The 53,394-nt window shown below is 69.2% G+C and carries 45 protein-coding genes, 1 tRNA gene and 7 pseudogenes (1 of these 53 only partly in view); 34 read left to right on the top strand and 19 right to left on the bottom strand.

The annotated features are described in order from the left end of the window. The 4 genes and pseudogenes from A4R44_RS22420 to A4R44_RS22435 all read right to left on the bottom strand — a co-directional run. Nucleotides 1-103 carry the 5' end (the start) of a DUF742 domain-containing protein gene (locus A4R44_RS22420; RefSeq protein WP_067583960.1) on the bottom strand. Its footprint begins 263 nt before the window's first position, so 103 of the gene's 366 nt are visible here — the first part of the coding sequence; it begins with the start codon at nucleotides 101-103; its stop codon lies beyond the left edge, outside the window. After that, on the bottom strand, nucleotides 100-525 hold the full coding sequence (locus tag A4R44_RS22425; protein ID WP_009071597.1) for a roadblock/LC7 domain-containing protein: 426 nt from the start codon (nucleotides 523-525) through the stop codon (nucleotides 100-102). The genes A4R44_RS22420 and A4R44_RS22425 overlap by 4 nt, the downstream gene beginning before the upstream one ends. Nucleotides 526-567: 42 nt before the next feature. Next, nucleotides 568-2,995: pseudogene (locus A4R44_RS22430) on the bottom strand (nitrate- and nitrite sensing domain-containing protein). A gap of 388 nt (nucleotides 2,996-3,383) precedes the next feature. After that, entirely contained in the window at nucleotides 3,384-5,768 is a 2,385-nt protein-coding gene (locus A4R44_RS22435; protein ID WP_067583962.1) for a lanthionine synthetase C family protein, read from the bottom strand. Nucleotides 5,769-6,086: 318 nt separating this feature from the next. On the opposite strand from A4R44_RS22435, the gene A4R44_RS22440 reads away from it, so the two are divergent. The 4 genes from A4R44_RS22440 to A4R44_RS22455 all read left to right on the top strand — a co-directional run bounded on the left by A4R44_RS22440 (nucleotide 6,087) and on the right by A4R44_RS22455 (nucleotide 8,157). Next, nucleotides 6,087-6,452 (top strand): hypothetical protein, encoded by a 366-nt coding sequence (locus A4R44_RS22440; protein ID WP_067583964.1) that lies wholly within the window; start codon nucleotides 6,087-6,089, stop codon nucleotides 6,450-6,452. 22 nt (nucleotides 6,453-6,474) lie between these two features. Next, nucleotides 6,475-6,837 carry a hypothetical protein gene (locus A4R44_RS22445; protein ID WP_067584095.1) on the top strand — a complete coding sequence of 121 codons (363 nt, stop codon included), beginning with the start codon at nucleotides 6,475-6,477 and terminating at the stop codon, nucleotides 6,835-6,837. Nucleotides 6,838-6,995: 158 nt separating this feature from the next. Further along, nucleotides 6,996-7,709 carry a trypsin-like serine protease gene (locus A4R44_RS22450; RefSeq protein ID WP_067583967.1) on the top strand — a complete coding sequence of 238 codons (714 nt, stop codon included), beginning with the start codon at nucleotides 6,996-6,998 and terminating at the stop codon, nucleotides 7,707-7,709. Nucleotides 7,710-7,791: 82 nt separating this feature from the next. Continuing rightward, complete coding sequence (locus tag A4R44_RS22455; protein ID WP_067583970.1) at nucleotides 7,792-8,157, top strand: DUF427 domain-containing protein; 366 nt, start codon at nucleotides 7,792-7,794, stop codon at nucleotides 8,155-8,157. 118 nt (nucleotides 8,158-8,275) lie between these two features. Here the strand turns inward: A4R44_RS22455 and A4R44_RS22460 are convergent, their stop codons facing one another. Then, complete coding sequence (locus A4R44_RS22460) at nucleotides 8,276-9,322, bottom strand: LysR family transcriptional regulator (protein ID WP_067583974.1); 1,047 nt, start codon at nucleotides 9,320-9,322, stop codon at nucleotides 8,276-8,278. 267 nt (nucleotides 9,323-9,589) lie between these two features. Between A4R44_RS22460 and A4R44_RS49180 the strand changes: the two genes are divergently transcribed. Continuing rightward, complete coding sequence (locus tag A4R44_RS49180; protein ID WP_198545393.1) at nucleotides 9,590-9,892, top strand: hypothetical protein; 303 nt, start codon at nucleotides 9,590-9,592, stop codon at nucleotides 9,890-9,892. A gap of 784 nt (nucleotides 9,893-10,676) precedes the next feature. Then, complete coding sequence (locus A4R44_RS52490) at nucleotides 10,677-10,934, top strand: SDR family oxidoreductase (protein WP_095213526.1); 258 nt, start codon at nucleotides 10,677-10,679, stop codon at nucleotides 10,932-10,934. Here the strand turns inward: A4R44_RS52490 and A4R44_RS22475 are convergent. Next, the gene (locus tag A4R44_RS22475) at nucleotides 10,931-11,527 is read right to left on the bottom strand and encodes a TetR/AcrR family transcriptional regulator (protein ID WP_095213519.1); all 597 of its coding nucleotides are present in this window, start codon (nucleotides 11,525-11,527) and stop codon (nucleotides 10,931-10,933) included. The genes A4R44_RS52490 and A4R44_RS22475 overlap by 4 nt on opposite strands. Nucleotides 11,528-11,606: 79 nt before the next feature. Between A4R44_RS22475 and A4R44_RS22480 the strand changes: the two genes are divergently transcribed. Further along, the gene (locus A4R44_RS22480) at nucleotides 11,607-12,353 is read left to right on the top strand and encodes an alpha/beta fold hydrolase (protein ID WP_067583984.1); all 747 of its coding nucleotides are present in this window, start codon (nucleotides 11,607-11,609) and stop codon (nucleotides 12,351-12,353) included. A 6-nt stretch (nucleotides 12,354-12,359) separates the two neighbouring features. Here the strand turns inward: A4R44_RS22480 and A4R44_RS22485 are convergent, their stop codons facing one another. Continuing rightward, nucleotides 12,360-13,127: a methyltransferase gene (locus tag A4R44_RS22485; RefSeq protein WP_067584098.1), complete on the bottom strand. Its 768-nt coding sequence runs from the start codon at nucleotides 13,125-13,127 to the stop codon at nucleotides 12,360-12,362. Between the two features lie 117 nt (nucleotides 13,128-13,244). On the opposite strand from A4R44_RS22485, the gene A4R44_RS22490 reads away from it, so the two are divergent. Beyond that, nucleotides 13,245-13,616 carry a YciI family protein gene (locus A4R44_RS22490; RefSeq protein ID WP_067583987.1) on the top strand — a complete coding sequence of 124 codons (372 nt, stop codon included), beginning with the start codon at nucleotides 13,245-13,247 and terminating at the stop codon, nucleotides 13,614-13,616. Then, nucleotides 13,613-14,818 (top strand): RNA polymerase sigma factor, encoded by a 1,206-nt coding sequence (locus tag A4R44_RS22495; RefSeq protein WP_067583989.1) that lies wholly within the window; start codon nucleotides 13,613-13,615, stop codon nucleotides 14,816-14,818. The genes A4R44_RS22490 and A4R44_RS22495 overlap by 4 nt, the downstream gene beginning before the upstream one ends. A 43-nt stretch (nucleotides 14,819-14,861) precedes the next feature. Here the strand turns inward: A4R44_RS22495 and A4R44_RS50590 are convergent, their stop codons facing one another. Beyond that, nucleotides 14,862-15,038, bottom strand: a complete 177-nt coding sequence (locus tag A4R44_RS50590; RefSeq protein ID WP_232791722.1) for a hypothetical protein — start codon at nucleotides 15,036-15,038, stop codon at nucleotides 14,862-14,864. Nucleotides 15,039-15,078: 40 nt separating this feature from the next. Continuing rightward, nucleotides 15,079-15,132, bottom strand: a pseudogene (locus A4R44_RS52495) (hypothetical protein); the annotation flags it as partial. Between the two features lie 19 nt (nucleotides 15,133-15,151). On the opposite strand from A4R44_RS52495, the gene A4R44_RS22505 reads away from it, so the two are divergent. The 8 genes from A4R44_RS22505 (at nucleotide 15,152) to A4R44_RS22535 (ending at nucleotide 22,395) form a co-directional block, all read left to right on the top strand. Next, entirely contained in the window at nucleotides 15,152-15,574 is a 423-nt protein-coding gene (locus A4R44_RS22505; RefSeq protein ID WP_107648872.1) for an SgcJ/EcaC family oxidoreductase, read from the top strand. A gap of 27 nt (nucleotides 15,575-15,601) precedes the next feature. Continuing rightward, entirely contained in the window at nucleotides 15,602-16,105 is a 504-nt protein-coding gene (locus A4R44_RS22510) for an NAD(P)-dependent oxidoreductase (RefSeq protein ID WP_095213520.1), read from the top strand. A 119-nt stretch (nucleotides 16,106-16,224) separates the two neighbouring features. Continuing rightward, a complete protein-coding gene (locus A4R44_RS22515) occupies nucleotides 16,225-17,859 on the top strand; it encodes a fatty acyl-AMP ligase (protein WP_067583995.1) in 1,635 nt (544 codons plus the stop codon). Beyond that, nucleotides 17,852-18,109, top strand: a complete 258-nt coding sequence (locus A4R44_RS22520; RefSeq protein WP_067584101.1) for an acyl carrier protein — start codon at nucleotides 17,852-17,854, stop codon at nucleotides 18,107-18,109. Before A4R44_RS22515 ends, A4R44_RS22520 begins: the two co-directional genes overlap by 8 nt. Before the next feature lies 1 nt (nucleotide 18,110). Next, nucleotides 18,111-18,443: a hypothetical protein gene (locus A4R44_RS22525; RefSeq protein WP_067583998.1), complete on the top strand. Its 333-nt coding sequence runs from the start codon at nucleotides 18,111-18,113 to the stop codon at nucleotides 18,441-18,443. Continuing rightward, a complete protein-coding gene (locus tag A4R44_RS52500; RefSeq protein WP_255366170.1) occupies nucleotides 18,443-20,887 on the top strand; it encodes a hypothetical protein in 2,445 nt (814 codons plus the stop codon). Before A4R44_RS22525 ends, A4R44_RS52500 begins: the two co-directional genes overlap by 1 nt. 29 nt (nucleotides 20,888-20,916) lie before the next feature. Further along, nucleotides 20,917-21,981: a hypothetical protein gene (locus tag A4R44_RS50600; protein WP_095213521.1), complete on the top strand. Its 1,065-nt coding sequence runs from the start codon at nucleotides 20,917-20,919 to the stop codon at nucleotides 21,979-21,981. A 9-nt stretch (nucleotides 21,982-21,990) separates the two neighbouring features. Further along, nucleotides 21,991-22,395 (top strand): hypothetical protein, encoded by a 405-nt coding sequence (locus A4R44_RS22535; protein WP_067584002.1) that lies wholly within the window; start codon nucleotides 21,991-21,993, stop codon nucleotides 22,393-22,395. Between the two features lie 42 nt (nucleotides 22,396-22,437). Here the strand turns inward: A4R44_RS22535 and A4R44_RS22540 are convergent, their stop codons facing one another. Beyond that, nucleotides 22,438-23,442, bottom strand: coding sequence for an NADP-dependent oxidoreductase (locus A4R44_RS22540; RefSeq protein WP_338080427.1), 1,005 nt, complete (start codon nucleotides 23,440-23,442; stop codon nucleotides 22,438-22,440). A 109-nt stretch (nucleotides 23,443-23,551) separates the two neighbouring features. Between A4R44_RS22540 and A4R44_RS22545 the strand changes: the two genes are divergently transcribed. The 4 genes from A4R44_RS22545 (at nucleotide 23,552) to A4R44_RS22560 (ending at nucleotide 27,451) form a co-directional block, all read left to right on the top strand. Beyond that, entirely contained in the window at nucleotides 23,552-24,445 is an 894-nt protein-coding gene (locus A4R44_RS22545) for a LysR family transcriptional regulator (RefSeq protein WP_067584008.1), read from the top strand. 918 nt (nucleotides 24,446-25,363) lie between these two features. Then, a complete protein-coding gene (locus A4R44_RS51785) occupies nucleotides 25,364-25,612 on the top strand; it encodes a diguanylate cyclase domain-containing protein (RefSeq protein ID WP_067584011.1) in 249 nt (82 codons plus the stop codon). Between the two features lie 70 nt (nucleotides 25,613-25,682). Then, nucleotides 25,683-26,615: a patatin-like phospholipase family protein gene (locus A4R44_RS22555; protein ID WP_067584014.1), complete on the top strand. Its 933-nt coding sequence runs from the start codon at nucleotides 25,683-25,685 to the stop codon at nucleotides 26,613-26,615. Then, nucleotides 26,612-27,451: an SDR family NAD(P)-dependent oxidoreductase gene (locus A4R44_RS22560; protein WP_067584017.1), complete on the top strand. Its 840-nt coding sequence runs from the start codon at nucleotides 26,612-26,614 to the stop codon at nucleotides 27,449-27,451. Before A4R44_RS22555 ends, A4R44_RS22560 begins: the two co-directional genes overlap by 4 nt. Nucleotides 27,452-28,020: 569 nt before the next feature. Here A4R44_RS22560 and A4R44_RS50615 read toward each other — a convergent pair. Then, nucleotides 28,021-29,049, bottom strand: a pseudogene (locus A4R44_RS50615) (FAD-dependent monooxygenase); the annotation flags it as partial. 111 nt (nucleotides 29,050-29,160) lie between these two features. Between A4R44_RS50615 and A4R44_RS22570 the strand changes: the two are divergent. Further along, nucleotides 29,161-32,253: a BTAD domain-containing putative transcriptional regulator gene (locus A4R44_RS22570; RefSeq protein WP_067584023.1), complete on the top strand. Its 3,093-nt coding sequence runs from the start codon at nucleotides 29,161-29,163 to the stop codon at nucleotides 32,251-32,253. Nucleotides 32,254-32,315: 62 nt separating this feature from the next. On the opposite strand, the gene A4R44_RS22575 is transcribed toward A4R44_RS22570, so the two are convergent. From A4R44_RS22575 to A4R44_RS22585, 3 genes are all read right to left on the bottom strand, one after another. Further along, entirely contained in the window at nucleotides 32,316-32,849 is a 534-nt protein-coding gene (locus A4R44_RS22575) for a DUF4232 domain-containing protein (RefSeq protein ID WP_067584026.1), read from the bottom strand. Between the two features lie 243 nt (nucleotides 32,850-33,092). Continuing rightward, complete coding sequence (locus A4R44_RS22580; protein WP_067584029.1) at nucleotides 33,093-34,535, bottom strand: hypothetical protein; 1,443 nt, start codon at nucleotides 34,533-34,535, stop codon at nucleotides 33,093-33,095. Nucleotides 34,536-35,061: 526 nt separating this feature from the next. Next, on the bottom strand, nucleotides 35,062-36,099 hold the full coding sequence (locus A4R44_RS22585) for an IS110 family transposase (protein WP_369805924.1): 1,038 nt from the start codon (nucleotides 36,097-36,099) through the stop codon (nucleotides 35,062-35,064). A gap of 371 nt (nucleotides 36,100-36,470) precedes the next feature. Here A4R44_RS22585 and A4R44_RS22590 point away from each other — a divergent pair. From A4R44_RS22590 to A4R44_RS48175, 3 genes and pseudogenes are all read left to right on the top strand, one after another. Beyond that, nucleotides 36,471-37,773: pseudogene (locus tag A4R44_RS22590) on the top strand (IS110 family transposase); the annotation flags it as partial. 5 nt (nucleotides 37,774-37,778) lie between these two features. Continuing rightward, a pseudogene (locus A4R44_RS47415) lies at nucleotides 37,779-37,937 on the top strand (IS110 family transposase); the annotation flags it as partial. Between the two features lie 24 nt (nucleotides 37,938-37,961). Further along, nucleotides 37,962-38,474: a hypothetical protein gene (locus A4R44_RS48175; RefSeq protein WP_161269627.1), complete on the top strand. Its 513-nt coding sequence runs from the start codon at nucleotides 37,962-37,964 to the stop codon at nucleotides 38,472-38,474. 561 nt (nucleotides 38,475-39,035) lie between these two features. On the opposite strand, the gene A4R44_RS22595 is transcribed toward A4R44_RS48175, so the two are convergent. Both A4R44_RS22595 and A4R44_RS52505 read right to left on the bottom strand, forming a co-directional pair. Then, a tRNA-Lys gene (locus tag A4R44_RS22595) sits at nucleotides 39,036-39,111 on the bottom strand. Between the two features lie 719 nt (nucleotides 39,112-39,830). Then, nucleotides 39,831-40,071: pseudogene (locus A4R44_RS52505) on the bottom strand (epoxide hydrolase N-terminal domain-containing protein). Between the two features lie 11 nt (nucleotides 40,072-40,082). Here A4R44_RS52505 and A4R44_RS22600 point away from each other — a divergent pair. Continuing rightward, nucleotides 40,083-40,970, top strand: a pseudogene (locus A4R44_RS22600) (helix-turn-helix transcriptional regulator). On the opposite strand, the gene A4R44_RS22605 reads toward A4R44_RS22600, so the two are convergent. The 3 genes from A4R44_RS22605 to A4R44_RS22615 all read right to left on the bottom strand — a co-directional run bounded on the left by A4R44_RS22605 (nucleotide 40,957) and on the right by A4R44_RS22615 (nucleotide 43,270). After that, nucleotides 40,957-41,466, bottom strand: coding sequence for a hypothetical protein (locus A4R44_RS22605; RefSeq protein ID WP_067584035.1), 510 nt, complete (start codon nucleotides 41,464-41,466; stop codon nucleotides 40,957-40,959). The pseudogene A4R44_RS22600 and the gene A4R44_RS22605 overlap by 14 nt on opposite strands. Nucleotides 41,467-41,588: 122 nt before the next feature. Then, complete coding sequence (locus A4R44_RS22610; RefSeq protein WP_067584038.1) at nucleotides 41,589-41,996, bottom strand: thioesterase family protein; 408 nt, start codon at nucleotides 41,994-41,996, stop codon at nucleotides 41,589-41,591. Next, nucleotides 41,990-43,270 (bottom strand): hydroxyacid-oxoacid transhydrogenase, encoded by a 1,281-nt coding sequence (locus A4R44_RS22615; protein ID WP_067584104.1) that lies wholly within the window; start codon nucleotides 43,268-43,270, stop codon nucleotides 41,990-41,992. Before A4R44_RS22615 ends, A4R44_RS22610 begins: the two co-directional genes overlap by 7 nt. 124 nt (nucleotides 43,271-43,394) lie before the next feature. Between A4R44_RS22615 and A4R44_RS22620 the strand changes: the two genes are divergently transcribed. The 8 genes from A4R44_RS22620 (at nucleotide 43,395) to A4R44_RS22655 (ending at nucleotide 53,276) form a co-directional block, all read left to right on the top strand. Beyond that, nucleotides 43,395-45,038 (top strand): thiamine pyrophosphate-binding protein, encoded by a 1,644-nt coding sequence (locus A4R44_RS22620; RefSeq protein WP_067584041.1) that lies wholly within the window; start codon nucleotides 43,395-43,397, stop codon nucleotides 45,036-45,038. Between the two features lie 232 nt (nucleotides 45,039-45,270). Beyond that, nucleotides 45,271-45,612: a hypothetical protein gene (locus tag A4R44_RS22625; RefSeq protein ID WP_067584043.1), complete on the top strand. Its 342-nt coding sequence runs from the start codon at nucleotides 45,271-45,273 to the stop codon at nucleotides 45,610-45,612. A gap of 211 nt (nucleotides 45,613-45,823) precedes the next feature. After that, the gene (locus A4R44_RS22630; RefSeq protein ID WP_009071749.1) at nucleotides 45,824-46,027 is read left to right on the top strand and encodes a cold-shock protein; all 204 of its coding nucleotides are present in this window, start codon (nucleotides 45,824-45,826) and stop codon (nucleotides 46,025-46,027) included. A gap of 171 nt (nucleotides 46,028-46,198) precedes the next feature. Next, nucleotides 46,199-46,420, top strand: a complete 222-nt coding sequence (locus A4R44_RS22635) for a heavy-metal-associated domain-containing protein (RefSeq protein ID WP_067584046.1) — start codon at nucleotides 46,199-46,201, stop codon at nucleotides 46,418-46,420. A gap of 146 nt (nucleotides 46,421-46,566) precedes the next feature. Beyond that, entirely contained in the window at nucleotides 46,567-47,622 is a 1,056-nt protein-coding gene (locus A4R44_RS22640; protein WP_067584048.1) for an ATP-NAD kinase family protein, read from the top strand. A gap of 91 nt (nucleotides 47,623-47,713) precedes the next feature. Continuing rightward, nucleotides 47,714-49,102: a hypothetical protein gene (locus A4R44_RS22645; RefSeq protein WP_067584050.1), complete on the top strand. Its 1,389-nt coding sequence runs from the start codon at nucleotides 47,714-47,716 to the stop codon at nucleotides 49,100-49,102. After that, nucleotides 49,099-50,067, top strand: a complete 969-nt coding sequence (locus A4R44_RS22650) for a glutamate ABC transporter substrate-binding protein (RefSeq protein WP_232791721.1) — start codon at nucleotides 49,099-49,101, stop codon at nucleotides 50,065-50,067. The genes A4R44_RS22645 and A4R44_RS22650 overlap by 4 nt, the downstream gene beginning before the upstream one ends. A gap of 875 nt (nucleotides 50,068-50,942) precedes the next feature. Further along, complete coding sequence (locus tag A4R44_RS22655) at nucleotides 50,943-53,276, top strand: serine/threonine-protein kinase (protein WP_202507097.1); 2,334 nt, start codon at nucleotides 50,943-50,945, stop codon at nucleotides 53,274-53,276. Nucleotides 53,277-53,394 lie beyond the last annotated feature (118 nt).

Consider the following 53,394-nt stretch of genomic DNA (forward strand, 5'->3'; position numbering starts at 1 on the left):
TGGAGAGGTCGAGCTGGTCTTCGGACGGTGTCCGTCCGCTGGTGATCGTGTAGGGCCGGACCAGCGGTCCGGCGGCCTCGTCGTACCAGCCGTCGTCAGTCACGTCGCCTCCCGCAGCAGGTTCGCGGCCTCGCGCGGTGCCGACGCCAGATAGTCGCCGACGCGCTTGACCAGCCGGTTCATTTCGTACGCGATCATTTCGACGTCGATGTCCGCGCCGGCGAGCACGGCGAGGCACGCGCCCTGCCCGGCGGCCGAGACAAAGAGGTACCCGCGTTCCATCTCGATCATGTTTTGCAGCACCGGACCGCGGTTGAACTGCCTGCTCACCCCTTTGGCGAGGCTCTGCAGGCTCGACGCGATGGCCGAGAGCTGGTCCGAGTCGTCCTTGCTCATCCCGGACGACTTGCCGAGCAGCAGGCCGTCGGCGGACAGCACGATGGCGTTCTGCGCGCCGACGACACGGTTGACGACGTCGTCGAGCAGCCAGTTGAGATCAGGGGTGGAATTCCCGTACTCGTTCATGCGGACAGACCCTGACTTTCGGTGTGGTGAGGTGTTCGGTCGTTATGAGTCATTTTGCCCGCCTCGCGCCCGGCGGGTGCCCTTGTGGAACGCCATCAGCGTCCGCGCGGTGGTCTCGCCCGCGTTGGTGACGTCCGCCTCGGCGGCGTCCGGGTCGTCGTGCAGCTGGGCGACGAGATTCTGCTGCGGCTGCCTGCGCGGGAGCCGGGGCCGGTCGTCGCCCTCCAGCTCGCTGAGGTCGGGCTCCGCGGCGCGCGGTGCCGCCGGGACGTCCGGGATCTGGCCCGCGGACGGGGGATACGGCTCCGCGGTGCGCGGGTCCGGCGTCGGAAGCGGGCGGGCGGGATACGGTCGCGGCGCCGGCTGCGGTGCCTCGGGGGCCGGTCGCTGTGCGGCGCTTTCCGGTGCGGGCGCGCCGACCTGGGCGAGCGCCGGGGCCTCGGCCAAGGGTTCGGGCGCGTTCGCGTTGGCGAGGTGGTTCGACGGGATCAGCACGGTCGCCCGGGTGCCGCCGTAGCGCGACGGGTCGAAGGTGACCGTGATGCCGAGCCGCGAAGCCAGCCGCGCGACCACGAACAGGCCGAGGCTGGAGTCCNAGGGTGCCGGTGATGCGGAGCCGCGAAGCCAGCCGCGCGACCACGAACAGGCCGAGGCTGGAGTCCGCGCGCAGTGCCATCGCGTCGAATTCGGGCGCGTCGGCCATCATCGCGTTAGCCCACTCGCGCACGCCTTCCTTCATGCCAAGCCCCTGGTCGGACACGTCGACCACGACGCCGCGCGCGACCATCCGGCTGGTCACCTCGACCTGCGAACCGGGCGGGGAGAACGACGTCGCGTTGTCGACCAGCTCGGCGACGAGGTGGATGGTGTCGGCGACCGCGGTGCCGACGATCGCGACGTCTGGCACCTGCTCGACCTGCACCCGCGAGTACTGCTCGGTTTCCGAGACGGCCGCGCGCAGCACCTCCATCAGCGAAACCGGTTTGCGCCAGCGCCGTCCGGGCTGCTTGCCGCCGAGGATGATCAGGTTCTCGGTGGTCCGGCGGGCGCGCGCGGCGAGGTGGTCGAGCTGGAACAGCGAGGCCAGCTGGGTCGAGTTCTCTTCGCGGCTTTCCATTTCGTCCAAGATCTGCAGCTGCCGGTGCACCAGCACCTGGTTGCGGTGGGCGATGCCGAGGAACACGTTGTGCACGCCGCTGCGCGCCTTCGCCTCGCTCGCCGCCGCGTTGACCGCGGTCAGCTGCGCGGTGTTGAACGCCTCGGCCACCTGGCCGATCTCGTCCCGGCCGTGGTCCAGCTTCGGCAGCTCGGCCTCGATGTCCACCGGATCGCCGCTCTTGAGCCTGCCGACGATGTTCGGCAGCCGGTTGCGCGCGAGGTCGAGCGAGTCGTTGCGCAGCCGCTCCAGGCGCGTCATCAGGGTCCGGTCGACGAGCGACCGCGACACCCGCACCGCGACGATGATCGCGGCCAGCGAGGCGAGCAGGGCCACGATGCTGCCGATGATCGCGTTGCGCAGCTGCGCGTTCCCGGAGTCGATCGCGGCGGTGGAAACCTGGTCGGCCTGTTCGATGGTGAGCTGGTTCAGACCTTGGGCGACCTGCGCGGTCAGCGCGTGCCAGTCGCCCGCCGAGACCGGGACGTTGTTCTGGTCGCCGCTGGTCCACGGGCCGTGCTTGATCAGTGAGTCCTCGGCCGCGTTGAGCCGTTTCCACGCGTCGCTCGTCGAGAGCTGCTGGTAGTGCTGGCGCACAGCCGGTTCGAGGAACGGCGAGATCTGCGCCAGCTGCGTGCGGTAGTAGCCGACCAGCTGGGAGAACTGGACGAAGTCGTCCGGCGCGAAGGTGCTGCCGGAGAACGCCGCCGACACCAGCGACGTCTCGCGCGACATCAGGTCGCCCGCCCGGAAGAGCGAGGTCGCCGAGATCGCGCCCTGCACCGCGGTCGCGTCGGGGACGATGCGCGCCTGCGTGTCGAACAGCGTCGCCGCGGAGTCGAGGACGCCGTTGTAGTAGGTGTTGACCTGTGCGCGGTTGATGCTGCGGAAGTTGACCTGCGAGCGCAGCACCGGCAGCTGGTCGAGCTGCGCCTTCAGTGCGGTGACCTTGCTGGCGATCTCGTCCGGCGCGCTGGAAATGGTGGCCGCGAAGGCTTCTTGCAGACCCTTCAGCTTGCCGTCGCTGTCCTGCTCCTGCTGCTGCAACTGCTGCGGGCCGGAGCTGGGGCTGTCGAGATACTGCAGGGCGAGCTGCCGTTCTTGCTGCAGCGACGACAACGCGGTGAGCGCGGGGATCGAAACGTCACGCACCGAGCCCGCGACGAGCCGCACGTACAAGCCGTTGATGAAGAAGGCCGTCGCCAGCACCGCCCACAGCACGAGCAGGGTGATGCTCGGGATCAGGACCGTCCGGGTCAGCCTCTTCCGGATCGACTTGTCGTACGCCTTGCCGGGATCGTCCTTGTTCTCCACGATGATTCACGAACTCCTGGGTCACCCTCGGCGAGAGTGCGGACACGGCCGGGGAAGCGGACACGCCAGTGGGTGCGAGTGGTCCTCGTCACGGAAATCTCGGATACACCCTTCGTAGGCCCACCGAACGGAACAGCCCCGGTTTCTATCACGAACGGGGGCCTCGTGGTGCCGCTGAACGAGCAGCCGAACGTCGTCGTGACGGCGGTTACCGACCGTAGCGGCGGGTTCCCCCGGCGTTTTCCGAGGCCCCGGCCCTGGCTGCGGATTTCGGACCAACGGGCTGGGCTGAATGAGTGATTCAAAAAGTGTCCGGACACTCAGTCAAGGTTCCGCGTGGTGGAACTGTCGGCGAATTGACTTGTCGACAGTTCCTGTCCACAGTGGACTAATGACCGACCCGCGGCGTCGGGCCGAGGAACGGGAGCAGTTCGATGCCGTCCTGAAGTGCGGCGAGGGTGCGCAGGACTCCGGCGCCGCCGGTGGCGACGTCAGCGGACAGTCGTAGCAGGCGAGTGCCGGGGAAGGCAAGGCCGCCGCGGAACGGGACCGCGTACCAGGAAAGCCGCGTCAGGTGCCGGTCGATCGCGTCCTGGGTGCGCCGGTCCGGCGTGCTGCTGAAGGCCAGGCCCGCGGCGAGCCCGCAGCGTCCGTTCAGCAGACCGGGATGGAGCGCGAATTCCCCGCGGCACGCGACGCGCAGTGCGGGCAGGCTGCGCGCGGCCTTCGCGTCGAAGCGGTACCGCGCCAGTTGTTCGGTCACGATCAGTATCCCGGCGCTGCCGATTCCCGCCCCGCGCCGCGAACCGCGGTTGCCGTCGCGGACCGGCAGCGAGCCGTCCAGCGCCGGGACGCATTCCTCCAGATCGCGTTCGAGCGCCTGGTCGGCGAACGACAGCCAGGCCGGTTCACCGGTGCGTTCGTAGAGCCGCAGGAACAGCAGGGCCGGGCCGGACCAGCCGTACAACAGCCCGGCCCGCGCGGTCGCTCCCGGCGGTTCCGCGGTGTCCAGTGCCTCGGCGAGCCGGATGCCGATGTTCAGCGCCTGCCTGCCGAATTCGTTGTCGCCGCGGGTCGCGGCGAAATGCAGCCGGGTCAGGCCGATGCCGGCCAGCCCGCTCGCGAGATCGTGGCCGACGGTGTGGTCCACCAGCGCGCGCGAGACGGCGAGGAGATCGGCCGCGGCCTTCCGGTGGCCGAATTCCTCCAGCACGTACGCGATTCCGTGGCTGCCGTCGTAGAAACCCGCGCGGCTGGGCTGTTCCCCGTCGATCGCGTCGAGCAGCCACTGCTCGTGCTCGGGGAACCGGCCGGCGCCCGCGACGTGCAGCGAGTGCAGCACGCCCGCCGCGCCGGTGCCGAAGGTCGCGCCGCCGACGTGGAACTGCTCGATGTCGCCGGGGAACAGCCGATCCTGGCGATCCGGGGTCGCGCACGCGAGCAGGGCTTCGGCGATCTGCTTGCGCACCAGGGTCCAATCGGGGCGGGGTTCGTCGAGTTCGGTGTGCGCGGGCTCGGTGTGCGGCGCGATGCGGTCGGCGTACCCGGCGGGCAGGGAGAACCGGCGTTCGGTGAGCTCAGCGGCCCAGCGGAGGCGTTCCGGCACCAGGCGGTAGAGCGGGGCCAGCGGCAGGAAGAGGCGCAGCCGCAGGGCGGTTTCGTCGCGGTCGAAGCCGGTCAACGACACCGTGCCGGAACTGTCGACCAGGATGTTGCGCGGGTTTTCGAGCACGACGCCGCGTTCGGCGGCTTCGGCGACGATCCGGTCGACCTGCGCCAGCACGGACAACGCCTGTTTGCGGTAGGCGGCGAGGTCGGTTTCGGGGCAGTCGCGGCGGGTGAGCGGGTAATGCCGGGTGAGCCAGGCGTCCAGCGGCAGGCCCTGCCGGTACTCCCGCACCAGGTAATGCCGCTGCCCGGCGAGGTAGGCGTGGGTTTTCGGGATGCCGGGGATTCCGGCGAGCCGCTCGAAGAGGTCGTGTTTGCGCTCCAGTCGCGCGGCCGCGTCGACGCCGTCGCCGTCCAGTCCGGTGTAGGGCCAGGCCTCCTCGACGAGCACCTGCTCGACGCCGCGTTCGGCCAGGTAGACGGCGGTGCCGTGGGCCTGGCGGAGTACTTCGGCGACCGGGTGCGGCGGCATCGGCGCGTCGGTGTACTCCGCGACGCAGTCGGGAATCCGAACCCAGTCCGGCACGGAGAACTCCGGGCCCCGCGGCGCGGGTTCGAGAGCGCTGCTCGGCCTGCGCAGCGCGGGCACCCGGGTGCCGCCGTGCTCGGTCCACAGTGGCATGAACCCGCCATAGTGCACGTGAATCGGGCATTCTCCGCAGCGAAGCGCACCGTCGATATCTGGTCCGGGCTCGCCGGCGAGGAGTTCGGAAAGATCGTCGAGGATCTGCTCTAGCGCGTTATTGTCGGGAGGATAAATAGTGGCCAGTGCACCGGTTCCGCCGGTCGTCGGATATTCGGCATTGCGATCGAGGAAAATCGACCGGGAACGCAGATGCCGGTGGTGCAGCCGGGCGATCCGGCAGTACTCGCGGATCCGGTCCAGTACTCGGTCGGCATTGCCGGGGGCGGCGGAAATCTCTACCGCCCAGCCTTGTTCGGGCAATACGGCACCGGCGGGGCGCAGGCGACGCCAGTGTCCGTGCTCCTCCACAGTCCACTGTGGACCGTAGGATGGGGCGGCCAGGTCGTCGGCGGATATTTCCCGTCGGCGGTCGAAGAACCACGGATCGGCGAGGCAGAATGCCTCGTGCCGGACGTTCATAAAAGTGGATCCTTCCGCGTGTGCGCTGCTCCGGTTCTCCGGCGACGGAAACTATTTCCGCACAGCTTAGCCGTCGCGCCAATCCGCCATTTCAGCGTTCGGCCGACCCGGGCGGGGCGCGGATAAATCCGGCACTGGCGAACCGAGAGTGAGTTACCGTCGCCCGGTCGAGCGGGATTTCCGCGGCATTCGAGAATTGACGGAATGCCAGCGACCCGTTCCGGTGAACGTGGTCCCGGCCACGCTGTCGGCCCCTCGCCCGTCCGGGCCGGCAAGCGAGGCGGGTACGTTGAGGCCGGCGGGCAGAAGGAGGAACGGGTGATCGTCGGGTTCGCGATAGCGGTCGCTGGATGCGCCGCGCTCGTCGCGCTGTGGAGTTTCGTCCAGGCGGCGCGCAAGAAGCTCCCGGACACCCCGCTGCTCGTCGCGCTCGCGGTGATCGAGGTGCTGCTGCTCGCCCAGCTCGTGATCGGGATCGTGCTGCTCGCCGGCGGGCACCACCCGGGCAGCCTCGCGACCTACCTCGCCTACCTGATCGGCTGCCTCGTCGTGCTGCCGGTCGGCGCGGCGTGGGCGCTTGCCGAGCAGAGCCGGTCGAGCACAGTCGTGCTCGGCATCGCCTGCCTGGCTGTTCCGGTGATGGTGCTGCGACTGAACGAGGTGTGGAGTGGAGCAAGCGCGTAGGACGGCCACCGGCCCCGGCCGGATCCTGGTCGCGGTGTACGCCATCTTCGCGCTCGCCGCGACATCGCGGGCGGGCGTCCAGATCAGCACGAAATTCCACGAGGCGCCGCTGGCGTACGTGCTGTCGGCCTTCGCCGCGCTCGTCTACATCCTGGCCACGATCGCGCTCGCCCGCGGCGGCCGGACGTGGTGGCGCATCGCGCTCGCCGCGTGCACGGTCGAACTGCTGGGCGTGCTGACCGTCGGCACGCTGAGCGTTTTCGACCGGCAGGCGTTCCCGGACGCCACGGTCTGGTCGGTGTACGGACAGGGGTACCTGTTCATCCCGCTGGTGCTTCCGGTAATCGGCCTGTACTGGCTGCGCCGGACCAGGGCCGTCGGCTGAGGAACAGTACGCGGAACTGTCCGTAGCGGCGGCAGCAGCAGAAGAACAGGTGGTCCCCGGCTACTTTCGCCGGTTCTGGTTCCTGGGCGACGCCCTGATGATCGGGGTTCCCCGTCCCCACCGGAACCGCGGCGACGAAGCCGCAGAAACGAGAGACCATGCGTTTGCGCACCTGTTTGCTCGTGCTCGCTACCGCGCTTGGCCTAGCCGGATTCGCCGGACAGGCCGCTGCCTCCAGCGGACCGGCCTCGACCCCGGCGATCATCGGCGGCGGTTACGCCTCCAACGCCCCGTGGGCTGCGCGGCTGTTCGTGAACGGGCAGCAGAACTGCACGGCCACGATCATCGCGCCGCAGTACATCCTCACCGCGAAGCACTGCGTCGCCTCCAGCGGGAGCTACACCTTCCGCATCGGCAGCCTCGACCAGAGCAGCGGCGGCACGATGGCCACCGGTGCCGCGATCACGCGCTACCCGGGTGCCGCTGACCTGGCCATCGTCCGGCTGTCCAGCTCGGTGAACGCGACGTACTCGCCGCTCGGCACGACGAACGACGTCCGCGCCGGGCAGACTGTGCAGGTGTATGGCTGGGGCGCGACGAGCCGGTGCGGTTCGGAGATCAACTGCCAGTCGCGGTACCTGAAGGTGGCCAACGTGCGCGTGACGACGCCGTCGTGCAGCGACTACGAAGGCGGCGTCGCGGTGTGCGCGACCTACGGCGACGGCATCACCGCGGGCGGCGACTCCGGCGGCCCGATGTTCGCGTCCGGACGCCAGGTGGGCGTCGCGTCGACCAGCGACCGGCAGAGCAGCACGGCGTACACCAACATCACGCGGTACCGCAGCTGGATCTCGCAGGTCGCGGGCGTCTGAGTCTTCCGGCGTCTGATTTTGTCGGTGGTCCGGCCTAGTGTTGGGAGTGCGCACCGCTTCCGTTGCGCGGAGGAGGAGAACCATGCCCGACAAGCTGATCCCGGGGCCGGACCACCCGATCACCGTTGCACCCAACCCGGCGCGGGTGGTGGTCAAGGCAGGCGAGAAGACCATCGCCGACACCACCCGCGCGCAGGTGCTGCGCGAGGCCAGCTACCCGCCGGTGCAGTACATCCCGCTGGAGGATGTCGACCTGGCGATGCTGTCGCCCACCGAGCACCGCACGCACTGCCCGTACAAGGGCGACGCTTCCTACTACAGCCTCGCCGCGGTGCCGGACGGCGAGAACGCGGTGTGGGTGTACGAGGCCCCCTACGACGCGGTGGCTCCGATCAAGGGGCACGTCGCGTTCTATCCGGACCGGGTGGAGATCGAGGAGGTCGGCTGAGGGGTGCTTGGCTGTTGCGGTTTCGGTGCCGATCCAGTGCGCCGCTGATCCGGGTCCGGCGTCTCGCGGTGTGGTGCTGACCAGCGCTTCGACACGGCTCCGCGGGCGAGAGCACGGCTCAGCGGCCGACTTCGAGCCAGGACGCCTCTCCCGCTTGTCGCAGTGCGTTCCACAGCAGGTTGAGGGGATGGCTGTCCGGGTACGAGGACCGTTCGCCGCGCCGGGCGAACACGCCGACGAGCAGTTCGAGTTTCGGCTCGATGTCGTCGACGAGGCCGATGGTGCGCAATCCGGAGGCGGCGTGCAGGCGGTTTTCGCCCGCGGCCTCGCCGAGCCCTTGGGTGACGAGCATGCAGCCGCGGACCAGACCTGAACGGAGCAGTTCGAATCCGTATTGCGCGGAGTCGATCTCGGCGACGATGTCGAGCCGGTTGCGGTAGTCGGAGCCGAACCAGCCGCGCATAAAGTCGTTGATCACGCCGCCGCTGGGCACGACGAGCGGAAGCGTCGGCAATTGGCTGGTGGCGACGGACTCCCCGGGCTTCGGAGTGTCCATATTGGTCACGATGCCGAGTCCGCTGCGCCGCCATTCGAGCACGTCGACGGAGTCGAGCGCGCTGGTCGTGACGACGCTGCCGCACACCAGGTCCACGTCCTTGGCCAGCAGCCGGTCGATCAGGTCTTTGGTGCGCACGTGCACCACGTTCAGCTCGATGTCGCGGCCGCGGAACTGCTCGGCCACGAGATCGCCCGCGTGGGCTAGGCTGCCGAGGGTGTAGCGAGTCGCGCCGACGGTGAGCGTTCCGCCGAGTTCGCGCCGGCATTCGTGAATGGTGTCCAGCAATTCGGTGAGAGTGCGGCGCGCTTGCTGTGCGACGGCGCGTCCGGTGTCAGTAAAAAGAACGTCACGACCGCGGCCCTGGCGGTGCAGCAATGGTTCTCCGCACAATTCCGAGAAATTGCGGTTGAGGGTGTCGAGTTGTTTTTGCACGCTGGACTGGTCGCGGCCGAGCGTGCGGGCCGCGGCGAGGGCGGTTCCGGTTTCCGCGACCGTGATCAGCGTGCGCAACTGGTCGAACGTCGTGTCGAGCAGGGCAGGTGACGAGCGCAGGAGCCTGCTGAGCACGTTGAACGACGGCGACCGGAACGGGCTGGGTGCGGACATCTGGCAGGACTCGCCTTCTCATTCTCTTCGCGGACGTCGGAGAGCCTAACCCGGCGTTCCTGATCTCGTGGCCAGTTAAAAAAATCTGAAGATTTTATCGGCGAACCAGTAGACGGCGCAAGCAGTCGGCGGAAAACTTGGTGACGCTTGATTCGATTGCTGAGCCAAGGAGTCCGACAGAAGTGAGTTCGTACGGTTCCGCCGGCGCGCGACGCTCGCGCACCCTGGCCATCGGCGGGCTGGGGTTGCTCAGCGGGCTGCCGTGGGGTGCTGGTGCGGGGCGAGGGCCCGATTCGCCCCGCCAGGCAGAAGTACCTGCGGGCCGAAGGCTGGGACTTGGCCTTGAGCGGCCTGCTCCCGGCCGGCGACCTGACCGGAATCGCCCTGTCGTCGTTCACCAACCGCGCGGCGATCTGGCTGGTCCTCGGCCTGGTGACCTTGGTGTCAGCCGCGACGGTGCTCATACCTTGGGCCCGGATGGTGCTGACGGCGTTCGCGGTCATCGGCCTTGCCCTGCGTGACCTGATCGACCTGAACCCGGCTTCGCCTTCGACGCGAGTGCGGTGCTGAGCCTGCTGGCGGTGCTCGTGGTGCAGCGGCTACCCGGGGCGTTCGGGCGCGGAAGGCTGCGGCGTTCGCGGCCTGAGGTTTTGAGGGGGCGCAGTGTTTGCGAGCGGCACGTCTGAGGGGTCGTGCCGCTTGGGAAGCCGAACGGTCGAAGCGGTGCCGGAGGCAGTGTTGCGAGGGTTCGTCTGCGCGAACGTCGTTGGAGGGGCGGCGTTTCGGAGACGGTGCGTGACTGATCGCTCCAGCAGATCCGTGTGAGGGGACGGATGCTGGTGAGCGCCCACGTCCTGGAGGGGATGGCCGCTTGAGCCGGGTCCGGTGCGGATCCTGGCCGAGGGCCAACGCCCCTGCGAGGGCGGCCGAATGAGGCGGGCTCGTTGAGGAACGATGCCGGAGGGGCGACGTTCGAGGGGGCGAGCCGTCGGGGGCAGCGCTTCAGCGGAAGCGCTGCTGGGAGGGGAGTGCCGTGCGAGGGGGAGTTCCGCCTCGTCGCTTGACAGCGGCGGGGCGGGACTGGGCCGCGGGACGGTGTTTGTTGACGGCCGCAGGGCGGGATTGGGTCGCGGGACGGTGTTTGTTGGCGCGGCGGGGCGGGATTGGGTCGCGAGGACGGTGTTTGCTATCGCTCTCCGGTGACTGCCGCCAGTTGATCTGGCCGATTGACGGGTCGCGGTGGCAGCGGTCCTTGCGCCCCGAGCGTCGGCGGGGTCGGACGCATGCCGGTTTCAGGGTCGACGGCGGTGCCGTCGTCGGCGAAGAGGTCTACGTCAAGAACGTACTTGCGTTCATGCTCGTCTTCTTCTTTCTTGCCGCGTTGGGCCCCGGGTGCCGCTGCGCCGGACAGGTTTTTCCGCCGCTTCCGCCGCTTCCGCCGCTTCCGCCGGAGCTCGCGGAGCCGGCGAAAGCCCAGATGGCCGCGGAAAATCCGATGTCCCGTTTCGGCGCACCGGAGGAGGTCGCGACGGCGATGCTGTTCCTCGCCTTCGACGCCACCTACACCACGGGTGCGGAATTGGCGGTCGACGGCGGCGCGACGCAGCTCTAGGACAGCGCCCGTTTCCACACTTCGGTGGCGCAGCGGCATAGCTCGGCCGGCTCCACCGCGGCCGGGTCGAGCAGGCACTGCAGCGCGATGCCGCGGAGCTGCCCGACGATGGCGACGGCGATCTGCTCGGGGTCGACGTCGGAGCGGATGGTGCCCTCAGCGATGCCCGCGGAGATCTCTTGCCGCAGGTCGTGGCGGAAGGCGGTGTCGCGTTCGCGGAAGATCGGGGCGAGTTCCGGCGCGGTCATCGATTCCGCCCACAGCACCAGGAAAGCCCGGCTCAGCACGTCGGGCTCGCTGAGCCGGGCGAGGTAGCCCTCGATCAGCCGCAACAGCCGGTCCAGGCCGGGTGCCACGGTGTCGAGACCGGGGACGAAACCGGTCTGCGTGGTGCGGGCGAGTTGTTCCAGCAACGCTTGTTTCCCGCCGAAGTGGTGGGTGACCAGGCCGCGGCTGTACCCGGCGCGCTCGCCGACGCGGGCCAAGGTCACGGCGCGTACGCCTTCCTCGACGACCAGCTCGGCGGCGGCTTCCAGCAAAGCGGCCGACGCCTGGTCCCGGCGTTCCTGTTGAGTGCGGCGCGGCGCGGTCACGGGAAGAAACTCTACAACATACTTGCCAGTCGACAAGCAAGTATGCATAGAGTGGGAGCGACGAGAGGGAGGAAGTCCGATGACCGCAGTTTTCGTCCACGGCAATCCGGAAACCGCCGCGGTGTGGGAGCGCCTGCTCGCCGAGCTGGGCGATCGCTCGACCGTATGCCTGTCCCCGCCCGGGTTCGGCGCGCCGTGGCCGGAGGGGTTCGGCGCGACGGCGGTCGAGTACCGCGACTGGCTGATCGCCGAGCTGGAGAAGTTCCCCGAACCGGTCGACCTGGTCGGCCACGACTGGGGCGGCGCACACGTGCTCAACGCAGTCATGGCGCGTCCGGAATTGGTGCGCACCTGGGCCAGTGACACGGCCGGCGCGTTCGACCCGGATTACGTCTGGCATGACCTCGCGCAGGGGTGGCAGAAACCGGGCGTCGGCGAGGAAGCCGTCGCGGCGATGTTCGGCGCGACGGCGGAAGCCCGGGCCGAGCGCCTGGTCCGCAGTGGAATGCACGAAGCGGTGGCCGCCAAGGTCGCCGAGGGAATGAACGACGACATGGCCCGCGCGGTGCTCCCGCTCTACCGGTCCGCGGCGCAGCCCGCGCTCGCGGAGTCCGGCCGGAACCTCGAACGCGCGGCGGAGCGTCCGGGACTCGTCGTGCTGGCGACCGAGGACCACTTCGTCGGGACGGCCGAGCAACGCCGCCGCTCGGCCGCACGAGCCGGGGCGAAGGTCGCGGTGCTGGAGGGGCTCGGGCACTGGTGGATGACGCAGGACCCGGCCCAGGGCGCGCGTGTCCTCACCGAGTTCTGGAACTCGTCCAAATAGGACAGTTCAGGCGCGCGCGACGAGATGGAACACCCGGCTGAGCCGCCGGTAGGGGTCTCGTCGCGCGGCCTCCAGCTCGACCTCCGCGATCTCGCCGATCCGGCTCTCGTCGACATCCAGGTCCATCCAGTCGGCGAACAGCCAAACCCCGTACCAGGCAAGCGGTTCGGCTCCCTGTCCGACGAGCAGCTGCGACAGCCCTGCGACGGTGTCGGCGCGCGTGTCCACGCCGAGGACGCCGCGCTCGCCCTGCCCGTCGAACGCCGTCAGCGCGTCGCTCCACCGTCCTTCCAGGGCCGGGAGGACGGCCAGCGTCTCGGCGTTGAGCGCCATCACCGAGACGACCCCGCCCGGTGCCGCGCAGGCGCACAGCGCGTCGATCATCGGTACCGGATCGTCCACATACATCAGCACGCCGTGGCACAACACCGCGTCGAACTTCTGGCCCGCGACCGCCGCGACGGCGTCCTCGCCGCGGCTGCGCACCAGCTGGACGCGCTCGCGTACCTCGGCTGATTCTGCGGCGAGACGCTGCTCCGCTTTTGACAGCATCGCGTCGGACGAATCCAGCAGAACGACGTCGTAACCCAGGCGTGCCAAGGGGAAGGACTGATGTCCGCCCCCGCCGCCGACGTCGAGCACTGTCGCTGGTGGCGGAGGCAGATGCGCCAGGAGCTGCTGATGCAAGACGTACGTGCGCACTCGGCCTTTGACGGTCGCGTACGCGCCTTCCACGAACGGACTCGCCAGTGCGGCCCAGGCGTCGGTCTCCATGCCGTTCATAATGCGCCCGAACTTACAGTGACGCGCATCACATAAAGTCCAGGTCCAGAACCCGCTCGCGTCTCCGACCACTCCGCGAAAGACCCCGAAACCACGAGGAGCAAGACGATGAAGTTCCTGATCAGCCTGCACATCAACCAGTCCGTCCTCGACGCGCTGACCGACGAGGAGAAAGAGGCGCTCGGCAACGGCGTCACCGCGTTCATGGAGTCGACGAAGAAGTCCGGCGAGCTGATCGCCGCCCAGGCGCTCGCCGACCCGTCGCAGGCCGCGGTGGTGTCGGTCCGGGACGGGCAGCCGGTGGTGACCGACGGGCCGTTTCTCGAGTCCAAGGAGTTCCTCGGCGGGTACTACATGATCGACGTCGAGAGCAAGGAGCGGGCGATCGAGCTGGCCGCGCAGGTCCCGGACGCCGCGATCGAGGGGCTCGGCGTCGAGGTGCGCCAGGTGATGTTCTCGGAGGGACAATTGGACGCGTGACCGCTCCCTCCGTCGAGGACCTGCTGCGCGAACTCGTGCCGCAGGTTCTTGGCGTGCTGGTGCGCCGGTACGGCCAGTTCGAGGGCTGCGAGGACGCCGTGCAAGAGGCGGTCCTCGCGGCTTCTCGGCAATGGCCGGTCGACGGCGTGCCGAACAATCCGCGCGGCTGGCTGTCGACGGTCGCGTCCCGGCGCTATGTCGACCAGTTGCGCAGCGACCAGGCGCGCCGCGAGCGGGAGCTGGCGAACGCCGCCGAGGCCGCGCCCGAGGTGCCGGACACCGACGACACGCTGCTCTTGCTGTTTCTGTGCTGCCATCCGGCGCTGACCCCGGCGTCGCAGACCGCGTTGACCCTGCGCGCGGTCGGCGGTCTGACGACGGCGGAGATCGCCCGCGCGTTTCTCGTGCCGGAGGGCACGATGGCTGCCCGGATCAGCCGTGCCAAACAGCGGATCAGGGCGGCGGGCAGTTCGTTCCCGGGTTCGGCGGAGCCGGAGCGGCTGAATGTCGTGCTGCAGGTGCTTTACCTGATTTTCAACGAGGGTTACACCGCGTCGTCGGGCAGCGATCTGCACCGCGCCGACCTGGCGTACGAGGCGATTCGGCTGGCCAGAATGGTGCACGCGCGGCTGCCGGACGACAGCGAGGTGACCGGTCTGCTCGCGTTGATGCTGCTGACTCACGCTCGTCGGACGGCCCGCACGACGCCGTCGGGCGATCTGGTGCCGCTGGCCGATCAGGACCGCACGACGTGGGACCGTGCGATGCTCGACGAGGGCACCGAGCTGGCGAAAGCGTCGCTGGCGGGTTCGGCGCTCGGCCCGTATCAGCTGCAGGCGGCCATTGCCGCGACACACGCCGACGCGGCGACCGCGGACGAGACCAACTGGCGGCAGGTGCACGCGCTGTACCTGATCCTGGAACGGATCGCGCCCAATCCGGTGGTGACGTTGAACCGGGCGATCGCGCTCGCCGAAACCGAGGGGCCGCTGGCCGGGCTCGCTCTGTTGTCCACATTAGACAGTGAGGAGCGGATCGCCCGGCATCACCGGTTGCTGTCGGTGCGAGCGCATTTGCTGGAGAAAGCCGGGGATCTGCCTGGCGCGTACGAGAACTACCGGCTGGCCGCGAAGGCGACGGCGAGTGTCGCGGAGCAGCGTTTCTTGACAGCTCGGGCCAGCCGGGTGAAGCCGCGCTCGTAATGGCGGCCTCCCTGGTCCGCGCCGCCGGGCGTCGCGCGGAGACTCAGGACTCGGCGAGCTGGTCAGTCGCGTGCTGGCAGGCACCGGCGGCCCGGGCGAAATAGCCGAACACCACCGCCGCCTCTTCCGGCCGGTAGCCGCGCAGGATCTCGCCGACGCTGGCGCGAGCCGGGGGCGAGTGCCTTGTCCAAGGCCTCGGGCTGGTGGAGCGGCTGGACAACGACCTTACGCCGGTCGTCGGGGTCGGGTGCGCGGCGGACGTAGCCGCCCTCCTCAAGGCGATCGACCAGGCGGCCCAGTCCGCTGGCGGTCATCGCGCCGCGCAGCTCCAGGATGTTCAGCGCGTACAGGTCGGTCGCTCCCAGTCCGACCGCTCGCGCGCTCGCCTGCGAGTGCAGGACACCGACCTCGCCGCTATCACCGCCGTGCTGGATCGCCTATGTCGGCACCCTCTACCAGGGCGCGGACGAGACCGGCCGGGCGCATCAAGCGCTCTTCGACAGCTTCGTCAAGGGCACGCGGCTGGCTCACGAGGTGTTGAGCGTGCGCCGGGTCGGTCCCGCTTCGGCCCACGTCGTCACCCGCGGTGCGACCGCCAAGGGCTCGAAGCCCGCTGAGCTGAACAAGGTCCGGACCTACAGCCTGGTCCGCACCGGGAGCGGCTGGAAGGTCGCTGCGTTCCAGAACACGAAGCACCGGCCGTTGCTGGAGGCGGCCCGCTTCAAGTTCCAGCCGGCGAGCAAACCGGCCGCCTGATCCGGACCGGACTCCTCAAGAAACGCCCTGCCTTCGCTCGCTGTCGTCGCCACGACCGGACGCACCGGCCAGCTGGTCGTCGAACGCGGTTTGGCCGCCGGATACGACGTGACCGCCATCGCCCGCCTGCCAGGGAACCTCGCCCTCGATCATCCCCGGCGCACCGCCGACGCGCTGAACCCGGAGTCGCTGCGCGGTGCGCTCGCCAGACCCGAGGCGGTGGTTTCCGCGCTCGGCTCGACCGGCCTCGGCCCCACCACCGTCTGCTCCGCCGGGACCGCCGCCATCGTTTCGGCTTTGCCGTCCGGTGCGCGGCTGATGGTGCTCTCCTCCGCCGCTCTCGCGACGCCGCCGGACGCCGGGCCGGGCGCGCGGTTGCTCGGCGGGATTCTGCGCTGGGTGCTGCGGCATCCGTACGCCGACATGGCGCGGATGGAGAAGCTGCTGGCTTCCAGCGGGCTCGCGTGGACAGCGGTGCCGCCGAGCGGGTTGACCGACCAGCCGGCCCCGCGTTTCCCTCGACTCCGCTGAAGGTCTCGGCCAGCGCACGTCTCGGGCTGATCTGGCGGCCTGCGTGGTGGATCACCTTGGCGACCCGCGGACTTTCGGCCGGGTGGTCGCGGTCTCGTCGTAGCGGGTAGCTTCGCTGGGTGTCCCGCACGGTGCCTGCCGAGGTTCTGCACGTCTCGATCGTGGATCGGCTGTTCGCCCGTGCCGACGACGAACGGCCGTTGTTCACCCACCAAGACCACAGTCGCGGCGTCGAGCACACCTGGGCGTGGGCGGAATTCGCCGCCAAAGTCCGGATCGTGGCCGGGGAACTGCGCCGGGTCGCGGAACCGGGGGAGCGTGTCGCGATCCTCGCCGGACAGGAACTCGCTTATCCGCTGGCGTTCTTCGGCGCGCTCGCCGCCGGGATGGTCGCCGTTCCGCTGATGCTGCCCGGCAATCGCGCGCAGGCCGACCGGCTTTCCGGGGTCCTCGCCGATTCCGGCGCGCGAGTGTGGGCGACGTCGTCGGCTGTCGCGGCGAAGGTGCGCGAGTTCAGCGATCCCGGCGACCTCGTGGTGGTGGACGAGCTGTCCGGACCGGGCCTCGACCCGGTCCGCGTCGATCCGGAAAGCCCCGCCTACCTGCAGTACACGTCGGGGTCGACGCGCGAACCGGCGGGCGCGGTGATCCCGCACCGGGCGATCGTCGCGGCTTGCTGGCAGGCCAGCCAGGCCTACGCCTCGGACGAGGAGACGACCTGCGCCGGCTGGATCCCGTTCTTCCACGACATGGGCCTGATCCAGCTGCTGTGCCTGCCCGTTTACGTCGGCGGCCGGTCGGTGTTCATGTCGCCCGCGGAGTTCGTGCACCGGCCGCAGCGGTGGCTGCGCCAGCTCTCGGACTATCCGGCCGTCTTCACCGCGGCCCCGAATTTCGCCTACGACCTGGCCGCCGACGTCGGCGGCCAGGACGACCTGGACCTCTCGGACGTCCGGGTCGCGCTCAACGGCGCCGAGCCGGTTCGACCGCGCACAGTCGAGCGGTTTCACGAGGTGTTCGGTCCGCGCGGGTTCCGCGCCGAGGCGCATCGGCCGTCGTACGGGCTGGCCGAGGCCACGGTGTACGTCGCGAGCGCGGGCGAGGAAGGGCCGCGCGGCGCGGTGCTCGACCGGGAAGCCCTGGCCCAGGGCCGCGCCGTCGAAACGCCGGACGGCCAGCCGGTCATGTCGGTGGGCCAGCCAGTCGGGCAGCTCGTCCGGATCGTCCACGACGGACACGAACAGCCCGAGGGCGAGGTCGGCGAGATCTGGGTGCACGGCCCGAACGTCGCGTCCGGCTACTGGGGCCGCGGCGACGCGGAAGCGTTCGGCGGCGTCCTCGACGGGCTCCAGGGCTGGCTGCGCACCGGCGATCTGGGCGTGGTCCACCGCGGCGACCTCTACGTCACCGGCAGGCTCAAGGACCTGATCGTCGTCGACGGCCGCAACTTCCATCCGCAGGACCTGGAGGCGGCGGCGGGCGAGGCGCATCCGGCGATCCGGCGCGACCGGGTCGCCGCGTTCGGCGTCGCCGACGACCAGGGCGAGGGCGCGATGGTGGTCGCGGAATGGGCCCGCGGAGCGGAAGCCGAGGTCAAGGACGTGACCCGGGCGGTGCTGCGAGCGGTTTCGAGGGAGCACGATCTCACGCTCCGTGCGGTACACCTGGTCCCTTCTGGCGGACTTCCGCGCACTTCCAGCGGAAAGGTCGCCCGGTCCGCCGCCAAGGCGCGTTACGGTGGCGTGCGTGGGTGATCACTGCGCCGAGGTCACGAAGGTCGTCAGCGACACCTTCCGGCTCGACCCGGCCCTCGTCGTGCCCGACGCTCCGCTGGAGGAGCTCGGCATCGACTCGAAGGGCCGGATCCGGCTTCTCGCGGCGCTGGAGATCTACTACGACGTGTCGATCGATCTGGACGAGCTCGATCGGTTCACCGACGTGGAATCCGTGGCGGAAGTGCTCGCGGAGGCCCTGACAGCTTGCCGAGCCGAGGAGAAGCACTGAAATGAGCGGTGGGGGCGGGTACACCGCGACAACCGAAGCGTTGTCGACGGCGTCGAAGAAGATCGGCGACCTGGCGGAAAAGCTGCTGGACGACAATCCGGACCTGGAGAACTCCGAGCTGACCAAGGAGAAGTTCGGCCGGGCGCACCAGGCGCACTCCGACAAGTACCTTGAGGGAACCAAGCAGCTGTGGGGCGCGCTCTCCGGCTACAGCAAGGCTCTCGAATCGTTCGGCACGAACATCAGCACCGCCGGGTCTGCCTACGGCACGAACGAGGACAACCAGTCCGGCGCCATTAACAAGACCGGCAACGGCGTCGACGGGATCCTCTGATGGCGGACGAAAACAAGCCCAAGACGTGGCCGGATGTCAAGAAGCTGCTCGACAACTCGGCGGTGCCGCCGGAGCTGAAGGACGGCCTGCTCCGGGCGTGGGTCAACGAGCACCCGAATCCGGGCGGCGACGAGGGCCAGGACGTCGCGAAGTACATCAAGTCCTACGGGCGGACGTTCATCGCCATCCCGAAGAACCCGTTCGAGATGCCCGGCGGCGCTCCGAAGCTCGACGAGATCTACGAAGAGGCCCGGCAGAAGGGCCAGCAGAACAGCTACAACCAGGACGAGAAGAAGAAGGAAGTCGACAAGGGCAAGGGCGAGCTCGACAAGAAGCAGCCGCCCGCCCCCGGCGAGGGCAAGGACGCCGAGGCGACCGGCACGAAGACCTCCGACGAGCTCTTCGACCCCGCGGCGGCCGCGCTCCGGGTGTTCGAGACCTTCGGCGGGCTGCTTGAGAAGCTCCCCGACGACTGCAAGGGGAACACCCGCAAGCTCGACCTCGACAAGGACATCCGCGGTCCGTTCGACGAGCAGCGCGGGATCAGCTTCGAGGGTTTCATCAACGACGCCACGCACTTCAAGACCGGCTCGGAAACCGTGAAGTCGACGCTGACCGAGACCGGAACCGAACTGGGCACCCTGTTCGGGACCTGGACCGGGGCGGGAGCCGACGCGGCGTCGGACCGGTACAACGAGAGCATCCAGAAGAAGGCCGCGAAGCTGGGGGAGGACCTCAGCCACGCCAGCGAAGCGACGCTGCACACCACGAAGACGCTGTTCGACCTGTGCAAGGGAAAGGCCGACCAGGTCATCGCGCTGTACCGCGACCAGGTCGGCAAGGCCGACTACACGATGGCGCAGAAGGTCATCGCGGTCGCCAACGGCGAGCACGGCAGCGTCGACGACCTGGCCCAGATCGCCGGCTGGATGGACTACAACTTCGGCACCAACCTGGTCGACACCCTCAACGACCAGGGCTGCTGCAACGACGACGAGATCCAGAGCCACGGCAAGGACCTCGCCAAGCAGTGGATCATGAACCAGTTCAACCCCGACATGTGGGACACCATCTACAAGGGGTTCGAGAAGGCCTGCAAGGACGCCAAGGACCTCGTCGACAAGGCCTACGACACCCTTGACAAAGAGATGGGCAAGGTCAAGAACAAGTTCGAGGGCGCCAAGGACGGCGGGGCAGGCGGGACTGGCGGCTCGGGCGGTCCCGGTGGTCCCGGCGGCGGGGGACAGGGGCCCGGCGGCGGCCCCGGCGGTGGCGGTCAGGGTTCTGGTGGCTACGGCGGTGGCCAGGGCGGTTCTGGCGACGGTCAGGGCGGCGGCTACGGCGGCGGTTCCGGTGGCGGTCCCGGTGGCGGGTCCGGCTCGGACACGCCGCAGGGCGACCACTCCGGCAGCGGCTCGGGCGGCGGCATCGGCGGGATCGGCGGCGGTACTGGCGGCGGTACTGGCTCGGGCGGCGGTTCCGGCAGCGGCTCGGGCGGGGGCGGCGGCAAGGTGCCTGACCTCGACGTTCCGTCCGATTCACCGGGCGGCGGCCCCCTCGGCGGCGGCTCGGGTGACGGTTCCGGCGGCGGTTCCGGCGGCGGCGGTCCGGTGGACGGTCCGCCGATCAAGACCGATCCCGGCGGTTCCGGTTCCGGCGGCTCTGGTTCCGGTTCGGGCGGTTCGTCCGGCTCGGGCGGTTCGGGTTCCGGCGGCGGACAGGACCAGCAGCAGTCCGAGGAAGCGGCCAAGCAGCAGGCCGAGCAAGAGGCCAAGCAGAAGGCGCAGGCCGAGGCCAAGCAGAAGGCGCAGGCCGAGGCCAAGCAAAAGGCCGAGGCCGCGATGGAGTCGCTGAAGAAGGACGCGCAGGGCAGCCACGGCGGCAGCCCCCTCGGCGGGCCCGGCGGCGGCGAACCCGGTTCGACCGGCGGCGACGGCAAGGGCCCCGACGGAAAGGGTCCGGACGGCAAGGGCCCCGACGACAAGGTTCCCGGCGACGACAAGAGCCCCGGCGACAAGGGCGGCGGCGGTTCCAGCGGCGGCGGTCCGGTCGACGGCCCGCCGATCAAGACCGACCCCGCGGACGGCGGTCCCGGCGGCGAAGACGGCAAGCCGGGTGAAGACAAGGACCACGACGGCAAGCCCGACGACGACGGCAAGGGTCATGACGGCAAGCCGGGCGAGGACAAGGACCACGACGGCAAGCCCGACGACGACGGCAAGGGTCACGACGGCAAGCCGGGCGAGGACAAGGACCACGACGGCAAGCCCGACGACGACGGCAAGGGCCACGACGGCAAGCCGGGCGAGGACAAGGACCACGACGGCAAGCCCGACGACGACGGCAAGGGTCATGACGNGACGGCAAGCCGGGCGAGGACAAGGACCACGACGGCAAGCCCGACGACGACGGCAAGCCCGACGACGACGGTCGCGATGTCCTGAAGGTCAAGCAGGGCGACAAGACCTTCGAAATGTCCGAGCCGGACCACGACGGCAAGATGGACATCAAGATCGGCGAGGGTTCCGGGAACGCCAAGGACTTCAAACTCGACTGGTCCGACGACAAGTCCGCGCACGACGGCGGCGACGGCCAGCAGCACGACGCCCAGGTCCACCACCCCGGCCCGGACGGAAAGATCCACCTCCGCGACGGCGACACGAAGATCACCGCGGAGCGTCCGGACGGGCCCAACGGGCCGACCGTCGTCACGGTCGACGACGGCAAGGGCAACCCGACGACCTACACGCTCGGCGAGGAAGACAAGAAGCAGGGCGTCCACGAGATCGACCACGGTCCGGAGATGCCCGGCGACAGCACCGGCAGGCATCACGCGGGCGACGGTCCTGGCCAGCACGGCGACGACGGTCCCGGCAAGCACGCCGGCGACCACAAGGGACCCGACGGCAACGGGCACGGCGGCGCCTCGCCCAGCAGCAGCCACCCCGGGCATCCGATCGCGGGCGGGCCGGGTCCGGAGATGTCGCACAGCGGCGACCCGTTCGGCGGGCATCCGGCAGGCGATCCGGCGCATCCGGCCGGAGGCGGCCCCGGTCCGGGAGGCTCGGATTCGGACGCCCCGGGACATCCTGCGGGCGGTCCGGCCCAGCCGTTGCAGCACGGCGTCCCGAGCGGGGCTCCTGGCCATCCGATCGAGGGCGGCCCCGGTCCGGAGATGTCGCACAGCGGCGGTCCGGGCGTGCCCGCCGGCGCTCCGAGCGCTCCGCTGCACGGCGCGCCCATGGCCGGGGTCGACAGCACGCCGATGGCCGGCACCCAAACCGGCGGCGGGTTCTCGCAACCGGCGGGCGACCACGCAGGCGGTTCCGGCCAGCCGGGTCAGTCCGGTGGCTCCGGGATGCCCGGCATGGGCTCGATGGGCGGCGGGCACGGCGGCGGTGGCGGCGGCGGCGAAACCGAGCGGCGCGCGGCGTACCGCGTGGAGGGCGCGGTCTTCGACAATCTCGGCGAGCCCGCCAGCCGGATCACTGGTTCACTCGACGATGACGACGACGCGCCGATCATCCGGACCAGGTAGGAGGCACGCATGAGCGAAACCGCCGCGATGAAGGCAGAACTGGACGCGCTGGTCCGGGAGCAGGCCGACCGCAGGGCACTGCGCGAGCAGAAGGCCGAGGAGGTCAAGGCACAGTCCCAGGAGTACATGACCAAGCAGGTGCAGGCGGCCGAACGGTACGTCCAGCACCGGCGGGAGATGGGGAAGCGCAAGACCAAGTCCGGGTGGAGCACGGACCGGCCGAGCACCGAACCGCCCTCGGCGTTCGATTCCGACGAGTTCGGCAACGAGCCCGGCTCGGCGTCCCCGTTCGCGGTGACTCCGAATCAGCCCGCGCTGCGAACCGAGGCTCCGCGCCGTCCGGCGCGTCGCCCGCGTCCGGTTGAGGACGACGAGGACGACGACGCCTTCCTCAACAACCGTTGGCGCGACTGAGGATCTGAGCGGGGTGGGGGCTTTCCGGCCCCCTCCCCGCGGTCAGACCCGGACCAGCATTTTCCCGACGTTCGCTCCGCGCAGCATGCCGATGAACGCGTCCACGATGCTGGAAAACCCTTCGGTCACAGTCTCGTTCACGAGCACTCGCCCGCTGCGGACGTGCGGGATCAGGAATTCCTCGAACTCTTCGCGTGCGTCGAGGTGATTGCGCACCAGAAACCCTTCGATCCGAAGGCTTTTCCCGACCACCTCGAACAGGTTGTGCGGCGCGCTCGGCGGCGTGCGCAGGCTGTTGTACTGCGCGACTGAACCGCACCAGGCGACGCGACCGCGCTCGCGAAGGGCGTCGATGGCGGCGGCCAGGTGATCGCCGCCGACGTTGTCGAAGTACACGTCGATTCCGTCCGGAGCCGCTTTCGCGAGCAGATCGGTGACGGGACCGTCGTGGTAGTCGAAGGCGGCGTCGAAGCCGAGGTCGCGAGTCAGGTGCTCGACCTTCGCCGCTGACCCGGCGCTGCCCACGATCCGTCCCGCGCCGAGCAGCCGGGCGATCTGCCCGGCCGCACTGCCCACCGCACCGGCCGCCGCGGAGATGAACACGTCGTCACCGGGACGGACCTGCGCGATCCGAGTGAGACCGGCGTACGCGGTGAGCCCGGTCCCGCCGAGAATGCCGAGGTAGGCGCTCAGCGGAACGCCGTCCGCGGGTGTGATCGCCCGGACGTCGGCGGCGGTGAGGACGGCGTGGGTAGCCCAGCCGTGCCGGTGGAACACCGTCGTGCCGACCGGCAGCGTCGGCTCCTTCGACTCGACCACCTCGCCGATCGTGCGGCCTTCCAGGCCCGCGCCCAGTTCCCAGCCGCCCCACTCCATGAACTCGCGCATGTACGGATCGACGGACAGGTAGCGGTTTTCGACCAGCGCCTGTCCGTCGGCGAGCTCCGGCAGCGGCTGGGTGACGAACTCGAAATCGGCGGCGCTCGGCGCGCCCTCGGGGCGGCGGACCTGGCGGACGGCGGTCAGGGACACGTGATCTCCTTCAATTGGCTCTGACCAGTAACTTAAGCGCGCCGAAGCCGCCCGGGCAGACCTCCGGATCGATGGACCGGGCTAATCCATGAATCTCGCTCATGGTTGCGGCTAGGCTGGCCGCATGGATGCTGTCGACCTCACGCCGGGCGAGCTGCGCCTGCTGCTCGCGGTGGAGCGCACCGGCAGCTTCACCGCCGCTGCCGCCGAGCTGAGCCTGACTCAGTCCGCGGTCTCGCACGCAGTCCGGACCTGCGAACGCAAGGTCGGCGCCATCCTCTTCGACCGCGGCCGAACCGGCGCTCGCCCGACCGCCGCCGGTGCCCGCGCACTCGTGCACGCCCGGCTGATTCTGCGCCAGCTCGACGTTCTCCGCGCTGAAGCCCGGGGCGCGGCGGCCGGAACCCTCACCGGCCCGCTGCGGATCGCCGCTTTCCGCAGCGCCGCCGCGCATCTCCTGCCCGCCGCGCTGGAACGCTTGACCGCCAAGCATTCCGGCCTGCACCCGCAGGTGCTGGTCGTCCCCGAACTGGGCCGCGGCACCGCGGGCGAGGTCGCCGACGGGCGCGCGGATGTCGCCATCGCGACGCTCGGCGAGGACGAAACCCCGCCCGCCGGATTGGTCGCCGGAGAACTGTTCCGGGAACCGTACTTCCTGGTGAACCCGGACGGTCAGGCCGATCCGCGCGGTCTCCCGCTGCTCGACTGGCCGGAAAACTGCTCCTCCTACACCCGGTCCTGGTGGGCCCGGCAGGACTGGTTGCCGCCGGCGAAGATGGAGGTCGCCGACGACGGAGTGGTCCTTTCCATGGTGGCGCAAGGGATCGGCATGGCGATCCTGCCGAAGCTGACCCTCGCGGCCGTCCCGCCGGGAGCCGCGGTCACGCCGATCGCCGACCCGCCCACCCGGCGAATCGGGTACGTCGCCACCTACGCCGGCGCGCAATCCCTTGCGGTGCGCGAATTAGTACGGGAATTGAGGGCGGTGGCCGAGGCGGAATTCCTCGGCGCGGCTTGATCTCTGACAAAGACCGTCGTTCCCGGGAATGTGACATCTTCCGCGCGCGCGGACGGAGGTTGTGCCTCCCCGTGCAGCGGCAAGACTGGAGACAAGCGTTCCGCGGCGATGACCCGCAGTTTGTCATCGGTCGAGCCTGCCCGGCCAGGCGGGAGCGAAGGAGGACGGATGAGATTCGACGAAAAGGCACCCGCTGCCCGCGCAGGCTGTGCTCAACCAGGCCGACCACGGGAGAAATCCGGACAACGGCACGGTCGCGCCGATCGTCGACGGGTCAATGCTGCCGATGTCACCCGCCGAAGCTTTCGCCACCGGGCGCGTCAATCACGTAACCTTGATGCACGGCGTCGATCGCGACGAAACTCAGCTGCCGTTCGCTGAAGCCGCGACACATCGGTTTCGCGCGCACCGGAAACTCCACTGTGGACGGTGCGCCGCAGCATGATCCGTACACAAAGGACAGTCCAGCGGTCATGGCGCTCAACGCTGCTGGAGACGGCCAGCTCCCGACGGAGATCCCGCGTCAGCACCACTGCGCGGAACTCCGGGAACCGTTGACTCTCTTCGCCGGCCACCGGTAGGGCTTGCCCGCGGGTGCGCCGATTCGTTCGGTGCGCCCGGGTTCGGCAAATCAGCTGACCGCGCAGTCGCGACATCGTTTTCCCGCAACGGTTTCCGAACTCTGCTGAGAAGACGGGATCTTCAACGCCACCGGCCGGCACGCCCGCGCGCTCGACCGGGCGCAGCGAACCGTCGACTCCAGTTTCGGCGTGCTGATGGTGGATCTCGACCGCTTCAAGCGGATCAACGACCAGCACGGGCATCTCAGCGGCGATGCCGTCTCGCGCACCGCGCCGTCGCCACCGCAGTGTGCGGCTACGACTCGGTCGGCCGGTTCGGCGGCGAGGAGTTCGTGGTTTGCTGCCCGACATCCACGAATCCGCCACCCGCGTTGTCGCCGAACGCGTTCGCGAAGCCATCGCCCGGCTCGTCGTGGAAGTGCCTGCGACGAAGACCATCGACGGGCTCTCCGGCTCGATCGGCCTCGCGACCTGTCCCGAGGCCGGATCCGCCATCGATCGCCTGGTCCACGCGACCGACCAGGTGCTCTGCAACGCGAAGAACACCGGCAGCGACAAGGTCGTCAGCAGCGCCGATCGCGCCTGACCGGTATTGCCCCGGGCGTGTAAATGACATACGGTTCCGACACTGACACGTGATTCCGCAGAGGTGGTCGATGACCAAACGCGCACTGGTGCTCGGTTGTGGCGGCACGCTCGGCTTCGCCTGGACCGCCGCTGCCCTCGCCGCGGTCGAGGACCAGCTGGGCTGGGACGCGCGCGAAGCTGACGTACTGGTCGGCACCTCGGCGGGTGCGGAGATGGCGGCGTTCCTCGGTTCCGGCATCGGGGTCGGCGAGATCATGGCCGGGTTGCGAGGGGAACCCGCCGACGACCGCGTCGTGCGCCATCTCGCTCAGCATCCGGGCAAGCTGCCGCCGTTGCCGACACCGGTTTGGCCTGGTCTCGGCCTCACCGCCGGGGCAGTGCGCGGCCGGGTGGACCTGCTGGCCGGGCTGGCCGGAACGTTGCCGAGGGGACGTGGCGACGCTGGATGGCTGCGCGGTCTCGGCACCGCGCTGGCCACTGCCGAAGGCTGGGTCGACCACCCGCGGACCTGGCTCGTCGGAGCCGATCTCCGCACCGGGGAGCGGGTCGCGTTCGGGAATTCGCAGCGTACCCAGCTCGGTACCGCGATTGCCGCGTCCTGGGCCATTCCGGGATGGTTCCCGCCGGTCGGCGTCAACGGCCGCGAGTACGTCGACGGCGGCACCGTCTCGCCGACGTCCGCCGATCTCGTCATCCCGGCCGGGGTCGAGGAGGCCGTGCTCATTCCGCCGATGTCCACCTCCGGCGGCGCGCCCGGCCGCGGCTTCGCCCGCGTCGAACGACTCGCCCGGCGCGCGATGACCCGGCGCGTCGACGCGGAGGTCAAGCAACTCCGCGCTGCTGGAATCCGCGTGCTTCGGATCGAACCCGGCCAGGCCGAACTGGACGTCATGGGCCCGAATTTCATGGATCTGCGCCGCCGCTCCGACGTGCTCCGCGCCTGCCGCACCCTGACCCCGCCGCGCGTGCGCGCCGCCATCGAACAAGGAGCGACCCGATGACCTACCCCAGAATCGACCTCGACGGCGCGTCCGTCGCGATCACCGGCGGAGGCGCCGGGATCGGCCGCGCGGTCGCCAAGCTGTTCGCGAGCAAGGGCGCGCACGTCGCGATCGGCGACCTCAACCAGGCGGCCGCCGAGGAAGCCGCCGAGCTGGTCGGCGGCACCGCCCACCACCTCGATGTCGCCGACCGCGACTCGTTCGCGTCCTTCGTGGCCGCGACCGAGAAGGCCCACGGACCGTTGCACGTGCTGGTGAACAACGCGGGCCTCATGCCGAACGGCGGATTTCTCGAACTCGCCGACGCCACCGACCGGCTGCAGATCGACGTCAACCTCGGCGGTGTCCTCAGCGGAATGAAACTGGTGCTGCCCGGCATGGTCGAACGCGGTTTCGGCCACGTCGTCAACGTCGCCTCGCTGGCAGGCAAGTTCCCGGTCAAGGGACTGGCCGTCTACAACGCGACCAAATTCGCGGTGGTGGGGCTGACGGCCGCGACCCGCTTGGAGTTCGCGGACGCGGGCGTCAGCCTCACCGCTGTGCTGCCCTCGGCGGTCGACACCGCCCTCGCCTCCGGCCTTGACCTGCGGCCGATTCCTAAGGTGCAGCCGGAAGACGTCGCAAGGGCGGTCGTCGATTCGGTGCACAACCGCCGCGCCGAAATCGCCGTGCCCGGCTACGTCGGCCTGCTCGCCACGGCAGCGAGGGTCACCCCGGAACCGGTTCTCAACCGCATCCGGCGGCTGGTCCGAGACGACCGCGCGCTGCACTCAGACCGCCCGGAACGCTCTGAATACCGCGCGAATCTAGAGGCGCAGCAAGGAGCTCGGCGGTAGTCAGGCGACCGGGCGGAGCCAAGCCTCGGCGAACAAGCCGTCCGCGGCGAGCAAATGCGCGCCGTATTTGCGGGCAAGTTCGCGCACCACTTGGATTTTCGGGTCCAGATCGACGCGCCACTTCTGTCGGCGGGAATGACGTAACCGTCCGGGTCATAGGAATGCCAGCCGACGTCGTTGATGCCGACGAGGATCGGCACCACGTCCGGGCGCGCATCCAGAACATCGTTCTGCCAACGGGATTCGAGGTCCATCACCTTGTTGTCCGCGATCGCGGAATTCAGCCAGGTCACCGGCCGTTCCGGATAACGGAGTCCCCATTCGCCGGGATCCGCAGCGGGTAACCGAATCCGAGACCGTCCTCGCTCTCGTTCCGCTGTGCGTCGGTGATCGAATCGCCGGTGAACAGCACAAGTGCTGCCCGGGCGGAGAGTGATAGTCATGTCTGCTCCTAGTTTTCGCCGAACCACTGAGTTTTGGCTTGAGTGAAAGAGTCCTGGAAAAAAGTCGCGGTCGCCCGCCCAGGCGACGATGCCGTCCGGCCGGACAAGCACGGCACCCAATCCGAGGTCTTCTTTCGCCGTACCCGGCCGCGTAACGCAACTGGCCCGTTGCCTCGCGCAGCCACTAGCGCTGAAGTCGAGGACGACGCCATGACCGTCCTGCATCAGATCGCCGCGATTTCCGTTTGCCAGCTGGAAATCCGGGGCGTAACGGCCGATCAGCGGATGCTCGCCGCCGAGGTCATAGCGGAGCGACGCGCCGGACATCTTCCCGTACACATAGGTCGTTCCGTCTCGGGTGCTGAGCAGATCGCGAAGGACGCCCTGCACCGGCTGGCCGTGCGCGTCCGGCCGCACCGCCGCGAGCTTCCACCCGAGGTTCAAGGCGTCGCTGATGCCGGTATTGAGTCCCTGGCCGCCCAGCGGGGAGTGGATGTGCGCGGCGTCGTCGGCGAGCAGCACGTGACCGCGCCGATACGTCGTGGTCTGCATCGCGCGATCGGTGAACGTCGAGACGAGCCGGACGCCGGTCAGCGTGACGTCGGTGCCGGACACCCGGCGCAGCACGGTCTGAAGGTGCTCGATGCTTGGCTGCTGCGTGCGGTCGAACGCGCCGTGGTCGATGGTGTAGCCGGTGAACTGCGGTTCGGTGCCGGCGAACTCGAAACCCGCCAGCTCGCGCACAACACTGCGCCCGCTGTCTTCGTGCTGCTCAAGATCGGTAACCTCGACCCCGCGCCGGATTTCGACCCCGAGCCTGGCAGCCTGCTCGGATAGCACCGCCTCGATCGCGTCGAGGTTAGTCATCATGCCGCCGGGCAGTGAACTGGGCGGCCGGTACGGCAGCGCGTCGACGTCGACCTTGGCCGGGTCGAGGATGTCCGGCGCCCCCATCAGCGGAGGCAGCATCCTGCGGCGGTGGAACGCCTCGATCGACGTGGCCGACAGACCGCGCATCCCGAGCGGTGCCGTCCGCCACTGGGAACCGGGCTCAGGCTCCCGTTCGAGCACCAGGACCGAACTGCCCGCGAGACCAAGCTCGCAGGCCAGGAACAGACCGACCGGTCCGGCTCCCGCTATTACTGCGTCATGCATGGCAAGCCCCCGGTGTTCTCGTTCGCTGTGACCACCTTGGCGACGGCCCGCACACGGCGCTCATGCGGGGGCGCATGGCGCTGACACCGGTGTTCGCGCGAAGATCGTCGAATGGACGGGAGCGCGCGGCTTCGAGTCACGCTGCTCGGGGCCTTCCAAGTGACGCGGGGTGCTGAGGCTCTCCCGGTGCCCGGTGCCCGGTTGCGGGGACTGGTCGCGCGGCTGGCGCTGGCCGGCGGACGGCCGGTCGAGCAGAGCGTCTTGGTCGACGCGATCTGGGGCCCGGACCTGCCCGCTGACCCAGCGCACGCCCTGCAAGCCCTGGTCTCCCGGCTGCGCCGAGCGCTTGGTTCGCCCAGCGACGTCACGCAGGTCGCAGGCGGTTACCGGCTGACCGTCGACGCTGCCGACGTGGACGCGCTGCGGTTCGAACAACTCGCCACGGCGGCTTCGCTGGACGACGCCGTGACGCTGTGGGGCGACCGTCCCGGCGTCGAACCCCCAGTCGTCGCCGCGGTCGATCCTGCCGCCGCGACCCGGTTGGCCCGCCTGTCGATCGAAGCCGTCATCGACCTCGCCAAAGCCGAGCTTTCCCAGGGCCGTCCCGACTCGGCAACTGCCCGCCTGACCGCCCTGCTCGCCGAGCACCCCGTCCACGAACGCGCCGCCGCAGTGCTTATGGACGCCCTCGCCACGCAGGGTCGTCAGGCGGAAGCTTTGGCCCAGTACGAACAAATCCGCGCAGCGCTCGCGGACGACCTCGGCGCCGACCCGGGCACCGCGCTGCGCGAACGCCACCTGAACCTGCTGCGCGCCGAACCGGCCAAGGAGACCGAACCGGCCACCTTGCCCGCGTCGCTGACCAGTTTCGTCGGCCGCACCGACGACCTGGCCCGGATCGACACCCTGCTCGGCGCCGGCCGGATGGTCACCGTGCTCGGCCCCGGCGGTGCCGGCAAGACGCGGATCGCCCTGGAGGCGGCCCGCCGACGGGAATACCGCGACGGCCGCTGGCTGGTCGACCTCTCGTCGGTCACCGAACCGGCCAAGGTCGCCGCCGCGGCGCTGGCCGCGAGCGGACTGCGCGGCACCGCACTGTTCGAGGCTTCGGCCAAACCCGTCGACGACCTGGACGTGCTGGCAGATCAGCTGAGCGGCAAGGAAACCCTGCTGGTGGTGGACAACTGCGAGCACCTGATCGACGCTGTGGCCCACCTCCTTTCCGCATTGCTGCCTCGCTGCGCCGGGCTGCGGGTCCTGGCCACCAGCCGCGAACCGCTGGCGATCGACGGCGAGGCGCTGGTCCCGCTCGGCCCGCTTCCGCTGCCCGAACCGGACGCGGACGTCGAGCAGGCCCGTGACACCGCGTCCGTGCGGTTGTTCACCGAGCGCGCGGCCGCGGTGCGCCCCGGCTTCACGGTCGACGAGCGCAATCTCGACGACGTGCTGCGAATCGTCCGCGGCCTGGACGGCATGCCATTAGCGCTGGAACTGGCCGCGGCCCGCCTGCGGACGCTTTCCTTGGCAGACCTGGCTTCCGGCCTGTCTGACCGCTTCCGGCTCCTCGCCACCGGCAGCCGCACGGCTTTCCCCAGGCACCGCACGCTGCGCGCGGTGATCGCCTGGAGCTGGGACCTGCTCAGCGAGGACGCGCGGACGGTCGCGGAACGGATCTCGGTCCTGCCCGGCGGCGTCACCCCCGCCTCGGCCGCCGCGGTCTGCGCCCTCCCGGTCGAACAAGCCCGGGAACTGCTCGCCGACCTCGTCGACCGTTCGCTGCTCCAACTCGTCCCCGGCCGGTACCGGATGTTGGAGACCATCCGCGAGTACGGGCTCGAATGCCTTGCCGAACAAGGCATTCTGCCCACCGTGCGCAACCTGAGCGCCGAGTACTTCGCCGAACTGGCCGCGGTCAACGACCCGCTTCTGCGCGGCCCCGGGCAACTCGACGCGCTTCAGTCGCTGACCGCCGAGTACGACAACGTGCTGGCCGCCCTGCGCCACCTCTGCGATACCTCGGACGCCGGGCTCGCTCTCGCGCTCGATCTGACCTGGTATTGGCACATGCTGGGCCGACACGCCGACGCGTCATACTGGCTCGGCCAAGTGACTGCCCAGCCTGGCATGCACCACGACGTCGCCGCCGGAGCGCTGCTGCTGGACGCTGACGGCCCGGCCGACGAGGTGGTCACCCGCCTGCTGAACTACCCGGAGTTGCCGCCCTTCGGCGTACTGACCGCCGCCGGGCTGGCCGCCCGCGCCGGAATCGACGCGTCGCCGCTCATCCAGCGGCTAGCCGACGGCCCGGACCGATGGCTGGCCGGATTGGCCCGGATCACCCGTGCCGAACTAGCCGAGAACGACGGCCATTTAGCTGAGGTCGGCGAAGACGTCGCCGTCGCACTGGACTGCTTCACCGAGGCGGGAGACAGCTGGGGCCTCGCGATGGCCCTGCCGATGCGTGCCCTGCTGCGGCAATACGACGGCGACCTGGCCGGTGCGCTGGCCGACCTGACCGAGGCCAAACGGCTGGCCCAGGAGTTCGGATCGCTCAATCACAGCGATGAGACGTTCATCGACCTGCGCCTGATCGACCTGCACGTCCGGCTGGGCGAAACCGACCAGGCCGCGGCGATGATCGCGGTAACCCGGGACCGCACGTTGCGCTCGACCATGCCCGAGACCGTGGTGCTGCTCTACGCGCGAGAGGCCAGCTTCCGCCTGCGAACCGGTGACCTGACCAGGGCCGGCGAGCTGATCGAGGCGGCCGAGGCCGGGTTGTCGGCCGAACTCCCGTTCGGCGACGACCACGGACAGGCGCTGGTGAGCGCGGTACGAGCCGAACTCTGCCTGGAACTCGGCGACGGCCCCGGTGCCGAGGCAGCGCTGGATCGGGCGTACCCGGCCGCGGTCGACAGCAAGGACCTGCCGATCGTGGCCACCGTCGCGGTGACGGTCGCCGGCCTGGCCGAGCTGTACAGCCGATACCTGGACGGAGCGGAAATCCTCGGCGCGGCGGCCCGGCTGCGCGGTGCCCACGACCGGACGGACCTACAGGTCCGCACGCTGAGCAGCCGTGGCCGGCTGGCCCTCGGCGAGGAACGCTTCGCCGCGGCGTACGAGATCGGCTGGCAGCTGCCCGCGCCGGCCGCAGTGGCCCGTACCGATCCGGCTCGGCTGCGCCGGAGGTCGCCTGGAACCTGACGGCGTGCTCAGCCGACAGCGGCGGGACCGAGTAATTCGGTCCCGCCGCCGCAGTGTGCCGGTCAGATGGTGGGCGCGGTGCCAGCCGTCATGGTGCCGGTGTGGACGGTGTGGCTGCCGGAGGTGGCGTCGACTCCGCCGAGGTTCCAGGACAGGTCGATCTTCGGGTCGCTGGTGTCGCCGCGCGGGCTGGTCTCCTGAGGCGCGGTGACGGTGAGCGCCAGCGGGGTTTCCTGCTCCCCGGGCGCGCCGATCGCGGTCCAGTGCAGCGGCAGGTAGGCCGAGGAGCCGTTGCTGACCTCCACCGCGGGCGCGTCCGGCGCGGCATCGGAGGACACCAGCACGTCGTGCGCCCCGGTCAGGTCGACCGGCAGCGACCCGGGCAGGGTGCAGGTTTCGCCTGGCTTCGCGGTGAACTGGACGGCTCCGTCACGGCCGCCTGCCCCCGCGCCGCCGTAGACGAGTTTGGTGGTGACCTGGCCGGACGTGCAGTTGAAGTCCGTCGGCATGGCGCTGGCAGTGCCGGTGGTCAGCGCGACGGTTCCGGCAGCGGCTCCGGCGACGAACAGAGCGGCGGCAGTTGTGCGGACAGTCATCGGTCTCCCCTTCTACCGGTTCCGGAGCGGGCGATCCGCCCCGGTCGAGATCGGTGGCTCAAAACGCCGACCTCGGTTGCGCTCACTGGATAGAGTGCCCACTTGATCGACTGGCCAAGCGCTTCCGTGAAATGGGCCTCTCGAACGCAACCTCGACGATTGCCGGACGTCTATGCCACTGGCGGCGGAAATGCGAAGGGCCCCGCCGTGCGACGGAGCCCTTCGCGTTCCAGAACTTCCGGTTCAGCCCAGGTGCGGGGTGATGCCGGCCCCGTCGACGGAAACACCGCCGCCGACCGGCTTCTGGCCGAGCAGCCCGATCCGCAGATCGTTGTCGTGCCGCACCGAAGCCGCTCGCGACACCTCGGGCGCGCCCGGCTTTCCGTCCTTTGTGGACTGCAAAACACCGGTGGCGGCGGTCGCGGTGGTCTTCGAGCTGCCCGAGACGGTCAGCATCTTGCCGATGCCGAGCGTGCCGGCGGTCGTATCGGAGAATTTGCCCGTGGTAAGCGATTTCGCGGCCGAATCGACCTTGCCCGCCGGGCTGAGGGTCGTCTCGCTGGCGCTGGCCGAGCCGGTCGAGCCTTTCTGCTCGGAAGCGACCGCGGCCGAGATCGCGCCGAGGTGCCCGCCCACCGCGTGCACCTGGCTCACGTCGCGGGAAGCCTCGCTGCCGCTGATGACTGTGGCCGAGCCATCCGGACGCCGCTCGGTGTCGAGGATGCCGCTGAAGGAACCGGAAGAGCCTTGGCCGGAAGCGACCGTGCCGCCCGCGGTCTTCCCGAATGTCACGCCCTGCGCGGAACCGCGGGAGACTTCCGTGCTCTGGCCGCCGCCGATGGTGCTGTGCGCGTGGCCGTCCTTGGAACCGGAGAACGCAGCGGAGCGCTCGGTGGTGGAATCGACCAATTCCTTGCTGTCGCTGAAGACCGCGTTGTCGTCCGCGGTTACCGCGTGGGATGCCGAGTCGCCCGCGACCACGTGATTCTTTTCGTGCGCGAGACCCTCCGCCGTGCCCGCAACGGGATCAGCGGAGAATGCGGTGCCCCGGCTGTTTTCCACGCCGAGGGCCTGCTTCGCGCTGCTGATCGCCGCGCCGTCGCCGTAGCGCACGGCCTCGGCGTTGCCGAATGAACGGGTGAAGCCAGTAGTCGCGGTCTCGAACCCGGACACCGCGCCCTGCGGGGAAACGTGCAGTCCCCGCGCGAGATCGGAGCTGGAGCTGCCAGCCTGCTGCGACGCGTGCGCGATTCCGTACGGCCCATAGGCGAGTGTGTAACTCTGCGTCTGGGCGTCGGCGAGCAAGCCCTTCGCGGCGTCGACCGAACTGACCCCGCTCCGGCCCGCCGTGGTGGTCTGGGCAGTTTCCAGCGCGCCCGCGACCGCCTGGGTTTGCCCGGCCGCGAATGTGGCCCCGCCCAGATCGCCGGTATAGGTGTCCTTGTTCATCGCGTCGACGAAGGCTCTGACAAACGCGGTGTAGCCCGCTGAGTCCGGGGTCGAAATCGGCGTGACGCCCTTCTCGAGCCCGCGGTGGAACGAGTGTTCATTGTGGTGCTGAACCGGCAGCTCCGGCCCGGTGGCCGCCAATGCGGTCGCAGGCCCGGCCAGCAAGAGCGCGAACGGTGCCGCCCCCGCGGCCACCTTCGGCAGGTAGCCGGAGTTTCGCTTGGTGTGCTTTCCCATCGGCAAGGTCCTCACAGTCAGGAATTCCGGACAGCAGAAATTCGCATAGGGCGAATATCCATTCGGGCAGAACACTCGTCGGGTGAGTGCTGTACGTCCAAACGGCGGATAGATCGTTACTGCTCGTCCAGATACCCCTCGTGGGTGGGGTTAAACAGACCACTTTGAGTGCGTACCGCACAGCTTGTTTTCCCACTTCGGCGAACTGTGTGCGCACTCAGCGTGATCATGGCCTGGGTGCGGGAATTGCGTCCTGAGACATTTCAACCCGGGAGTGTCACTCAATTTTCCCCGCGACGGTTGGCTTGCTCAACGCGCAGGTGCCGTCGGCCCTGCCGCTGGCCGTTGCCCCGTTACCTTTTTGGTAGTTCCTGATCGAGGAGCTGTGGTCGCCGGGTCCGGCATGGCTTATGCCCCCAGCCGCAGGCATGATCCGGGGGGTGGTGTCACCGGGCGTGGTGGCATCGACCGACCGCTGATAGGGACACGGCCACCAGAAGGTAGGTCTCGATGCTCCTATTGTTCGTCAAGCTGCCTGGCGTGCTGGTGCTGTTCGTGGATCGGGCGCGGTGATGACTCGGTAGAGTTCGCGGGCGATGTAGCGTTTGAGGCACCGGACAGCTTCGCGTTTGGTTTTGCCTTCGCGGACTCGTCGGTCGATGTAGTCGCGGGTGCGTCGGTCCCAGCGCAGGCGGACCAGCACGATGCTGCGCAAGGCACTGTTGGCTTGGCGATCGCCGCCGCGGTTGAGCCGGTGGCGTTGCGTCTTGCCCGAGGACGCTTCCACTGGGCTGACACCGCACAGCGCGGCGAACGACGCTTCGCTGCGCAGGCGTTCGGGGTTGTCGCCGGCGGCGATGAGGAGGGTGGCGGCAGTGTCGGGTCCGACCCCGTAAGTGTCGAGCATGGCGGGGTTGTGGCCGGCCAGGACCGAGGCGGTCTGGGCGTTGAGGTCGGCGATTTCCTGGCTGAGCCGGTCGATCCGGGACGCGAGCAGGCGCAGGGCAAACCGGGCGGCCGTGGCGGTGTCGCACGGCGTGGCGGGCGGCCATGCGATGCAGCGCTGCACGAGCTTGGCGGTGCTGAGGTCGCGCAGCTCGTCGCGCAGCACCGGGTCGACCGAGACCAAGATGGCCTTGAGCTGATTGATGGCCTGGGTCCGGGACTTGACCGCCGAAGTCTTGGCCACCTTGAACATGCGCAGCATCTCCACCGGCCCCTGGCCGTCCTTGGCCAGCGCGCTGGCCTGCCCGTTCAGCACTGAACGGGCGGCGGACTCGGCGTTGATCGCGTCGTTCTTGCCTCGCCGCCGCCGGTTGGCCTTGTCCGGCTGGTTGACCTCGAACACCTCGATGTCAGTGGCCGCGAGGTGACGGGCGAGCGCAGCTCCGTAGGAGCCCGTGCATTCCACTCCCGCGCGCCGCACCGGGCCGAACCCGCGTGCCCACCTCACCAGAGCCTGATACCCGGCCCGCGTAGTCGGAAATGCTTTGCTGGCAAGCAAAAAACCCAACGCTGTGACGACTGCCGCGACATGGAAATCCTTGTGGGTGTCGACACCCACAACCACCTCCTGTCCATCGCGGACCTGGGACTTGGAGGAGGGACGAAGGGTGCTCGGCACGGTCTGCTGGCTCCTGCTCTGATCGGGAACGCCGGTGGCTGGCCGACGCCGGACCGATCAGGCGGTCAGGACTGTGAAGATGCGCAGTGCGGCAAAGCCCCTATCGGGACACGCCCCACCAGCCCGGCGGCAGCAAGCACCGCCCCGGGACCGAAGCCGACAGATCGAGACAAAGACACACATCGGTCAGTCGTAACGCGGGTCAGGCCACGGTCCGGGACGTCACCCCGTGATCATCACAGTCGTAACGTGGGTGCCGGCGTTCGATGCCTGACCGGCGATCGCTCGCGACGCGATGAAAGAGACGGTGGATGACCAGCAGTTTCGGCGTGTTCCTCGGTCTGGACGTCGGGAAGGGCGAGCACCACGCGGTGGCCTTGGACCCGGACGGGAAGCGCCTGCACGACGGGCCGTTGCCCAACAGCGAACCCAAGCTGCGGGCGCTGTTCGACAAGCTGGCAGCGCACGGGCCACTGCTGGTCGTGGTGGACCAGCCGGCCACGATCGGGGCGTTGCCGGTCTCGGTCGCCCGCGCCGCCGGGCATGAGGTCGCCTACCTGCCCGGCCTGGCGATGCGCCGCATCGCCGACCTCTACCCCGGCCGCGCCAAGACCGACGCGCGGGACGCGTTCGTGATCGCCGACGCCGCCCGCAGCCTGCCGCACACGCTGCGCCAGGTCGACCTCGGCGACGAGGCCTTGGCCGAACTGGACGTGCTGGTCGGGTTCGACGACGACCTGGCCGGCGAAGCCACCAGGATCGGCAACCGCATCCGCGGCCTGCTCACCGGCATCCACCCCGCTCTTGAACGCGCCCTCGGGCCAAGAATCAGCCACCCGGCAGTGCTGGAGATCCTCTCCCGCTGCGGCGGACCGGCCGGAATCCGCAAAGCGGGACGACGCAAGCTCGTCGCCATCGCGACCGCGCACGCGCCCCGCATGGGCGAGCGGCTGGTCGAGGCGATCCTGGCCGCGCTGGACGAGCAAACCGTGACCGTCCCGGGCACCACGGCCGCGGACACGGTTCTTCCCCGCCTGGCAGACAGCCTCAAAACCGTTCTCCAGCAACGCAAACAGGTCGCCGCCGAAGCAGAGGGGATACTCGATGCGCACCCTCTCGCCGGGGTCCTGACCTCGATGCCCGGCATCGGAGNGAGGGGATACTCGATGCGCACCCTCTCGCCGGGGTCCTGACCTCGATGCCCGGCATCGGGGTCAGGACCGCGGCCCGCATCCTCCTCGAAATCGGCGACGCCTCCCACTTCGCCAGCTCCGCACACCTCGCGGCCTACGCCGGCATCGCGCCGGTCACCCGCAACTCCGGGTCCTCGATCAAAGGCGAACACCCCGCCCGCACCGGCAACCGCAAACTCAAACGCGCGTTCTTCCTCGCCGCCTTCGCCGCCCTGTCCGACCCCACCAGCAGGACCTACTACGACCGCAAACGAGCCGAGGGCAAGAAGCACANGCGTTCTTCCTCGCCGCCTTCGCCGCCCTGTCCGACCCCACCAGCAGGACCTACTACGACAAAAAGAGAGCGGAAGGCAAGAAACACAACGCCGCACTCATCTGCCTCGCCCGACGACGCTGCGACGTCCTCTACGCCATGCTCCGCACNCCAGCAGGACCTACTACGACCGCAAACGAGCCGAGGGCAAGAAGCACAACGCCGCACTCATCTGCCTCGCCCGACGACGCTGCGACGTCCTCTACGCCATGCTCCGCAACGGCACCCACTACCGACACCCCAAACCCGCCAACCTGCCCACTGCGGCTTGACAACCACATAGGGACACCCCCCGGATGTCCGCCGGTGTCGCACGAGTCGGCGAGCTGAAGCGCGATATTCGGATCCACTGTGCGGAGCGAGTCCATCGACCTGCCCCGAGGGTGGAAGGGCTGGCCGAGGTCGCTATCTGCCCCGCCGCCCTTCGGTCCCGCGATCAGGTGCTGGCGCTTCGAACGACCCGACGATTCGCCATCACCGCGCCCAGCCCTCACTGCCACGCCACCTGGCTGCTCCCCGCAGGTCGGCTGTTCGCTGACAACGACCATCGGCAACAACCCGTTCTCGACATCGTCGACCGCTTCGACAGCAGCGCAAGCGATTGGCCCGGAACTCGCGGCAGCCCCCGCGACGACGTCCTCGCCGCGACCGAACGGCACCTCGTGCCGGAGCGGCATGCGGCGCTGTGGTCAGCAGCTTGTCCGGAGGAAATCGCCACAGCCACGGTCGGAGATCTGCCGCGAGGCCTTCTTGGAGATCCGCGGCCTTCCTCGATCGTCGCTGTTCGAAGCGGCAATGCGGGAATTTGACGTGCTGAAGCCGAACGAAACGCCATCGCGGGATTCCATTTCCCACTGCGCGTGCCGCGCGAACCGGTCGGGCATAGGCTTGAAACCCCGTACCTGAACCGAATCCTGCTATAGCCAGTCGTTAGTTCGGCACGTTTGCCCGTCAGCGATGGCTGAAATCCTTTGCGTCGCGGTCGGAAACACCACCGCAGCAGGAAACGTCCAGCCCGGCAGCGTGGTTCCCATATCGTTTGCCGTGCCGGCAGGTCGCGAGCTAGGTCCGCGCTCAGCTCCGGCGAAGCCGGGTTCACCGGTCGCATCGACGACAACTGCGGTCGCTTCCCTCGGACGTTGACCGAGCTCAACGTCCCTAACTGCGGTTGCAACTCACGAACATCCGCGGCCGGTGCCCGTCGTCACAACCACCTGTCCGGCCCGAGGCATCCCCCGTGGCCACGTTGGATCTGAGGCCAAATCGGCACAGCGGAGCAAACGGCGCGAAACGGAGCACGTCGGCCTGGACGCGCGACCGCGAAGTGGATCTTCCGGGCGGTGTTTGCACTGGTCAACGCGTTACGTGAGTGGTGGGCCGCCTGGGGCTCGAACCCAGAACCTACGGATTAAAAGTCCGCAGCTCTACCAATTGAGCTAACGGCCCGCGCGCTTAGTCTAGCGGGCAGCTCCCAGCCCTTCGCCGGGGCCTGGCGTCATCCGTGTCGATCGGACTCGGGTCACGAACCTCGCCAGGTCCGCCGCATACGTCTCCGGCTGGTCCATTGCGATGAAGTGGTGTCCAGCCGGATTGTCGACAGGCCAGTGTGCGAACTCCGACTCCCGCTCGGCCAGCCGACGGATGCCCGGCACCCGGCTGTACGCCCCGGTCGGCGCGTCCTTCTGTTCCCGCGGCCAGGCGAACCCGGCACTTACTCGCTCAGGTTCGTCAGGAACGCGTCCAGCCCACTCCCACCAGCGTTGAACTCCTGGAACTTCTGCGCCATCCACGCCAATGCGGCCACGGCGGAGTCGTTCCGTAAGCGAACGTTTGCGGCGCGGTGCGCAGCAGGGCGTGGTGGTCGACGCCGTTCATCCAGTCCTGCGACATCATCTCGGTGAACGCCGCGCGCTCCGAAGAGCCCAGGTCGGCCTCAGTAAGAATTCCCAGGCCAGTGGTGATGTAGACGCCCAGAACCGGCCCGACCCGTGCGACTTCGGGGGCGACGTATGCGCATCAATTCGGCCCATGCGCGGGCCACCCGGACGACGTCCCAGCCTGGGCCGGGGGCGGAGAAGAAGCTGAAGCCGGGCAAGGGAAGGCGCGACGACGTGGAAGTCCGGCAGGTGCTCGATCAGGTCCGCGAACTCGACGAAGGAGTTCGGCTAGCCGTGCGTCAGCAACACAGGCGTGGCGGACGCCACGTGCAGGAAGTGCAGGTCGACGCCGTTGATCTCGGTGTGGAACTGGGGGAATTCGTTCCACCTGGTCTCGTGGGGCACCGCGGTCCCAGCCGTCGCCGGGCAACGGGGACGGCCAGCGGGTCTGGGTGAGCCGGGCGTGCAGGTCGGCGAGGGCGGCGTCGGAGATATCGATGCGGAACGGGCGAATGTTCAGGTCAGATATGGTCCTAGATCATGAGTGCGGCGCGGTTGTTGCGGACGCCGAGGCAGTGGCCGGGCAGTGAGCTGGCGGAGCGGCTGGGCGTCGAGGGCCGCACGGTTCGTCGCGACATCGAGCGGGGAGCTGGGGTATCCGGTCGAGGCGGCGATGGGTGCGGAAGGCGGATATCGCCTGGTCGCGGGCAGTGCGATGCTGCTGGATGACGAGGAAGCGGTCGGGTTGCGGATGGCGTCTGGGCACGCGGTGACCGGGATCGACGAGGCGTCGGTGCGGGCGCTCACGAAGCTGGAGCGGGTCTTGCCGTCCCGGTTGCGGCGGTCGGGTGAGAGTGGTGAGCAGTGCGACGGGCCGCGGGTGGACCCGGAAGCGCTGACGGTTCTGGCCACGGCGATCGCCGACCGCGAGCGGCTGCGGTTCGGCTATCTCGCCAACGACGGCGAGGCGACGAAAAGGCTCGTCGAGCCGCATCATCCGGTGTCGTCCGGCCGTCGCTGGTATCTCTGGCGTTCGACAGCGACCGCGACGACTGGCGGGTCTTCCGCGTCGATCGCATCGAGAAACCGCAGGCCATCGGGACCCGGTTCACCGCGAGAGACCTGCCTGCCGCGGATCCGGCGGAGTATGTGACCAAGAAGCTGCACACCTCCCGCCCGACGCATCGCGCGGTGGTCACGGTGCACGCGCCGGCGGACGAGGTGGCGCGGATTTGGGGCGCGGCAAGCGAAGTGGCCGCGGTGGACGACCGCACCTGCCGCGTCGTCAGCCCGGCCTACACCCTGGAGTGGCTGGCGTTCCGGCTGACCAGCCTCGGCCGCGAGTTCGAGGTGCACGCACCGCCGGAGCTGGCGGAGCACCTGCGCGAACTCGGCGGCCGGGCGTTGCGTGCGGTCAGTCCTGCGTGATCACGCTGAAGTGCGCGGACGTGGTCAGGTCGTTGCCCGGCCAGTAAACGCCGATCGGCGTGCGCGACGCGTCGGACGGCAGGTGCATTTCCAGTGCCTTGACCGAGTTCGGGCCAGGCTCGGTGGTGGTCGGAATGATGACGTACGAGCTGGCGGTGTGCGTCGCGTCGATGAGCACGTCCGGCGCGCCTTCGCTGGAGTCCGAAGTGGTCGGTACGCCCAGCGGAGCGTTGGCGTTGTCGTAGAAGACGGTGTTGTACGGAGCGCCGCTGAGCGTGCAGTGCGTGTTCGGAGTGGCCGCGGAGTAGTGCAGGACGTCGGCGTGGTGGCCGGACGCGTGGTCGGTGGCCGGGGTCGCGGTGACCGTGACGTCGGCATCCGTGCAGAACGGCGTTTCTGCTGGTGACGCGTTCGCGGAGGTCGCGGTGAGGGCGGCGGTCCCACCTGCCACGGCGAAGACGGCAGCGGCGGCGAGGGTGCGGCGAAGAGTGGTCACGGTGGCCTCCTGGTGATTGTTTGTCCTAACTTTCTTCTACCCAGGCAGACGCTCACCGTGCGCCGAAGGTGCGCCCGAGGTGTCCTTTCGCACTCTCGGGCAACCTCGGCCTGTCTCAGACGTCAAACAGCCAGCTCCGCCAACGATTCCCGCAGCTTCCCGGTCACTTCCACCGGCCGCCGCGACTCGCGGTCGACGAACACGTGCACGAAATGCCCTTCCGCCACCAACGTTTCCGATGCTGTGTACATCCCGATCTCGTACCGCACGCTCGATCGCCCGAGGTGTGCCACCCGCAGGCCGATCCGCAGCGTGTCCGGGAAAGAAACCGAGGCGTGGTAAGCACAACGCGATTCCACGCACAGCCCGATCGCCGGCCCGGAATCGATGTCGAGGCCGCCGCGTTCGATCAGCCAGGTGTTGATGACGGTGTCCATCAGCGAGTAATGCACCACGTTGTTCACATGGCCGTAGACATCATTGTCCTTCCAGCGCAAGGGAACCGTCTGCCAGTGCGGGTAGTTCACCACAGCCGCACCGAGTCACGCAGAATCCCCGCCAGGTCCTTTTCGGACGGTGTGCGCGGCGCGGTGGCCAGCAACCGTTGCTGCTTAAGCGTTCCCTCGACGAGAGAGTCCACATCGGACTCGGTATAGCCGACCGCGCCGATTCCGGCGGGCAGGCCGATCTCGCGCATCAGCGTGGTCAGCACTGCGGGCAGGTGGTCGGCGAAGTCGCCGGGCCATTCGAAATCCGGGGCCAGCAGCCGGGCGACGCGCTGGTGTCGTTCCGGGTTCGCGGCGAAGGTGAACCGGAACGCGGCGGGCGCGGTGAGCGAGACGGCCATGCCGTGCGGCACCATCGCTTCGTCGCCGGGATAGCCCTCGGGGTGGAAATCCCGGACCTGCCCGGCGATCGGGTACGCGTTGGCGTGCGGGATGTGCACGCCGGCGTTGCCGAAGCCGAGCCCGGCGAACGTCGCGGCCAGCGCCATCGCCTCGCGCGCGGCCAGGTCCTCGCCGTCGCGGACCGCGGCGGGCAGTGCCCACGACAGCAGTTGCAGCGACTTCTCCGCGAACATGTCCGCGAGCGGGTTCGATCCGCAGTAGGGCACCCGTTCCTCGGGCCGTTTCCGGCCGAACTCGGTGTAGGGCTTGGCGGTGTAGCTTTCCGCGGCGTGGCACAGGATGTCCATCCCGCTCGCCGCGGTGACCCCGGCGGGCTGGCTGACCGTGAGCCGCGGGTCCACGACCGCGAGCGTCGGACGCAGCCGCAGGTGGCTGATCCCGCTCTTCACCCGTAGCGACAGCACGTCCAACACGCACACCGTGGTGCTCTCCGAGCCAGTCCCGGTGGTCGTCGGCACCGCGACCAGCGGCTTCAGCGGGTTCGCCGGCGCGCGGCCGCCGCCGACCGGCGCGTTGACGTAGTCCATCAGCTCGCCGTCGTTGCTGGTCAGCAGGTTGGCGGCCTTCGCGGTGTCGATGCTGGAACCGCCGCCGACCGCCACGAACGCGTCGTACGGGCCGGTGCCGCGGGCGAAGTCCACCGCCTTTTGCATGCTGACGTCGGTGGGCTCGACGTGCACGCCGTCGAAGGTTTCGGCCGCGATCCCGTAGCCGCGGATGCCCTCGGCGATCCGCTCCGGCCAGCCGGTCGCGGCGACGACCGGGTCGGTCACCACGAGGACGCGACGGGCGTCGAACTGGGCAAGATCGTATCCGATCTCGTCGCTCGACCCGGCTCCGTATTTGAGCGCCGGGGCCCCATAAGTGAAAACAGTCTCATGTTCGGCGGATGTCACGACGGCGTCCTCCCAACTGGTGGGCAGCGCGATCCGGCAATCGGCACAATCCCGCGGCGAGTTGTTCAAGATCACTTGACGCCGGTTCACGGTGCCGCCCTAAGCTCTCCTCATTAGATACCAAGTGGGAACCACCGTCGCGCAAACGGCCGTACGCGTCTTGAACGAGGCCCGGGTTCGCCGGGTGTACGCGGTCGTCGGCGAGTCGTTCCTGGAATTGCTCGACGCGCTGCGCCGCGAGCGCGACGTCACGCTCGTTTCGGCCCGCCACGATTCGGGAGCCGCCTTCATGGCCGAGGCCGAGGGCAAGCTCACCGAACGCCCCGCCGTGCTGCTCGCGAGCCGCGGTCCGAGCGCTGCCGCGCTGGTCATGGGCGTGCAGACGGCCTACCAGGACGAGACGCCGATGGTGGTGCTGCTCGAAACCCCCGCGCTCGACCCGGTGCTCACCGGCGAGGTCCCGGCGTCCGATTCGACCGGGATGTTCGAATCGATCGCCAAATGGTGCGTCCGCGCGGACGATCCCGACGACGTGCCGCATCTGCTCGCCGAAGGTCTCGCGCGGTGCCGCGAAGGACGGCCGGGTCCGGTCGTGATCGGCGTGCCGAGCGACGCGTGGGGCGTCCCGTACGACTCGGCCAAGCCGGTGGCGAAGGTTCGCCCGCCGGTCACCGGAACGCTGGGCCGTTCGGCGGAAGCGGTGGCCGGGCTGGTGGACGAAGCGCGCTATCCGGTGGTCATCGTCGGCGGGCGCGCACGGTCGGCGCGGGACGAGCTGATCGCGGTAGCCGACGAGCTGGCGCTGCCGGTGTACAACGCTTTCCGCCGCCAGGACGCGTTTCCGGAGAACCACGCGCGCTACGCCGGACATCTCGGCCTCGGCATCCCGGCCCGCCAGCTGGACGCGCTCGAACGAGCCGACCTCGTGCTCGCGCTCGGCACTCAACTCGACGAAGTCACGACTCAGGGGTTCCGCTATCCGACTCCGCAGCAGACGCTTGTCCTTGTCGGCACTGGCATCGACGAGCAGCGCCGTCGCGGCCTGACGTTCCGTGTGGACACTGAGGTCGAGCCGTTCCTGAAGGAGTTGCGCGCGATCGCTTCGCCGCGTACGCGCAGAGCGTCGGCTGCGAACGCCGCCGTGCACACCTTCATGACGCCGCCGAACACAAGCAACAACACGCGCGTACATCCGGTTGACGTCGTGCGCGCGCTGCGAAAACTCGCGCCGGAGGACACCATCGTCACGAGTGATGCTGGTAACTTCGCGCAGTTCATGCACCGCTACTGGTGTTTCACGGCTCCGCGCAGCCAGCTCGGTCCGAGCAACGCTGCGATGGGGTACGCGGTGCCTGCTGCCGTAGCGGCCAAGCTTGCTGAACCGCGGCGCGCTGTGGTCGCGATGGTCGGCGACGCGGGCACGCTCATGACAGGGCAAGAGATCGAGACCGCTGTACGCTACCGCGCGCCAGTGATGGTGGTCGTGTTCCAGAACGGCTTGCACGGTCCGCTCGCGATGCATCAGGCGCGTACGCACGGACGGTTGTCCGGAGTGACCATCCCGCTGACTGACTTCGCGTCGTGGGCACGCGGGCTCGGCGCGGCTGGGTACACGGTGGACGATCGCGAGCGGCTTGAACCGATCATCGCGAGCGCGCTCGTCCGGCAGCGGCCGTGCGTGATCGACGTCCGGACAGACCCGGACGTCGTGACCCCCGACGTGCGGTTGAGCACGCTTCTTGGAGCCCAGCGTCCTTCCGGGACCTGAAATCTTCCTGAGAACACAGGGAACCGCCGGGAATGTTCGGTAGCTGGCGGGGGTTGGCTCAGGTAACCTGACGGTGTTCCCGGGGGTTCGGCATCCGGACCCGGTTCGCCCGGCGAGGTTCGGCCGGCGTCCGGTTGGGGAAATTCCCGGGTGGACACGTTCCCCGGCTCGGTTCGCGGCCATTCTGCGCGCTTCAGGGGTGGGGACAACCGGTTGTGGCCGGATTTTGTCGGTGCCGGATGGCACCATCGCGGTCATCGCCCCGCTTGCCGCGGGGAAGGAACGAGGGGAGTTCGTCATGGCCGACGAAAAGGACGGGAAATCCCGTACCGCCGCGGCGACGGCTCGCGGCCGGGCCCGGTCCGCGCGGGCCGGCGCGCTGGTGTCGGTAGTGCGCGAGGAGCCGGAACAGGGCCAAGCGGTCGAGGTGCCTGCCCAGACCCGGTCCGGAGTGGTTCCGGTGCTGTTCAGCGCCAGTGCGGAGGCTCACGACGTGGCCGTGGCCGCGCCTGATCAGGGCGCTGACTGGCGGTCGCCGTTCGGTGCGCCGCTTCGCCACGCCAGCGGGGAGTGACCCGGCTGCGCGAACTGGGGCGAGTCGGCTTGTCCGAGCCCGCTCCGCTGTGCTTTACTTTCGATGGTCTCGATTTTTGTGTTCGTGGTAAAGCACGCTCGCAGAACTCAGCGGGCGTGGGTCTCCTCTCCGGGGAACACCTCTCGCCCGTGTCTGGGCCCAGGACGTCGGTCGGCTTCCTGTTTTGGTGTTATGTATGGAGATTGTTTAGATGACTGAGGGCACCGTGAAGTGGTTCAACTCCGAGAAGGGGTTCGGCTTCATCACTCCCGACAACGGCGGCGGCGACGTCTTCGTGCACTACAGCGAGATCCAGGGCAACGGTTTCCGTACCCTCGAGGAGAACGCTCGCGTGCAGTTCGAGATCGGCCAGGGCCAGAAGGGCCCGCAGGCCACGTCGGTCAGCCTGATCTGACCTGCGTTTAATCGCTAAGTCGCCACCACTCCCGGTTGCGGGGGTGGTGGCTTCTTTCGTCTCTGCCGTCTCATCATGCGGATTGTCTTGCCGGACAAGGCTTTTTATGCCGGACCGGCCACTGTGGATCACCCGATCGTGGTCCGTCCGGAGGCTCGTAGGCTCGCGGACATGAGCGAAAACACCTACCTTGTCACCGGCATGTCCTGCGGCCACTGCGCACAGTCGGTCACCGAGGAACTGGCCGAGGTGCCTGGGGTCGAGAACGTGACCGTCGACGTCGAAACCGGCCAGGTGACGGTCCGCAGCGCCGAAGCCCTCGACGAGACCGCCGTCCGCGCCGCGGTCGAAGAAGCCGGGTACACCTATGAAGGGCTTGCTTCTCTCGTTTGAACGACGGGTAGCCACGCGGGAACCCAGGGTAGGCTCTGGCCCGGCGTGGAGGCACGGGCGGTGCAACGTCCGTGCAACCCTTTCCTCCGCGTGACCGGACGCGTGTGCTGGTCCCCTGGTGACAGCAGACTTTGGGGGGATGCTCGATGGGGGAAGTCGTTGCGGGGATAGTGGCGAATCCGGCGTCCGGTCAGGACATCCGACGACTCGTCACGCAGGCGTCGGCCTTTCCGGTCGAGGAGAAGGCCAATCTGGTGCGCCGGTTGCTGTCGGCGTTCGCGGTGACCGGCGTCGAGCGTGTGCTGCTGTCCACTGACCTCGGCGGCATCTCCGCCGCCGTGCTGCGCGACCTCGGCCGCGACCCGCTGCCCCAGGTGGAGTTCTGCGACGAGGACACGCTCACCGGCACCGCGCAGGACACCGTCAACGCGGTGCGCCGGATGGTCGACGCCGGGGCCGGCGTGATCGTGTGCCTCGGCGGTGACGGCACGGCCCGGGTCGCCGCGAAGGCGTGCGGCGATGTCCCGCTGCTCGCGCTGCCGACAGGCACCAACAACGCGTTTCCACAGGCAGGAGAGGCCACGGTGGCCGGGCTCGCCGCCGGGATGGTCGCGAGCGGCCAGGTCGACGCCGACCTCGTCACCCAGCGGGTCAGCACGCTCGAAGTCGTCACCAAGAATCGTCGCGAGATCGCGCTGGTGGACGTCGCGGTCTCGATGAACAAGCACGTCGGCGCGAAGGCGCTCTGGGATCCCACCTCGCTCACTGAGCTGTACTGCACCTTCGCTGAGCCGGACGGTATTGGTCTGTCGAGCATTGCTGGACAACTGTGTCCGTGCTCTCGTTCCAGCGCGGACGGCGTGGCACTTCAGCTTGGTCCGGTCGACAGTTCCGCGTACGTGGTGCACGCCGCGATTGCGCCCGGCGTCGTGCGTCCAGTCGGCGTACGCGGTTGGGGAGTGCTGCGTCCGGGCGTGCGTGTGGACCTTGCCGCAGGTGGCGGCGTTATCGCGGTAGACGGAGAACGCGAGTTGGAGCTGAAGAACGGCGAAGGCGCGTACGTCGAACTGCGCGCCGACGGCCCGTGGTGCGTCGACGTACGTGCGGCGATGGCTGAAGCGGCAACCCAGGGGTTGCTACGCAGTGCCGCGACGAGCGGAACCGGCGAGAAAGGCCGAAGCCACGGTCAGTGCGCTGGCTGAGATCACGTGCAGGTGACACCTTCCGGGTGTCGTTCGCTGCGACTTGCCCGACCGGCTACCTTCTGCGAGTGGCACACGGGGAGGATCGGGGATGAGCAGCACTGCGACGCGGCCGGAAACGACTGCCGAGCCCCCACCGGAGGAATTTCGGGGCCGCAGCGGAATCGCCGGCTTGCTGGACCTGCCCGGCCAGGCGGTGCGCGCGGTCGTCAGATCCACGACCACCACGCCCGGCAAGCTTTCGCTGATCGCGGTCGCCCTGGTGCTGCTTTCGCTGGTGGCCGGCCTCGTGGGCGTGTTGTCGGTGAAGGACAAGGACAACACGATCAACGGCCTGATCGACCATCGCGAACCTCTCGCGGCGGCCGCGCAGCAGGTGTTCCGCTCGCTGTCGGACGCGGACGCGACCGCGGCCAGCGCCTTCCTTTCCGTCGGCACCGAACCGCCCGCGCTGCGGAAGCGGTATGAGCAGGACATCGCTGAAGCGGGATCCGCGCTCGCCCGCGCGGCGTCCGACACCACCGACGTCGGCAACGCCGCCCACCAGGTGGACATCCTGAACCAGAAGGTCCCGGTCTACACCGGGATCGTCGAGACCGCGCGCGCGAACAACCGGCAGGGTTTCCCGTCCGGCGCTTCGTATCTGCGCGAAGCTTCACAGCTGATGCGCTCGACGATCCTGCCCGCCGCGGACGCGCTCTACAACGAGCACACCAAGAAGCTCACCGACGAGCAGGACAGCAGCAGCGACGTGCCGTGGGTGGCGGTCGCGTTGGTCCTCGTGCTGCTCGCGGCGCTTGTGGTCACGCAGATCTATCTGACCCGGCGGACGAACCGGGTGCTGAACATCGGGCTGCTCGTAGCAACCGGCTGCGTCGTGCTGTCACTGCTGTGGGGCGCGGTCGCGCTTGTCGTGCAGGGCAGTCTCGTCGCGACCGGGCGCACCGACGGCACGTCGCAGGTCGACATCCTGGTGCGGGCCCGGATCTACGCGCTGCAAGCACGCGCGGACGAAACCCTGACGCTGGTCGCGCGCGGCGACGGCGGCGCGTACGAGCAGCAGTTCATCAAGCTGGCCGAAAAGCTCGTCGGTGCCGACGGCAAGGGCGGTCTGCTCGGCGAAGCTCGCGGCCTCGCCTCCGGCACCACCGGGGAGCAGAAGATCGAAGTGGCGGAACAGGCCGCGCGCGAATGGTCGCTGGCCCACCTTCAGGTCCGGCGCCTCGACGACGGCGGGCAGTACCAGGAAGCGGTCGACTTCGCGACGAGCGTGAGCCCGAACAGCGCCGCCGCCGCGTTCGCCCGGCTCGACACGAACCTCCAGGCCGCGATCGACGTCTGCCGGCAGGAATTCCTCGACAGCACCAGATCCGGCGACAACGCGCTCACCGCGCTCGCGGCAGGCGTCGGGGTGCTGGCGGTGCTCGCGGCGGGCGGCAGCACAGTCGGCGTGCGAGAGAGACTGAGGGAGTACCGGTGATCCGGTCGCGGCACTTCGTCCGGACTGCCGTGCTCGCGGTGGTCGCGGTTCTCGCCGCCGCCTGCGGGACGGCGGACCAGCCGATGGAGGCCGCGCCGGTCACTGATGCGGCCTGGCCCGCCCCGGCGGGCGTCGGCGGCCCGGACGCCGCGGCCGGCGGCGATTCCGACACCAGCTGCAACCCGCTGGCCAGCCTCGCGCCGAATGGTCTCGACCCCTCCGGGCCGAGCCTGCAGAAGATCAAACAACGCGGGAAGCTCATCGCGGGCGTCGACCAGACGACCTATCTCTTCGGCTTCCGGAATCCGAAGACCGGCAAGCTTGAGGGCTTCGACATCGACCTGGTCAACGAGATCGCCAAGGCGATTTTCGGGAGTTCCGAGGGGCACGTGCAGTACCGGGCGATCACGTCCTCGCAGCGCGAGACGGTGCTGACGGACCACCAGGTCGACGTGGTGGTCCGGACCTACAGCATCACCTGCGCCCGCCGCAAGCAGGTGCAGTTCTCGTCGGTGTACTACGTGGCCGGGCAGAAGATCCTGGTGCCGAAGTCGTCGAACGCGCGGTCGCTGACCGACCTGGCCGGGAAACGCGTGTGCGCGGCGGCGAAGTCGACCTCGCTCGCGAAGATCGCCACCGACCCGGCCAAACCAGTCGCGGTGTCGGTGCCGAACTGGTCGGACTGCCTGGTGATGCTCCAGCAGGGCCAGGTCGACGCGGTCTCCACCGACGACACGATCCTGGCCGGCATGGCCGCGCAGGACCCGACGGTGAAGGTCGCGGGGGAGCCGATGACGCAGGAGAATTACGGCGTCGGGATCCCGAAGGACGAGGAGGACCTGGTCCGCTTCGTGAACGCGGTGCTGGACAAGATCCGCGGCGACGGCACCTGGGCGAGCAGTTATCAGAACTGGGTCGGCACCCGGTTGGGACCGGCGAACCCGCCGTCGGCGCAATACGGGTGACCAGGCCGGTCTCGCGGCGCCAGCGTGGCGCGAGCGGTACTTTTTGAGCGGCAGGTTTGCCGCGGGGAGTTCGGGAGGTAGTTGTGTCGGAGGAGGCGCGCCGTCCTCGGCACGCAGCACCGGAGGGGGACGGCGACGAGGCGAAGGCCGCGGACCAGCCGTCCGGGCGGGGCGAGGCGGCCGACGCTTCGTGGACCCCGCCGCCGCCAGTGCGCTGGGACACTCCGGAACCGTCGGTGTCCGGGCGGCTGAACCCGCAGGCAGATCCGGACGCCGAGACGTTGATCAACGCGCCGGTGCAGCGTCCGCAGAGTCCTCAGGGTCCGCAGGCCGGGCAGCAGGCGCAGCGGGGGCCGTCCGTTCCGGGCGCTCAGCCGGGCCAAGCGCAGCAGCCCGGCTCGCCGGTGCCGTTGGGCCAGCCCGTTCAACCGGGTCAGGCTCAGCAGGCGGGGCCCGCTCAGCCCGCGCAGCCGGGTCAGGTGCAGCCGGGCCAGCCGCGGACGCAGGGCCGTCCGGCTCCGCGCGGCGGCCAGCCGATGCCGCCGCAAGGCCGTCCGCCGGGCCAGCCGCCGTCGCAAGGCCAGCCGTACCCGGGGCAGCCCGTTCCGCCGTCGCAGGGCCAGCCGTATCCGCCGCAGTCGCGCACCGGACAGCGACCGGTCCAGCCGAACCGTCCGCAGCAACCGCAGGGAAATCGGCCGTCGCGTCCGCCGGAGAACCGCGCCACCGGCCCGAACTCCGGTCCGATCCCGGCGGCCCAGGCCAAGCCGCCAGCTGACAGCGGGGACGCTCCCACGCGTCCGCCGGGCGACCTCGCGCCGGTGATCCTGCCGCAGTCGAACCAGCCGGTCGCCCCGGTCGACCCGGCCGCGCCGATGCCGACCAGCGTGCTGGCCAGCGCGACGCCGCACACCCAGAGCATCATGCCGCCGGCCCCGCGGGTGGCCCCCGCCGACGGCGGCCCGCTGCCCGACCACGGCACAGACAGCGTCCTGCCGTCGGGCGGCAGCGAGGGACACGGCACCGGCACCCACGGTTCGCAGGGCTCCCAAGGCACCGGTACCGGCACCGGAACGGGTTCGTTCCCCGGCACGTCCCGGCGCACCGGCTCGCGCGGCACCCGCCGCTCCCGGCGCGGACGGCTCGGCGCGGGGCTTATCGACGTGCCGCCGGTGCCCTACCGCGATCCGTCGACCGCGGTGCTGGCCAACCCGGTCGTGGCCGAAGACAAGCGGTTCTGCGGCAACTGCAGCGCGAAGGTCGGTCGCGGCGAGGACGGTCAGCCGGGCGAGCCCGAGGGCACCTGCGAGAAGTGCGGTACGCCGTTCTCGTTCGTCGCGAAGCTGAAGGCGCACGAAGTCGTCGGCGGCCAGTACGAGGTGCTCGGCGCGCTCGCCTACGGCGGTCTCGGCTGGATCTACCTGGCCAAGGACCACAACGTGTCCGACCGCTGGGTCGTGCTGAAGGGCCTGATCGACACCGGCGACTCCACCGCGATGGCCGCCGCGGCGAACGAGCAGCGGTTCCTCGCCGAGGTCGAGCACCCGAACATCGTCAAGATCCACAACTTCGTGCAGCACCCGGACGGCGAGACCGGCAACAGCGTCGGCTACATCGTCATGGAGTACGTCGGCGGCCAGTCGCTGCGTCAGCTCGCCCTGCAGCACCACCGGGAGAGCAACCGGCCGGAGCCGTTGCCGATCGGCCAGGTCATCGCGTACGGGCTGGAGATCCTGCCCGCGCTCGGCTACCTGCACGGTCAGGGCCTGCTGTACTGCGACCTCAAGCCGGACAACGTCATCCAGACCCGAGAGCAGCTCAAGCTGATCGACCTCGGCGCGGTGCGGCGGCTCGACGACTACGAGAGCCCGTTGTTCTTCACCACCGGCTACAGCGCGCCCGAGCTGGCGTCGCAGGGCGCGTCGGTGTCCTCGGACCTGTACACGGTCGGCCGGACGCTGGCCGTGCTGAGCTTCGAGTTCGCCGGCTACACCCGCGAGTTCAAGAACACGCTGCCCGGGCCGGACTCGGTGCCGTTGTTCGCGCTTTTCGGGTCGTACTACCGGTTCCTGAAGCGCGCCACGCATGCCGATCCGGATCGGCGGTTCATCGCCGCCGACGACATGGCCGACCAGCTGACCGGGGTGCTGCGCGAGATCATGGCGCTCGGCACCGGCCAGCCGCGGCCGGCCGCGTCGACCGTGTTCGGGCCGGAGAGCCGGACGTTCGGCGTCCATCTCGTGGTGCCGGAGCAGGGCGAGCGGGTGCCGCTGCCGGATGCTGGCGAGGTTGTCGCCGGGCTGCCGATTCCGCAGGTCGACACGGACGACCCGGCTGCTGGTGTGCTCGCTACGACGACTGCGCTTGATCCGCACGAGGCGATCGAGGCGCTGGCTACCGCGCCGCGTGAGTCGATCGAGGTGCGGTTGCGGATTGTGCGTGCCCGGATCGAGCTGGGCGAGTTCGTGGAGGCGCAGCGGCAGCTTCAGGCCGCGCAGTATCTGGCGATCCGGCATGGGTTCCCGCACGACTGGCGGATTGACTGGTATCGCGGGTTGATCGAGCTGGCTGGCGGTCGGCCGCGGGTCGCGCATGTGGCCTTTGACGCGGTCTACGACGATCTGCCGGGGGAGATCGCGCCGAAGCTGGCCTTGGCGGTGAGCGCCGAGGGCGTCGGGGATTACTTCGGTGCTGCTCGGTTCTATGAGCTGGTTTGGCGGACGGACCGGACGTATGTGAGTGCCGCGTTCGGGCTCGCTCGCGTGTATCTCGCGCAGGGGGCGCGGGAGAGCGCGGTGGAGGTGCTGGAAGGAGTTCCGGCTACCTCGACGCATTACGTGGATGCGCAGGTTGCCGCGATCAAGATCAAGACGCGGGCGCAGGGCGTTGGCACCGGGGAGCATCCGACTGTCACGGAGGGCGATCTGGTCGACGCTTCGGGACGGTTGCAGCGGCTCAACCTCGATGCTGAGCGGCACACGCGGCTTAGTGCGGAGGTTCTTGAAGCGGCTTATGACTGGCTGAAGGTGCCTGGGCAGGCTGAGCCGGCTACGGCGGCCAAGGTGCTGGGGTGTGCGCTGGAGGAACGGGACGTCCGGTTTGGGCTGGAGCGGTGTTATCGGTCGTTGGCTCGGTTGACGGACAACGCTGGTGACCGGATCGCGTTGGTGGATCGGGCGAATGCTATTCGGCCTCGGACGCTTACCTGACGGGGTGGCTCGTCGCCTGGGGGCGACATCGCTTGTGGGGGGTTACGTGGCACCCCGAAGCTTGATTGTGCTGACGGTCTGGGGTTGCTTGTCAAGGCGGGAAAGATGCCTTGACAAG

The organism is Amycolatopsis sp. M39 (assembly GCF_001651785.1).
Taxonomy (GTDB): domain Bacteria; phylum Actinomycetota; class Actinomycetes; order Mycobacteriales; family Pseudonocardiaceae; genus Amycolatopsis; species Amycolatopsis rubida.

Excerpts from the sequence above, each read along its gene's own strand:
- A4R44_RS22425 (WP_009071597.1), bottom strand. The coding sequence starts at position 525 with ATGAACGAGTACGGGAATTCCACCCCTGATCTCAACTGGCTGCTCGAC.
- A4R44_RS22435 (WP_067583962.1), bottom strand. The coding sequence starts at position 5,768 with ATGAACGTCCGGCACGAGGCATTCTGCCTCGCCGATCCGTGGTTCTTC.
- A4R44_RS22450 (WP_067583967.1), top strand. The coding sequence starts at position 6,996 with ATGCGTTTGCGCACCTGTTTGCTCGTGCTCGCTACCGCGCTTGGCCTA.
- A4R44_RS22455 (WP_067583970.1), top strand. The coding sequence starts at position 7,792 with ATGCCCGACAAGCTGATCCCGGGGCCGGACCACCCGATCACCGTTGCA.
- A4R44_RS22460 (WP_067583974.1), bottom strand. The coding sequence starts at position 9,322 with ATGTCCGCACCCAGCCCGTTCCGGTCGCCGTCGTTCAACGTGCTCAGC.
- A4R44_RS52490 (WP_095213526.1), top strand. The coding sequence starts at position 10,677 with ATGCTCGTCTTCTTCTTTCTTGCCGCGTTGGGCCCCGGGTGCCGCTGC.
- A4R44_RS22480 (WP_067583984.1), top strand. The coding sequence starts at position 11,607 with ATGACCGCAGTTTTCGTCCACGGCAATCCGGAAACCGCCGCGGTGTGG.
- A4R44_RS22485 (WP_067584098.1), bottom strand. The coding sequence starts at position 13,127 with ATGGAGACCGACGCCTGGGCCGCACTGGCGAGTCCGTTCGTGGAAGGC.
- A4R44_RS22490 (WP_067583987.1), top strand. The coding sequence starts at position 13,245 with ATGAAGTTCCTGATCAGCCTGCACATCAACCAGTCCGTCCTCGACGCG.
- A4R44_RS22505 (WP_107648872.1), top strand. The coding sequence starts at position 15,152 with ATGTTCAGCGCGTACAGGTCGGTCGCTCCCAGTCCGACCGCTCGCGCG.
- A4R44_RS22525 (WP_067583998.1), top strand. The coding sequence starts at position 18,111 with ATGAGCGGTGGGGGCGGGTACACCGCGACAACCGAAGCGTTGTCGACG.
- A4R44_RS50600 (WP_095213521.1), top strand. The coding sequence starts at position 20,917 with ATGTCCGAGCCGGACCACGACGGCAAGATGGACATCAAGATCGGCGAG.
- A4R44_RS22535 (WP_067584002.1), top strand. The coding sequence starts at position 21,991 with ATGAGCGAAACCGCCGCGATGAAGGCAGAACTGGACGCGCTGGTCCGG.
- A4R44_RS22545 (WP_067584008.1), top strand. The coding sequence starts at position 23,552 with ATGGATGCTGTCGACCTCACGCCGGGCGAGCTGCGCCTGCTGCTCGCG.
- A4R44_RS22555 (WP_067584014.1), top strand. The coding sequence starts at position 25,683 with ATGACCAAACGCGCACTGGTGCTCGGTTGTGGCGGCACGCTCGGCTTC.
- A4R44_RS22560 (WP_067584017.1), top strand. The coding sequence starts at position 26,612 with ATGACCTACCCCAGAATCGACCTCGACGGCGCGTCCGTCGCGATCACC.
- A4R44_RS22570 (WP_067584023.1), top strand. The coding sequence starts at position 29,161 with ATGGACGGGAGCGCGCGGCTTCGAGTCACGCTGCTCGGGGCCTTCCAA.
- A4R44_RS22575 (WP_067584026.1), bottom strand. The coding sequence starts at position 32,849 with ATGACTGTCCGCACAACTGCCGCCGCTCTGTTCGTCGCCGGAGCCGCT.
- A4R44_RS22580 (WP_067584029.1), bottom strand. The coding sequence starts at position 34,535 with ATGGGAAAGCACACCAAGCGAAACTCCGGCTACCTGCCGAAGGTGGCC.
- A4R44_RS48175 (WP_161269627.1), top strand. The coding sequence starts at position 37,962 with ATGTCCGCCGGTGTCGCACGAGTCGGCGAGCTGAAGCGCGATATTCGG.
- A4R44_RS22630 (WP_009071749.1), top strand. The coding sequence starts at position 45,824 with ATGACTGAGGGCACCGTGAAGTGGTTCAACTCCGAGAAGGGGTTCGGC.
- A4R44_RS22635 (WP_067584046.1), top strand. The coding sequence starts at position 46,199 with ATGAGCGAAAACACCTACCTTGTCACCGGCATGTCCTGCGGCCACTGC.
- A4R44_RS22640 (WP_067584048.1), top strand. The coding sequence starts at position 46,567 with ATGGGGGAAGTCGTTGCGGGGATAGTGGCGAATCCGGCGTCCGGTCAG.
- A4R44_RS22645 (WP_067584050.1), top strand. The coding sequence starts at position 47,714 with ATGAGCAGCACTGCGACGCGGCCGGAAACGACTGCCGAGCCCCCACCG.
- A4R44_RS22655 (WP_202507097.1), top strand. The coding sequence starts at position 50,943 with ATGCCGACCAGCGTGCTGGCCAGCGCGACGCCGCACACCCAGAGCATC.